Origin of the sequence: Pseudomonas reactans (assembly GCF_013387025.1) — a bacterium.
GTDB lineage: Bacteria > Pseudomonadota > Gammaproteobacteria > Pseudomonadales > Pseudomonadaceae > Aquipseudomonas > Aquipseudomonas reactans.
On record NZ_JACAQP010000025.1, the window covers coordinates 2,109 to 45,451 of the forward strand.

37 protein-coding genes and 1 pseudogene are annotated in these 43,343 nt (G+C 61.9%); 14 read left to right on the top strand and 24 right to left on the bottom strand.

The annotated features are described in order from the left end of the window. Positions 1-1,860, top strand: a 1,860-nt coding sequence (locus HX793_RS31390) for an RHS repeat-associated core domain-containing protein (RefSeq protein ID WP_256733901.1), incomplete at its 5' end; no start/stop codon positions are given. Continuing rightward, positions 1,857-2,177, top strand: coding sequence for a contact-dependent growth inhibition system immunity protein (locus HX793_RS21585; RefSeq protein ID WP_177052423.1), 321 nt, complete (start codon positions 1,857-1,859; stop codon positions 2,175-2,177). The genes HX793_RS31390 and HX793_RS21585, both read left to right, overlap by 4 nt. 748 nt (positions 2,178-2,925) lie before the next feature. Here HX793_RS21585 and HX793_RS21590 read toward each other — a convergent pair. From HX793_RS21590 to HX793_RS21600, 3 genes are all read right to left on the bottom strand, one after another. Further along, entirely contained in the window at positions 2,926-4,155 is a 1,230-nt protein-coding gene (locus HX793_RS21590) for a M20/M25/M40 family metallo-hydrolase (protein ID WP_177052422.1), read from the bottom strand. A gap of 47 nt (positions 4,156-4,202) precedes the next feature. Further along, complete coding sequence (locus HX793_RS21595; RefSeq protein ID WP_177095928.1) at positions 4,203-5,261, bottom strand: diguanylate cyclase; 1,059 nt, start codon at positions 5,259-5,261, stop codon at positions 4,203-4,205. Between the two features lie 80 nt (positions 5,262-5,341). Next, positions 5,342-5,974 carry a LysE family translocator gene (locus HX793_RS21600; protein WP_016980068.1) on the bottom strand — a complete coding sequence of 211 codons (633 nt, stop codon included), beginning with the start codon at positions 5,972-5,974 and terminating at the stop codon, positions 5,342-5,344. A gap of 123 nt (positions 5,975-6,097) precedes the next feature. On the opposite strand from HX793_RS21600, the gene HX793_RS21605 reads away from it, so the two are divergent. The 4 genes from HX793_RS21605 (at position 6,098) to HX793_RS21620 (ending at position 10,980) form a co-directional block, all read left to right on the top strand. Further along, a complete protein-coding gene (locus tag HX793_RS21605) occupies positions 6,098-7,492 on the top strand; it encodes an aminotransferase-like domain-containing protein (RefSeq protein WP_177052420.1) in 1,395 nt (464 codons plus the stop codon). A gap of 164 nt (positions 7,493-7,656) precedes the next feature. Beyond that, positions 7,657-8,397: a response regulator gene (locus HX793_RS21610; RefSeq protein WP_028616631.1), complete on the top strand. Its 741-nt coding sequence runs from the start codon at positions 7,657-7,659 to the stop codon at positions 8,395-8,397. After that, complete coding sequence (locus HX793_RS21615; protein ID WP_177052419.1) at positions 8,394-9,698, top strand: ATP-binding protein; 1,305 nt, start codon at positions 8,394-8,396, stop codon at positions 9,696-9,698. The genes HX793_RS21610 and HX793_RS21615 overlap by 4 nt, the downstream gene beginning before the upstream one ends. A gap of 199 nt (positions 9,699-9,897) precedes the next feature. Continuing rightward, entirely contained in the window at positions 9,898-10,980 is a 1,083-nt protein-coding gene (locus HX793_RS21620; protein WP_177052418.1) for an LLM class flavin-dependent oxidoreductase, read from the top strand. 115 nt (positions 10,981-11,095) lie between these two features. Here the strand turns inward: HX793_RS21620 and HX793_RS21625 are convergent, their stop codons facing one another. Continuing rightward, a complete protein-coding gene (locus HX793_RS21625; protein WP_016980073.1) occupies positions 11,096-11,890 on the bottom strand; it encodes a class II aldolase/adducin family protein in 795 nt (264 codons plus the stop codon). Positions 11,891-11,997: 107 nt separating this feature from the next. Next, positions 11,998-12,903: a LysR family transcriptional regulator gene (locus tag HX793_RS21630; RefSeq protein WP_016980074.1), complete on the bottom strand. Its 906-nt coding sequence runs from the start codon at positions 12,901-12,903 to the stop codon at positions 11,998-12,000. Positions 12,904-13,115: 212 nt separating this feature from the next. Between HX793_RS21630 and HX793_RS21635 the strand changes: the two genes are divergently transcribed. The 6 genes and pseudogenes from HX793_RS21635 to HX793_RS21660 all read left to right on the top strand — a co-directional run bounded on the left by HX793_RS21635 (position 13,116) and on the right by HX793_RS21660 (position 19,828). Next, positions 13,116-13,727, top strand: coding sequence for a cysteine dioxygenase family protein (locus tag HX793_RS21635; protein ID WP_033897171.1), 612 nt, complete (start codon positions 13,116-13,118; stop codon positions 13,725-13,727). Further along, positions 13,724-15,307, top strand: coding sequence for a rhodanese-related sulfurtransferase (locus HX793_RS21640; protein ID WP_177095930.1), 1,584 nt, complete (start codon positions 13,724-13,726; stop codon positions 15,305-15,307). Before HX793_RS21635 ends, HX793_RS21640 begins: the two co-directional genes overlap by 4 nt. 89 nt (positions 15,308-15,396) lie before the next feature. Beyond that, positions 15,397-16,349, top strand: a pseudogene (locus HX793_RS21645) (ABC transporter substrate-binding protein). A gap of 13 nt (positions 16,350-16,362) precedes the next feature. Continuing rightward, positions 16,363-17,712 carry an LLM class flavin-dependent oxidoreductase gene (locus HX793_RS21650; RefSeq protein ID WP_016980077.1) on the top strand — a complete coding sequence of 450 codons (1,350 nt, stop codon included), beginning with the start codon at positions 16,363-16,365 and terminating at the stop codon, positions 17,710-17,712. Continuing rightward, positions 17,709-18,887, top strand: a complete 1,179-nt coding sequence (locus HX793_RS21655; protein ID WP_016980078.1) for an acyl-CoA dehydrogenase family protein — start codon at positions 17,709-17,711, stop codon at positions 18,885-18,887. The genes HX793_RS21650 and HX793_RS21655 overlap by 4 nt, the downstream gene beginning before the upstream one ends. Next, positions 18,884-19,828, top strand: coding sequence for a D-isomer specific 2-hydroxyacid dehydrogenase family protein (locus HX793_RS21660; protein ID WP_177095934.1), 945 nt, complete (start codon positions 18,884-18,886; stop codon positions 19,826-19,828). Before HX793_RS21655 ends, HX793_RS21660 begins: the two co-directional genes overlap by 4 nt. Positions 19,829-19,954: 126 nt before the next feature. On the opposite strand, the gene HX793_RS21665 is transcribed toward HX793_RS21660, so the two are convergent. The 5 genes from HX793_RS21665 to HX793_RS21685 all read right to left on the bottom strand — a co-directional run bounded on the left by HX793_RS21665 (position 19,955) and on the right by HX793_RS21685 (position 26,440). Next, a complete protein-coding gene (locus HX793_RS21665) occupies positions 19,955-20,722 on the bottom strand; it encodes an energy transducer TonB (protein WP_016980080.1) in 768 nt (255 codons plus the stop codon). Then, positions 20,719-21,165 (bottom strand): protein TolR, encoded by a 447-nt coding sequence (tolR, locus tag HX793_RS21670; RefSeq protein WP_177095936.1) that lies wholly within the window; start codon positions 21,163-21,165, stop codon positions 20,719-20,721. Before tolR ends, HX793_RS21665 begins: the two co-directional genes overlap by 4 nt. A gap of 15 nt (positions 21,166-21,180) precedes the next feature. Further along, positions 21,181-21,873 carry a protein TolQ gene (gene tolQ, locus HX793_RS21675; RefSeq protein ID WP_177095938.1) on the bottom strand — a complete coding sequence of 231 codons (693 nt, stop codon included), beginning with the start codon at positions 21,871-21,873 and terminating at the stop codon, positions 21,181-21,183. 46 nt (positions 21,874-21,919) lie between these two features. Next, positions 21,920-23,785 carry a phytase gene (locus HX793_RS21680; protein WP_177095941.1) on the bottom strand — a complete coding sequence of 622 codons (1,866 nt, stop codon included), beginning with the start codon at positions 23,783-23,785 and terminating at the stop codon, positions 21,920-21,922. Between the two features lie 141 nt (positions 23,786-23,926). Continuing rightward, positions 23,927-26,440 carry a TonB-dependent receptor gene (locus tag HX793_RS21685; protein ID WP_177095943.1) on the bottom strand — a complete coding sequence of 838 codons (2,514 nt, stop codon included), beginning with the start codon at positions 26,438-26,440 and terminating at the stop codon, positions 23,927-23,929. 389 nt (positions 26,441-26,829) lie between these two features. Between HX793_RS21685 and HX793_RS21690 the strand changes: the two genes are divergently transcribed. Next, complete coding sequence (locus tag HX793_RS21690) at positions 26,830-27,744, top strand: GGDEF domain-containing protein (protein WP_177052409.1); 915 nt, start codon at positions 26,830-26,832, stop codon at positions 27,742-27,744. Position 27,745: 1 nt separating this feature from the next. Next, a complete protein-coding gene (locus tag HX793_RS21695) occupies positions 27,746-28,783 on the top strand; it encodes an AraC family transcriptional regulator (protein WP_177095945.1) in 1,038 nt (345 codons plus the stop codon). Here the strand turns inward: HX793_RS21695 and HX793_RS21700 are convergent. The 14 genes from HX793_RS21700 to HX793_RS32060 all read right to left on the bottom strand — a co-directional run bounded on the left by HX793_RS21700 (position 28,770) and on the right by HX793_RS32060 (position 43,063). Next, positions 28,770-29,651 (bottom strand): LysR family transcriptional regulator, encoded by an 882-nt coding sequence (locus HX793_RS21700; RefSeq protein WP_177052407.1) that lies wholly within the window; start codon positions 29,649-29,651, stop codon positions 28,770-28,772. The two genes, HX793_RS21695 and HX793_RS21700, sit on opposite strands and share 14 nt — an antisense overlap. Positions 29,652-29,832: 181 nt before the next feature. Beyond that, positions 29,833-30,447 (bottom strand): isochorismate family cysteine hydrolase YcaC, encoded by a 615-nt coding sequence (gene ycaC, locus HX793_RS21705; RefSeq protein ID WP_016980087.1) that lies wholly within the window; start codon positions 30,445-30,447, stop codon positions 29,833-29,835. Positions 30,448-30,475: 28 nt separating this feature from the next. Next, complete coding sequence (locus HX793_RS21710) at positions 30,476-32,314, bottom strand: amidohydrolase (protein WP_177052406.1); 1,839 nt, start codon at positions 32,312-32,314, stop codon at positions 30,476-30,478. Further along, positions 32,311-32,901 (bottom strand): antibiotic biosynthesis monooxygenase, encoded by a 591-nt coding sequence (locus tag HX793_RS21715; RefSeq protein WP_177052405.1) that lies wholly within the window; start codon positions 32,899-32,901, stop codon positions 32,311-32,313. The genes HX793_RS21710 and HX793_RS21715 overlap by 4 nt, the downstream gene beginning before the upstream one ends. Before the next feature lie 128 nt (positions 32,902-33,029). Next, on the bottom strand, positions 33,030-34,007 hold the full coding sequence (locus tag HX793_RS21720) for a LysR family transcriptional regulator (protein WP_016980090.1): 978 nt from the start codon (positions 34,005-34,007) through the stop codon (positions 33,030-33,032). 51 nt (positions 34,008-34,058) lie between these two features. After that, entirely contained in the window at positions 34,059-35,000 is a 942-nt protein-coding gene (locus tag HX793_RS21725) for a peptidylprolyl isomerase (RefSeq protein ID WP_177060146.1), read from the bottom strand. Further along, positions 34,997-35,449: a YbjN domain-containing protein gene (locus HX793_RS21730; RefSeq protein ID WP_026000052.1), complete on the bottom strand. Its 453-nt coding sequence runs from the start codon at positions 35,447-35,449 to the stop codon at positions 34,997-34,999. The genes HX793_RS21725 and HX793_RS21730 overlap by 4 nt, the downstream gene beginning before the upstream one ends. Before the next feature lie 20 nt (positions 35,450-35,469). Beyond that, positions 35,470-36,096 (bottom strand): DNA repair protein, encoded by a 627-nt coding sequence (locus HX793_RS21735; protein ID WP_177052403.1) that lies wholly within the window; start codon positions 36,094-36,096, stop codon positions 35,470-35,472. Positions 36,097-36,114: 18 nt separating this feature from the next. Then, the gene (locus tag HX793_RS21740) at positions 36,115-37,815 is read right to left on the bottom strand and encodes a putative porin (protein WP_177052402.1); all 1,701 of its coding nucleotides are present in this window, start codon (positions 37,813-37,815) and stop codon (positions 36,115-36,117) included. A gap of 42 nt (positions 37,816-37,857) precedes the next feature. Continuing rightward, positions 37,858-38,562: an energy transducer TonB family protein gene (locus HX793_RS21745; protein WP_177052401.1), complete on the bottom strand. Its 705-nt coding sequence runs from the start codon at positions 38,560-38,562 to the stop codon at positions 37,858-37,860. A gap of 3 nt (positions 38,563-38,565) precedes the next feature. Then, positions 38,566-38,991, bottom strand: coding sequence for an ExbD/TolR family protein (locus tag HX793_RS21750; protein WP_016980095.1), 426 nt, complete (start codon positions 38,989-38,991; stop codon positions 38,566-38,568). 11 nt (positions 38,992-39,002) lie between these two features. After that, a complete protein-coding gene (locus HX793_RS21755) occupies positions 39,003-40,802 on the bottom strand; it encodes a DUF2341 domain-containing protein (RefSeq protein WP_177095947.1) in 1,800 nt (599 codons plus the stop codon). 24 nt (positions 40,803-40,826) lie between these two features. Continuing rightward, positions 40,827-42,410, bottom strand: a complete 1,584-nt coding sequence (locus tag HX793_RS21760) for a ShlB/FhaC/HecB family hemolysin secretion/activation protein (RefSeq protein ID WP_177004127.1) — start codon at positions 42,408-42,410, stop codon at positions 40,827-40,829. 59 nt (positions 42,411-42,469) lie between these two features. Beyond that, positions 42,470-43,063, bottom strand: coding sequence for a transposase (locus tag HX793_RS32060; protein ID WP_177052425.1), 594 nt, complete (start codon positions 43,061-43,063; stop codon positions 42,470-42,472). Positions 43,064-43,343: the final 280 nt, after the last annotated feature.

Here is a 43,343-nt window from a genome sequence, read left to right on the forward strand (position 1 = left end):
ATCGAAAATGAGGTGGGCGAAACCTACCGGCTCCAGTATCACGCCAACGGGCTGATCCAGCAGGAAGCCGGCTTTGACGGCCAGCGCACAGCTTACCTCTACGACCTCAATGGCAACCTGCAAGAAAAGACCGAACACGGTGATGACGGCAGTCAGCTAGTTACCCGCTACGAGCGCGACTATGCCGGACGTCTCGTAAGAAAAACCCTGCCTGATGGCAACCGGGTCGATTACGGCTACGACCGTCAGGGCAATCTCTTAAGCGTCGAAGATGGCCACTGGGCGTTGGCCTACGAGTACGACAGCCAAAACCGCCTCACCGCTGAACACCAAGGCTGGGGCACCTTGCGCTATGGCTACAACGCCTGCGGTCAACTTCAAAACCTACGCCTGCCGGATAACAACCGAGTGGTGTACAACCACACCAAAGGCGGCCACCTCGCCACCGTCGAACTGAACGGTGAAACCCTTACTTCTCACCTGTTCAAAGCCGGACAGGAACTCCAACGCCAACAAGGCCAACTGATCAGCCACTACCACTACGACGATCAACAACGCCTTCACGCCCACGCCGTTACCCAACAGCAACACACCCTCTACCAACGCCAGTACGACTACGACAAATCCGGCAACCTCACCCGCTTGCTCGACACCCACAAAGGCGACCACCACTACCACTACGACCCGCTAAACCGCCTCACCCGCGCCAACCACTCCCAAGGCGAGCAAGAACGCTTCGGCCACGACCCGGCTGGCAACCTGCTCATGCAAAACCGCCCCGGCCCCGACATCGTGGCCGGCAACCGCCTGATGATCCAAGGCGACCACCATTACGACTACGACGCCTTCGGCAACCTTATCCGCGAACGGCGTGGCAAAGGCCATCAACTCGTTACTGAATACAGCTACGACTGCCAGCACCGCCTGATCGGCATTAAAAAACCCAACGGCCAGACTGCCAGCTATTGCTACGACCCATTTGGGCGTCGCATCAGCAAAACCGTGAATGGCATCACTACAGAGTTTTTTTGGCAGGGCGACAAACTCATCGCCGAACACCACGCGGAGCGCCACCGCAGTTATCTCTACGAACCGGACACCTTCCGCCCGCTGGCACTGCTGGAAGGCTTCGGTCCAAAGGAAACCAACGCCTACCACTACCAACTCGACCACCTCGGTACGCCGCAGGAACTCACCGCTGCCGATGGCGAGATCGTCTGGTCCGCACACTATCGCGCCTACGGCGAAATCAGCCGCCTTGACATAGGAAAAATCGACAACCCGCTGCGCTTCCAGGGCCAATATTTCGATCAGGAAAGCGGGCTGCACTACAACCGCCATCGCTACTACAATCCGGATATTGGTCGCTACCTGACGCCGGATCCGGTGAAGTTGGCGGGTGGGATCAACAGATATCAGTACGTAACCAATCCGATCGCGTGGGTAGATCCGCTAGGGTTAAGCTGTAAGGTTGGAAATTGCCCTGGCGGCATACTAGATGCACATGAAAATGCAGGCGGGCACTTGATTCGAAAGCATGTTGCGCAGACGGAAGCACAACTGATTGCAAGGCTTAATCTGGAGCCGCATATTCCCGCGGCATCAACCTTCAAAAATCTAGAAGAAGCAGAAGCCATTGTGTCTGGGAGCTTGAACAATCACCGGAACGAAATTATAGAGTTTTTAGAAGGAGACAAGGAAAAACATATAATCAACGACAACTCTAGACAGCCTGTTGGCGTGAGTATTATTAGAGGCACTGAAACGCCTGAGCCTGTTTACAACCTCATTCTAGTTCTGAAGAGAAGACCCAACATGCCAGATGGCTATCTATTACTGACAGGATACCCGGAAAAATGAAAACTCCATTGACAGAGCTGCAGCAATTTTTCGGCGCTTACTTTAATCAGGACTGGACAATAGAACATTCGACAGCCGACGAAGTGATAGACGCCTTCCTGCTTGATTCTTCAAGAGCCACAATAACAATTGTAAAAAAAGAAATACTAGAATTGATAAATGACTATATAGACGAGCCTACCCTTCAAAAGAATTTACTGCACAAGCAACATTGTTATTACTACTACCCCAGTCAATGGGCTTCAGGATTATCCTGGCTGAATCACATTATCGTGAAATTCGATAATTACTTAGTTAAACAAGAAAACCCTGTCTGAAACGCCCCTCTGTATCGAGCTGACTTGCTCGCGCTGGGCCACGCAGCGCCTACACTCCAGGCAGTGGGAATGTTTTAGGCAAATCGGCATCGCTTCTTCGGAGCTCGACAGATGAAAAGAAAACCAAGCCTCTCGATACTGCAAGGTTTTTTATTTACTTACAGCACAGAAAACACCAAAAACCTAGAAAGAGAAGAAATTATAGTTTCAAAAAATGCAAATAACGAGACTGAACTTTCAGAACTATTCGATATTTTAACCAAGCCAGAATTTCTCTCATATACAGAGGATGAGCAAATATGGTTCATAGAAACTATTGAACACTACCTGTCGAAAGACGAGAATTTCGAATCTGTCTTTTATCTATTTGATACATACTTCGAAGACGACATAATTAACAAAAGAGCGTTCATGGCAGTACTACTTGAACGTCTCAAGAGTTACCGCAACGAGACCGAATCGTAAGAATAAAAAATGGTCAAATAAACGAAAGAAATGAATTGCACTACCTTAAATAGCCATCCTCGAAGACCAGCTAACTTGATAACACCACCCCTGTAGCGAGCAAACTTGCTTGCGCTGGGGCGCGCAGCGGCCCCAATCCTCACAACCCGACTATTCAGCCAGAACCGCATCGCAAGTTTTAGGGCTGCTACGCAGCCCAACGCGAGCAAGCTCGCTCGCCACAGGAAATTTGCTCACCACAAAATATCTCGCTCAAAAAGGACAAGCGAGTACACCACTCAAATCATCGCTTCGACAACTCCATAATCATCCGACTCAGCAAATAAACCCGCGGCACCACACTCTCCACCTCCGCATATTCCTCCGGCGTATGAATATTCCCGCCAACAATCCCAAACCCATCCAACGTCGGCGTCCCCACCCCAGCCGACAGGCTCGCATCCGCCGCCCCGCCGCTGCCTTCAATGGTCAGCGTCTTACCCAACTCCGCGTAAATCCCCTGGGCAATCGCGACCAACTTGTCCGATTCCGGCGTTTGCGGCATCGGTGGCAACCCACGCTGCAGGCTGGTCTTCACTTCGGCCTCCGGGATCAGCTTGTTCGCCGAGACCCGCGCCAGGTCTTTCTCGATGCGATCAAACTCTTCCGGCAATGCCGCACGCACGTCGGCCTTCGCAGTGGCCTGGTCAGGAATGACGTTGGTACGATCCCCCGCCTTGATCACCGTAAAGTTGATGGTGGTTTTCTTCTCCTCATCCCCTAGCTTGCCCAGCTGCAGAATCTGGTGCGCGGCCTCCATGGCGGCGTTGCGGCCAAGTTCCGGGGCGACGCCGGCGTGGGCGGCTTTGCCTTTGACTTCGACCACGGCGGTGGCGCTCCCTTTGCGCCACACCACGAGGCCGTCGGCGGGGCGGCCGGGTTCGAGGTTGAGGGTCACGTCGTGGCCCTTGGCGGTTTTGCGGATGAGGTCGGAGGCGGCGTCGGAGCCGGTTTCTTCGCTGGCGTCGAGCAGGAAGGTGATCTGCGCGTAGTCCTTGAAGCCCTGGTCTTTGAGGACTTTGAGCGCATAGATGCCAGCGACGATGCCGCCCTTGTCATCCATCACGCCAGGACCGTAGGCGCGGCCGTCCTTGATATGGAACGGACGCTTGGCAGCCGAACCTTCCTTGAACACTGTGTCCATGTGGGCCATCAGCAGGATCTTGGCTTTGCCGGTGCCCTTGAGGGTGGCGACCACGTGGCTGTTGTTGGCCGCTTTGTCCGGCACCAGCTCGATAGAGAAACCCAGCTGTTTCAGCTCATCCACGGCAATGTCGCGCACTTGGGTCAGGCCCGGCTCATAGCCTGAGCCCGAGTCGATATTCACCAGACGCTCCAGCAGTTTCAGGGCCTCGGCCTTGTACTGTTCGGATTGCGCCTGGATCTGTTTATGGGGTTCGGCGCTATAGGCCGGCAGGGCGAAGGACAGGGCCAGGGTGGCGGCCAGGAGGGTACGGGGGAAGGTGAAGAGCATGAACCGATCCTTGTTTTTGTTGAAAGGTGCCGCCACACCCTACTCCACTAGATCGATCGCAACCAACTCCCCTGTACCGAGCTGACGCGGTTGCGCCCGCTGCTCTTGGCCTCATACAACGCCTGGTCGGCGTCATTCAGCCAGCTTGTCGAATCCGCATGGCTCGGTTGGTACGGCGCCAGGCCGATGCTCAAGCTGGCGCGCAAGGTCGGGTCCTGGGCGTAGGCCAGGGCGTTGAAACGGTCGCGCAGGGCGTCCATCACTTCGGTGGCGCGGTTGAGTGGCATGTCCGGCAGGATCACGCAGAACTCGTCGCCACCGTAACGCCCGGCCAGGTCGGTGGCGCGCAGGTTCTGACGCAGCACTTTGCTGAGCTGGCGCAGGACGATATCGCCGGTGACATGGCCGTAGGTATCGTTGATGGTCTTGAAGTGGTCGATGTCGATCAACGCGATGGCGGCGCCGGCAGGTCCTCGGCGGCAGCGTTGGAATTCGATTTCCAGGTGGTCTTTCCAGGCACCGTGGTTGAGCAGGCCGGACAGGCTGTCGGTGCGGCTCAGCGCCAGCAACTCACGTTTGTGCCGCGCGAGCGTCACCGCCTGGCGGTAGCAGATCCAGCCCAATGCCAGCGGATACAGCATCAGAATCGGCAAGCAGGCGTAGAGCTGTGCCTGAGAGGTGACGGCGATGAATGCGGGCGCAAAGATCAGCAACGCAGTGCCAATACCCAGCGCCTGCGCCACCCACCCTGCCAGCATGAAGCGCGGACCGCCGATGGCCACGTTGTTCATCGTCATCATCGACAGGGTGGTGACGCTGGGCAGCGGGTTGAAGTGCATCGCACCGACCCAGAACCCACCGCAAAAGGAATCGAACAACAGGTTGCGTCGTTCACTGCGCAAGGCGTTGACGCTGCGCAGCGTCAACTGAAAAGCCAGATGCGGCCAGGCAAAGGCGTTGATCACCATCCAGGCCCACACCCACCACGCGGGCTCCAGGGAATACATCCCGAACACCACACAGACAAAACCGAGCGTCAGCCCGAGGGTACGGGATTTGTACAGCCGTGAAGCGAGCGGAAGTCCGGTGCCTTCTGCAGCTGACATGGTGGGGTGAGATCCTGGAGGAATGCCTGGAGTCTAACAGGGCAACGGCAGATCGCCACTACCGCTCATAAGCTCACTACTCAGTGGGCAAAACCCCGCGCCAGCATCAGTGCTACGCCTAACAGCAACAGGGCCGTGATCCGCTGCAACATCACACGGCGCTTGGGGTTTTCCAGCACGTGCTTGATGCGCTGGCCGAAGTAGCAATACAGGCAGCCGCTGGCGAATTGCAGCAACAGGAATGTCAGCCCGAGGATGGCAATATCCACCGTCGAACTGTGCTCCCCGGCCCCGGCAAACTGCGGGAATACCGCGCTGAACATGATGAGGGTCTTGGGGTTGGAAAAACCGGTCAGCAAGCCCTTGCCGAACAGGTTGCGCGCCGCTTCCACGTGGCCGATCCGTTCGATCACCACGCCGCTGCTGGTCCACTGCTTGTACGCGAGGTGCAGGATGTACGCCACGCCGACCACCTGGATACCCTGGGTGATCACCGGATAGCCCTTGATCAACTCGGAAAAGCCCACGGCAAAGATCAGGATCGAAATCAGGTACGCCACACTGGCGCCGATCTGCGCCGGGATCGAACGGCGCAGCCCGTCACGCACGCCCAGGCTCAACAGCAGCAGGGTCATGGGGCCGGGGCTGAAGGTCATGGTGGCGCAAAACAGCAGGAAGTAGAGGAACGAAGAAAGGGTTAACGCACTTGTCATGGCCGCAGACCTGGAGGATGGAGCCCGCAGTCTAGGCAGCTAGCATTGCGCAAGGCAGGTAAAGTGATGCCTAATCCGCCCTGACTTTACCGGTAAAATCACCAGCAAAGATAAGGAAATCACGTGCTCGTATCGGCCATCGCCTTTGTAGAAGGCACCCCCAAGGTGCAACAGATCGTCGAGGCGTTCAGCCAGGCCATCGAAAACGGCGAATGGCCGCCCGGCAGCAAATTGCCCTCGGTGCGCGAACTGACCGAGACCCTGGGCGTGAGCAAGTTCACCCTCAATGAGGCCCTCGACCGCCTGCGCGGCCGCAACCTGCTCACCTCCAGCCAGGGCCGTGGTTATTTCGTGGCGATGGAGACCGTACGTCCGCCCGCTGCGAACTGGGTGGACCTGCTGCCTCAAGACCTGCTCAGCGTATTGCGCCGCCCTTTGGCCGCGGCCAACGGCGACCTGCGCCCTGGCGGCGGCCACCTGCCAGAAACCTGGCTGGACAGCGAAGCCCTGCGCCAGACCTTGCGCAGCGTGGTGCGGGCGCCGTCACTGCGCATCGCCAGCCTGGGCACACCGGCCGGGTTGCTGCCGTTGCGCCAGGCCCTGCAACAGAAGCTGCATGGCGAGGGCCTGTCGGTGTCGGTGGAACAAATCATCACCACCCCCAACACCGTGCAAGGCCTGGACATGCTGATGCGCCTGCTGGCACGTCCCGGCGATACGGTCCTGCTCGATACACCGTGCTATTTCAACTTCCACGCCAACCTGGCCCTGCACGGGGTCAAGGTGGTGACGATCCCGCGGCGCCCCGACGGTTTTGATTTCGCGGCCCTCGAACACCTGCTGGCCGAGCATCGCCCCCGCCTGTACCTGACCACCAGCGTGTTGCACAACCCCACCGGCCACTCCTTCAGCCCCGGCCAGGCGTTCCGCCTGCTGCAACTGACCCAGCAATACCACTGCCATATCGTCGAGGACGACCTCTACGGCGACCTGCACCCCAACCCACCACCGCGCCTGGCCGCCCTCGCCGGCCTGGACCAGGTCACCTACCTGTCGGGCTTTTCCAAGATCCTCAGCGCCAACGCCCGCGTCAGCTTCGTGGTGGCCGCGCCGCAACTGGCGGCCAACCTCACCAACATGAAGCTGATGAGCGGCGGCGTGACGTCCGAACTGTTCGAGCAAGTCGTGTACCGCATGCTCAGCGAAGGCAGCTACGCCAAGCACCGCAAGCGCATGGTGCAGCGCTTGATGGAAGCCGGTGGACGCGTGGAGCAATGGCTCAAGCGTTGTGGCTGTGAACTGCCGATGGGTTACGAAGGCGGGATGTTTATCTGGGCGCGCCTGCCGCCTGGGGTCAACGGCGAGCTGTTGGCCCAGGCGGCATTAAAACAGGGCATGGTGCTGGCGCCCGGCGCGCTGTTTGGCTACGACCCGGCGCAACGTGATTCGATGCGTTTCAACGTGGCCCACAGTGATGAGGCAAAGGTCCAGCGGTTGTTCGAAACGCTGCTGGGCTAGGCTTCGCACGCCCTTTGACTGATGAACATAGCCTGTCGCACCCGCCATTTTGCATCGTCGTGTATCTCCTTATCGCCAGATACACTGCAATACAAAGGGTACAAGGCAAGGGCGTCGCCAATGGCTAGACTGCGCTCCAATGAGTATTTAACGAGGAAGGCAGCATGGATCATGTCGATCACATCCTGATCGTCGATGACGACCGGGAGATCCGCGAACTGGTGGGCAACTACCTGAAGAAAAACGGCATGCGCACCACCGTGGTCGCCGACGGCCGCCAGATGCGCAGCTTCCTCGACACCACTCCCGTGGACCTGATCGTGCTGGACATCATGATGCCCGGTGACGACGGCCTGCAGCTGTGCCGCGAACTGCGGGTGGGCAAGCACAAGGCCACGCCGGTACTGATGCTCACCGCGCGCAACGATGAAACCGACCGCATCATCGGCCTGGAAATGGGCGCCGACGACTACCTGGTCAAACCCTTCGCCGCTCGTGAGCTGCTGGCACGCATCAACGCCGTGTTACGCCGTACACGGATGCTGCCGCCGAACCTGGTGGTCAGCGAAACCGGACGGCTGATCCGCTTTGGCCGCTGGCGCCTGGACACCACCGCACGCCATCTGCTTGACGAAGACGACACCCTGGTGGCCTTGAGCGGTGCCGAATATCGCTTGCTGCGGGTGTTCCTCGACCACCCCCAACGCGTGCTCAACCGCGACCAGTTGCTCAACCTGACCCAAGGCCGCGATGCCGACCTGTTCGACCGCTCCATCGACCTGCTGGTGAGCCGCCTGCGCCAACGCCTGCTGGATGATGCCCGCGAACCGGCCTACATCAAGACCGTGCGCAGCGAGGGCTACGTGTTTTCGCTGCCGGTGGAAATCCTCGGGGCCGAACAATGAGCTTAAGGTTTCGCTGGCCGCGCACCCTGGCGTCGCAACTCTCGCTGATATTCCTGATCAGCCTGCTGTGCGCCCATGGCTTGTCCTTCAGTGCGCAGTTCTACGAGCGCTATATCAGCGCGCGCACTGCCATGCTGGGCAACCTGGAAAACGATGTGTCCACCTCGGTGGCAATCCTCGACCGGCTGCCGGCCAACGAACGGGCCAGCTGGTTGCCGCGCCTCGACCGGCAGAACTACCGCTACCTGCTGAACGCCGGCGAGACCGGCGCACCGATGAGCAGCGATGATGTGCCTATGGCCGCCACCTCCATCGCAGACGCGCTGGGCGAACACTACGCGCTGACCTTCCGCGACATTCCGGGCATGCAGAAACACTTCCAGGCGCACCTGACCCTGGCCGATGGCAGCCCGATCACGATCGACGTACGCCCAGCCGCCCTGCCCGTCGCCTACTGGCTGCCGGTGGTGCTGGTGTTACAACTGGCACTGTTGCTGGGCTGCACCTGGATCGCCGTGCGCCTGGCCATCCGCCCACTGACCCGCCTGGCTCGCGCCGTGGAAACCCTCGACCCCAACGCCCACCCCACGCCGTTGGACGAAAAAGGGCCCACTGAAGTCGCCCACGCCGCGGCCGCGTTCAACGAGATGCAAAAACGCATCGCCGAGTACCTCAAGGAACGCATGCAGATCCTGGCGGCGATTTCCCATGACCTGCAAACCCCGATCACCCGCATGAAACTGCGCGCCGAATTCATGGAAGATTGCGCCGAACGCGACAAACTCTGGAGCGACCTGGGCGAAATGGAACACCTGGTGCGCGAAGGCGTGGCCTATGCGCGCAGCGTCCACGGCGCGACCGAGACCAGCCACCGAATCAACCTCGACGCCTTCCTCGACAGCCTGGTATTCGACTACCAGGACATGCACAAGCAGGTCAGCCTCACGGGTAAAAGCGCCGTCGTGTTCGACACACGCCCCCACGCCTTGCGCCGGGTGCTGGTGAATCTGGTGGACAACGCGTTGAAGTTTGCAGGCAGTGCCGAATTGGAAGTGGGCTCGACAGCGGACGGGGAATTGTCGATCAAGGTATTGGATCGTGGCCCGGGGATTGCCGAAGACGAACTGGTTCAGGTGATGCAGCCATTCTACCGCGTCGAAAGTTCACGCAATCGGGGCACCGGCGGCACCGGACTGGGGTTGGCGATTGCACAGCAATTGGCCGTGGCGATAGGCGGTTCGCTGACCCTGAGCAATCGACCACAAGGTGGGTTGTGTGCCGAGATACGCCTGGGGCTTTAAGCCCCAGAGACCGGCGCTGCCGGCGCGCGACCCCAATGCAAATTACTGATATATCGCCTAACTCATGATTCAATATTTTAATAATTAGGTTAGAACCAATCGGCATTTTACAGTCCCGGCTCTGCCCCCTACCTTGGAGGCGAATAACCGACCCCCTGCCCGGTGGAGGTGTCACTCACGCACGACACAAGGACAGACCATGAGCATCGAATTCATCGGCTATATTGGCGGCCATCACGCTTCCGAAATCCACCCGCGCAGCGGCCCCACCCTGCAACCCGACTATGTCGAGACCGTGGCCCGCGCCCACGAAGAAGCCGGCTTCGACCGCGCACTGGTGGCCTTTCACTCCAACAGCCCGGACAGCACGCTGATCGCCTCCCACGCCGCCAGCGTGACTCAAAAACTTCAATTCCTCATCGCCCATCGCCCCGGTTTCGCCCAGCCCACCTTGGCTGCGCGCCAGTTCGCCACCCTGGATGTGTTCAACGGCGGGCGCACGGCCGTGCATATCATCACCGGCGGCGACGACCGCGAACTACGCGCCGACGGCAGCCACATCGGCAAGGACGAACGCTACGCCCGCACCGATGAATACCTGAGCGTGGTGCGCCAGGAATGGACCAGCGAACAGCCTTTCGACTTCAAGGGCACCTATTATCAGGTCGAAGGCGCGCACTCCACAGTGAAGTCGCCGCAACAGCCGCATATCCCGCTGTATTTTGGTGGCTCGTCCAAAGCCGCGATCGAAGTGGCGGGCAAGCACGCCGACGTTTACGCCTTGTGGGGCGAAACCTACGAACAAGTGCGCGAAATCGTGACCCAGGTGCGTGCCGAAGCGGCCAAGCATGGGCGTACGATTCGCTTCAGTTTGTCGTTGCGGCCGATCCTCGCCCAGACTGAAGAACTGGCATGGGCACGGGCCGAGCGCATCTTGCAGCAGGCCACCGAGCTGGCCGAAAAAAATGGCTTTGTACGGCGCGAACCGCCGAATGAAGGCTCACGCCGGCTGCTCGCGGCGGCGGCGCAGGGATCGCGGCTGGATAAGCGTTTGTGGACCGGAATTGCGGGATTGCTCGGTGCACAGGGTAACTCCACCTCGCTGGTAGGCACGGCGGAGCAAGTCGCGGAAGCGCTGGTGGATTACTACGATCTGGGGATCACCACGTTCCTGATCCGTGGGTTTGATCCGTTGAATGATGCCATCGACTATGGCAAGCGCCTGATTCCCCTCACTCGCCAGCTGATTGCTGAACGCGAGCAGGCCAAACAGGTCGCTTAATCACATCACAAAACCAATGTGGGAGCTGGCTTGCCTGCGATAGCGGTGGTGAATTCACCAACGCTATCGCGGGCAAGCCAGCTCCCACAGTTTTAGATCATCAGTGGATTCACTATCAGTCCTTGTAGTCGGTATCACTGCGCTCCAACTGCCGGATCAACGCATTCCAATGCCGCGCCACACCCGGCCCATCACCACTGGCAAACACCTTGGCCTGCTGCTCAACCTTCTCCACCACCTCCCTCGGCGGGAAAATCAACTCCGCATTCCCCGCCGCCTGCGCCGCGACCTGGATATTGCACGCACGCTCCAACTGCTGCAGTTGCTGGAACGCATGCTCAACACTGACGCCTGCGGTCAACAACCCATGGTTACGCAGGATCATCACACTCTTGTCACCCAGGTCCGCGACCAGGCGCTCGCGCTCGTCCAGGTCCAGGGCGACGCCTTCATACCCGTGGTACGCCACGCGCCCGGAGAAACCAATGGAGTGCTGTGAAATCGGCAGCAGGCCGTCTTTTTGCGCCGACACTGCGATACCGTCGCGGGTGTGGGTGTGCAGCACCGCTTGCAGGTCGTGGCGTGCGCCGTGAATGGCGCTGTGGATCACATAGCCGGCGTAGTTGATGCCCAGGCCGGTAGGGTCGTCGACAATGGTGCCATCAAGGTCGACCTTGACCAGGTTGGACGCGCTGATTTCATCGAACAACAAGCCAAAGGCGTTGATCAGGAAATGCTCGTCCGGGCCCGGTACACGGGCGGAGAAATGGGTGTAGATGTGGTCGGTCCACTTGTACAAGGCCGCCAGGCGATAGGCGGCGGCCAGTTTGACGCGCACCTCCCATTCTTCCGGAGTGACGCGCTGGCGAACATTGGTGGAAACGCTGGAAATCGAGGTGACGCTGCTCATGGCAAAACTTCCTGGATGGCCTTAAGGACTTCCAGGCAAGCCTAGGTGATGCAAAAAAATAATAAAAAGCACATTTTAATCTAAGCTAATTATTATTTTTTTTCATATCAAGCTGCATCCTTGATCTTGTGCAACGAGGCCGCGACCCACTTGCCAAACGCATCCACCGGCCCCTGCAGGTTTCCCAGGAAGTGCGGATAGATCAGCCACAGGTCCATCACCGGCTTGAAGTCCTTGAGCGGCATCACCGCCAGTTGCTCACGATGGGCGCTGCGCTCCAGCAACGGGCGGGGCACCAGGCCAAGGCCGAGGCCATCCGCCACCAAGCCCAATTGCAGCTCAGTGCCAAACGTCTCCAGGTTCACCCGTAATGCCAGCCCCTGATCGGACAAGGTCCGCTGCAACCCCGCACGGAAACCGCAACCGTCCGGGTTGAGAATCCAGCCGTTCTGGTACACATCCGCCAGCTTGCAGGGCTTCTTCGGCAACTGAGCCTTGGCGCAGACCACCACCAGTTCCATCTTGCCGATGGACTCGCCGATGATGTTGTCCGGAAAGATCTTGCCCGCCGGGAACAACGCCGCCGCCGCATCCAGCTCGCCGCGCTCGATCTTGCCGACCAATTGGCTGCCCCAGCCGGTGGCGACCTGGGCCCGCAGGTCCGGGTATTCGGTACGCAGGTGCTTGAGCGCATCGAGCAGCACCACATCACCGATGGTCTGTGGCACACCCAGGCGTAGCACGCCAGTGGGCGGAGCGTCGGTGGCCACCAGTTCACGCAGGGCATCCATCTCGCGCAGGATCAGCCGGCACTGCTCGTAGACGCGGGTGCCGATCAGCGTAGGCTTGAGGGGCTTGGTGTTGCGGTCGAACAGCTCCACCCCCAGCGCCTGCTCGAAGTTCTGCACGCGGCGGGTGATGGCTGGCTGAGTCAGTTGCAACGACTCGGCGGCATGGCTGATGGACTGGCAACGAATCACTTCGACAAAGGCATCGATATCGTCAATTTTCATTTGGGCCGCACATAGAGAACAGTCATTAAGATGTGTGCGAAGCATAGTTGCAGGAAGGCTGTCTGGATAGCCCACGCTGTGATCGATAACGTCTAACGCTATTCAGACCGGTTCTAAATTACCTTCAGCTATAAGCTAATCATTAAAAAATAGCATATTAACTATAAACATTATGCTTAGATAATCCCATCACCACCGACCATGGAATTGTCATGACCCAGGCCAAGCACCCCGAAAGACTCAGAGCCTTCATCGGCGCCCTGGCGGAATTGATCGACGGCAATCCACGCGAAGGCGACCTGTTGCACCGTGGCGGCAAGCTACTGGCGCAGCTGGTCAGCCATGATGACTGGCTGCCCGATGCGTTCGCCCAGCCCGATCCTGAACGCTATCAGCAATTTCTGCTGCATGCCGACTCGCGTCAGCGCTTCAGCATCGTCAGTTTTGTGTGGGGGCCGGGGCAAAGCACGCCGATCCATGACCACCGAGTGTGGGGCCTGATCGGCATGCTGCGCGGTGCGGAGTTTTCCCAAGGCTTCGAGCGCGCGCCGGATGGCCGCCTGGTGGCCGAAGGCAAACCGATCCAGTTGGTGCCGGGCCAGGTTGAAGCCGTGTCGCCCAAGGTCGGCGACATCCACCAGGTGAGCAATGCCCACAGCGACCAGGTGTCCATCAGCATCCATGTGTACGGCGCCAATATCGGTGCGGTGCGCCGGGCGGTGTACCAGCCCGACGGCAGCGAGAAACTGTTTATCTCCGGTTATTCCAACGCCTTCCTCCCGAATATCTGGGATTTGTCCAAAGAAAAGAGCCCTGCCCTATGACCACCGTATCCACCCGCAGCTTTGCCCAGCTTCGCCAGGCCCTGTTGGACCATCAAGAAGTGGCCCTGATCGACGTGCGCGAAGAGGCGCCGTTTGCCGAATCCCACCCGCTGTTCGCCGCGAACATACCGCTGTCCAAACTGGAGCTGGAGGTGTATTCGCGCATTCCACGGCGTGATACCCAGGTCACCGTCTACGACAACGGCGAAGGCCTGGCGGCCCGTGCTGCCCAGCGCCTGGTTGCGTTGGGCTACACCCAGGTCAGCCTGCTCGAAGGCGGATTGGACGGTTGGCGCAAGGCCGGTGGCGAGCTGTTCATCGATGTGAACGTGCCGAGCAAGGCGTTTGGTGAACTGGTGGAAAGCGAGCGGCACACACCGTCACTGGCCGCCGAAGAAGTACAAGCCCTGCTCGACAGCCAGGCCGACGTGGTGGTGCTCGACGCGCGGCGTTTCGACGAATACCAGACCATGAGCATTCCCACCGGCATCAGCGTGCCCGGTGCCGAGTTGGTGTTGCGCGCCCGCGAGCTGGCGCCAGACCCGGCCACCCGCATCATCGTCAACTGCGCCGGGCGCACCCGCAGCATTATCGGCACCCAGTCGCTGATCAATGCCGGCGTGGCCAACCCGGTGTCAGCACTGCGCAACGGCACCATCGGCTGGACCCTGGCCGGACAGACACTCGCCCACGGCCAGTCACGCCGCTTTGCACCGACCTCGGAAGAACATCGCCAGGTGGCCGCCGCCGATGCGCGCCGGGTTGCCGACAAGGCTCGCGTAGGCCGCGCCACCCTGGTCGATCTGCAGGCCTGGCAGCAGGAAGCGACGCGTACCACCTACCTGTTCGACGTGCGCACGCCGGAAGAATTTGAAGCCGGGCATCTGCCAGGCGCACGCTCCACGCCCGGCGGCCAGTTGGTGCAGGAAACCGACCACGTCGCCAGTGTGCGTGGCGCACGGCTGGTACTCGCGGATGACGACGGTGTGCGCGCCAACATGTCCGCCTCCTGGCTGGCGCAACTGGGCTGGGAAGTCCACGTGCTGGATAACCTGGAACCGGCGCACTTCAGCGAGAAAGGCGCCTGGATTGCGCCGGTTCCGACGCCCGCCCAAGCCGAGCTGATCAGCCCGCACACCCTCGCCGACTGGCTCGGCCATGGCGACACCGTGGTGCTGGACTTCACCGCCAGCGCCAACTACGTCAAGCGCCACATCCCCGGTGCCTGGTGGGCCCTGCGCGCGCAACTGCCCCAGGCCCTGGCCAAGGTGCCCGCCGCCCAACGCTACGTGCTGACCTGCGGCAGCAGCCAGTTGGCGCGCCTGGCGGTGGCCGAAGTCGAAGCCATCACCGGCAAGCAAGTGTTCCTGCTACAGGACGGCACCACTGGCTGGATCAACGCGCAACTGCCGTTGGAAGAAGGTGAAACTCAGTTGGCCTCACCGCGCATCGACCGCTACCGCCGCCCGTACGAAGGCACCGACAACCCCAAGGAAGCCATGCAGGCCTATCTGGACTGGGAATTCGGCTTGGTCGACCAACTGGCGCGCGACGGCACCCATGGTTTCTACGTGATCTGACGGCATGCCCGTGCCGGGCCTTCCCAACAGCCGACCCCTTCTCCAGGCGGAGGCGACTGCAACCTAACCCTTAGCCTGGAGCCTCTCTTATGCGTCTGACGCTGCCTCTCCTGCTGATCGCTCTACTATCGGGCATCACCCACGCCGCCGACCTGCAACCGCTGCGCGTGGCCAATCAGAAGTCCACCATCAAGGCGCTGCTGGAAGCCTCCGGCGAATCGAAAAACGTGCCCTACGAAATCCGCTGGTCGGAGTTCCCGTCGGCCTCGCCCCTGGGTGAAGCCTTGAACGCCGGGGCCGTAGACATCGGCGCCCTAGGTGACGCGCCCTATGTGTTCGCCCTGGGGGCCGGTGCGTCGCTCAAGGTGGTCAGCATCATTCACGCCGAAGGGCGTAACACCACCGCCCTGGTAGTGCCCAAGGACTCACCGATCAAGACCGTCGCCGACCTCAAGGGCAAGAAAATCGTCACCGGGCGTGGCTCCATCGGCCATTACCTGGCGATCAAGGCCCTGGCCACCGCTGGGCTGACCTCTCAGGACGTGCAATTCATTTTCCTGCTGCCGAGCGAGTCGCGCCTGGTGCTGGACAACGGCACCGCTGACGCCTGGGCCACCTGGGACCCGTACACCACCGTGGTCACCTCGCAAAGCCAGGCCCGCGTGCTGATCAGCGGCAACAAGCTGTTGAGCAATCACCTGTACCTCGCGGCTACCAGCCAGGCTATCGCCGACAAGCGCGCGCAACTGGATGACTTTGTCGCCCGTCTTGATCGCGCCTATGCCTGGGCCAACGTGCACCCCAATGAATACGCGGCCGCCCAGGCCAAGATCACCGGCCTGCCGCTGGAAGTGCATGTGGAAGTCGCCAAGGACACCCACCTGACGCCGGTCACCATCGACGACGCGGTCATCAGCGGCCTGCAAGCGACCGCCGACACCTACCAAAAAGAAGGCCTGTTGCTCAAGCATATCGACGTGTCACAGGGCTTCGACAAGAGCTTCAACGCCAAGCGTGTCCCCTTTCCCAAGCCTCGCGCTAAATAGGAGCAGAACATGAGCAAGCCACGCCATTTAAAATTGGGTGCAATGGTCCACGGTGTCGGTCACGGTTGGGGCGAATGGCGCCACCCGAACGCCCAACCCAACGCCAGCACCAGCTTTGGTTTCTACAAACAGCAGACTGAACTGGCCGAAGCCGCCAAGTTCGACTTCGTGTTCATCGCCGACAGCCTGCATATCCACGCCAAATCCAGCCCGCATTACCTCAACCGTTTCGAGCCGCTGACCATCCTCTCGGCGCTCGCGGCAATCACCACGAACATCGGCCTGGTGGCGACCGTGACCGTCAGCTACACCGAGCCCTACCAGGTGGCGCGCCAGTTCTCGTCCCTGGACCATATCAGCGGCGGCCGCGCTGGCTGGAACGTGGTCACCTCTTGGCTGAGCGGCACCGCTGACAACTTCGGCAAGGCCGAGCATCCACCCCATGCCGTGCGCTACCGCATCGCCAAGGAACACGTGAACGCGGTCAAGGGCCTGTGGGATTCGTGGGAAGACGACGCCTTTGCCTACAACAAGCAATCCGGCGAATTCTTCACTCCAAGCAAGCTGCATGCGCTGAACCACAAGGGCGAGTTCTTCTCGGTGAAAGGCCCACTGAACATCGCGCGTTCGCGTCAGGGCCAGCCGGTGATTTTCCAGGCCGGTACCTCCGAAGATGGACGCAACTTCGCCGCCGAAAACTCCGACGCGATCTTTGTGCATGTGGACAGCATCGAGGAAGGCCTGGCCTATGCCCAAGACCTGAAGCGCCGCGCCAAAGGGTTTGGCCGCGACGCCGACAGCCTGTCGATTTTGCCGGGTATCCGCCCGATTGTTGGCCGCGATGAGGCCGAAGTGGAAAGCCGCTATCAGCAGGCCGTGGACCTGGTCACCGTGGAAGACGCGATCGTCGCCCTCGGCCGCCCATTCAACGACCACGACTTCAGCAAGTACCCCTTGGACGCGCCGTTCCCGGAACTCGGTGACCTCGGTTCCAACAGCCAGAAAGGCGGTTCCGACCGCATCAAGCAACTGGCCAAGGACGAAGGCCTGACCCTGCGTGAAGTGGCCCTGCGCTTTTCGCGGCCAAAACGCGATTTTGTCGGCACCCCGGAGCAAGTCGCCGATGCGATCCAGACCTGGTTCGAAACCGGCGCCAGCGATGGTTTCATCATCAATTCGGTACTGCCGGATGGCTTGCAGTATTTCACCGAACTGGTGGTGCCGGTGCTGCAGCAACGCGGCCTGTTCCGCACCGACTACAGCGGCCAAACGCTACGCGACAACCTGGGCCTGGACGTGCCGGCCAACCGCTACAGCGTCGCGGTCGAGGTTGAAGAGCAGCAAGAGGCGCTGGCATGAGCCAATCCTCGCAACCTTCCTTACGCTCCGTGGAAGTCGCCCATTTCGACGCCCTGCTCGAACGCCTCACCACCGAGCTGGCCAGCACCGCACACGTCTATGACGAAAGCGGCGCCTTCCCCCATGCCAACTTCCAGTTGCTGCACCAACATGGCTTGGTCGCCCTCACCGTGCCCAAGGCGCTGGGTGGCGGCGGCGCGAGCCTGCCCCAGGCGCGCAAGGCGATCAGTGCGATTGCCAAGGGCGAACCGTCTACCGCGCTGATCCTGGTGATGCAGTACCTGCAACACACACGCCTGCAAGACAGCAAGACCTGGCCCGCCCACCTGCGCACGCAAGTGGCCGACGACGCTGTGCGCAACGGCGCCCTGATCAACGCCCTGCGCGTCGAACCCGACCTCGGCACCCCGGCCCGTGGCGGGCTGCCGGCGACCACTGCGGTGCGCACCGCCGAAGGCTGGCGCATCAGCGGCCGCAAGATCTACTCCACCGGCAGCCACGGCCTGAGCTGGTTCAGCGTGTGGGGCCGCAGTGACGATGCCGACCCGCTGGTTGGCGCCTGGCTGGTGCCCAAAAACAGCCCCGGCGTGACCATCATCGACACCTGGGACCACCTGGGCATGCGAGCTACCTGCAGCCATGAAGTGGTGCTCGACAACGTGCTGGTGCCGCTGGACCACGCCGTCAGCGTCAGCCCGTGGAGCGCGCCGTCGCCGGAGCTGGACGGCGAAGGTTTCCTGTGGATGTCGGTGTTGTTGTCCTCGGTATACGACGCCGTAGCCCAGGCTGCGCGGGACTGGCTGGTGAACTGGCTGGAAGAACGCGCGCCGTCCAACCTCGGTGCAGCGCTGTCGACCCTGCCGCGCTTCCAGGAAACCGTCGGCCATATCGACACCCTGCTGTTCGCCAACCGTAGCCTGCTCGACGCTGCCGCCGAAGGCCACACCCCCGCCGCCAATGCGGCGCAGTTGAAGTACCTGGTGACCCACAATGCGATCCGCGCCGTGGAGCTGGCCATCGAAGCCTCGGGCAACCCCGGTCTGTCGCGCCATAGCCCGTTGCAACGGCATTACCGCGACGTGCTGTGCAGCCGCGTGCATACCCCGCAGAACGACGCCGTATTGCAAGGCGTCGGCAAGGCCGTCTTCGCCCAACGCCAGAAGGAACGCACATGAGTCAGGTGATTATCGCCAGCCAGCTGGACGAAGATTTCAATGAAGTGATTCGCGAGCGCCTGGCAAAGATCCATCCCGAGGCCCAGGTGATCGGCGTGCCCGTTGGTGTACCGAGCGACCTGCCGCCCCAGGCGAATATCCTGCTGCTGCGCCCGATCAATGTGCGCGGCTACACCGCGCCGGATACCCCACCACCGGGTTGGCCTTACGGCGCGCAATGGGTGCACCTGGTGTCGTCGGGCATCGATTTCTACCCGCAGTGGCTGTTCAACGGTCCGCCGGTGACCACCTCCCGTGGCAGTGCCGCTGACAACCTGGCCGAGTTTGCCTTGGCCGCGATCTTTGCCGCCGCCAAGCATTTGCCGGACATCTGGGTAAAGGATTCGCAGTGGAACTTCACCGCGTTGCGCCCGCTGAAGGGCACCACCTTGGGCATCCTGGGGTTTGGTGCGATAGGCGAACGCCTCGCGCAAAAAGCCCTGGCCCTGGGGATCAAGGTCGTAGCGCTGCGCCAAAGCCAGGCGCCGTTCAGCGCGGGCGTGGACGCCGCCCTGGACATCCACGACCTGTTCGCCCGCGCCGATCACCTGGTGGTGGCGGCACCGCTGACCGAGTCCACGCGGCAGCTCATCAACCGTGACGTGCTGGGCAGCGCCAAGCCGGGGTTGCACCTGATCAATATCGCACGCGGTGGGTTGCTGGATCAGGAGGCGCTGTTGGAAGCACTGGACAATGGGCAGATCGGGCTGGCGTCGCTGGATGTAACCGAGCCGGAGCCGTTGCCGGACGGGCATCCGCTGTATACCCATCCAAGGGTGAGGTTATCGCCGCATACGTCGGCGATTTCGACAAATAGCCGGAATGAGATTGCGGATACGTTTTTGGCGAACCTGGAGCGCTACGTGACGGGTCAAGCGCTGAATAACTTAGCTTACGTCTAACGCAAATCAAAATGTGGGAGCGGGCTTGCTCGCGAATGCGGTGGTTCAGTCAAAGGTGTATCGACTGACACTCTGTATTCGCGAGCAAGCCCGCTCCCACATGGGACCTGTGTTGACTGGGAGAAATCATTTGATGCGGTAATGGAAAGTATTGCGCACGGCCGGCACCGGCACGGGTTTTCCATCGACGATCCTCGGCTGGTAGCGAAAGGTATTCGCCGCCGCCAGTGAAGGCCGCATGAACAGCGGATGGCAGCCGTCCAGCACCTTGGGGTTTTCGACACGCCCTTGGGTGTTGACGGTGTACTCCACCGAACAATCGCCTTCGATGTTTTTGTCCAGGGCACGCTCCGGATAGTCCGGCGCCTCTTTGCTCAAGGGTTGGTACTGGCGGCTGTCGAAGGCCGGCGCGGCGGCCGGTGCTGCAGGGCGTGCGCGTTCCGCAGCGAGGCGCTCCTGGGCCAGGCGCTGCTGTTCCAGCTCGCGACTGCGCTGTTCAGTGGCCAGGCGCTCCTGTTGCTGCTCCAGCTGCTTTTCCTCGACCCGCTTGCGCGCCAACGCGGCTTTTTCCAGTTTTTGTGCCTGGATCTGTGGATCGATCACCGGTTTCGCCGGCACGGGAACCACCACAGGCTCCGGCGCTGGCGCTGCGACGGCCACAGGCTCAGGCACGGGAGCTGGTGTCGGCGCTGGCGGCATCATAACCAACTGGGTATGCATCACCCTCGGCGTTTCCACCGGCGGCTTATCTGTCGACCAGCCCAGCATCAGCGCCGCCAGCACGCCCACATGCAGCGCCACCGCGAGGCTGGCCGCCACGCTGTTTCTCCAGAACCCGGAAGGCTCCCCAGGCCCCACTGCGAGCATCGGACTGTGCATGATCATCGCCGTCATTGCGGGGCCACGGTCACCAACCCCAGATTGCTGACACCGCCCTTCTGCAACACCGCCATGGCCGCCACGACCCGGCCGTAGCCCGCGTTGTCGTCGGCGCGGATATACACCTGGGTATCGCTGCGCGCCGCCACCACCTGCATGACCTTGGCGCCCATTTCGTCGAGGGTCACGGCGCTGTCGGTCTGGTGGGTGGTGTCGAGTTCGCCGCCCAGGTTCCAGTAGTAGCCGCCGTCAGCCTTCACCGACAGCGTGAGGATCTGCTGGCGCGTGTCGGTGGCCAGGGCCTCGGCGGCGACCTTGGGCAGCTCGATTTTTACGCCTTGGGTCAGCATTGGCGCGGTGACCATGAAGATCACCAGCAGCACCAGCATCACGTCGATGTAGGGCACCACGTTCATCTCGGCCTTGGGCCCGTGCTTGCGTTGCGGCCTGGTCAACATCGGTTTGCTCCTTGCTCAGGCGGCCACGGCCAGGTTGATCGGCGTACCGCGCAAGGTGCGGTGCAGGCGCACTTGCAGCTCGTTGCCGAAGGCGTAGTAGCGGGTCAGCAGGATCTGGCCACGTGCCGCGAAGCGGTTATAGGCGATCACCGCCGGGATGGCCGCGAACAAGCCGATGGCAGTGGCGATCAGTGCCTCGGCAATGCCCGGTGCTACCGTCGACAACGTCGCCTGCTGCACCTGGGACAAACCGATAAAGGAATTCATGATGCCCCACACGGTGCCGAACAGGCCGATGTAGGGGCTGACCGAACCCACGGTCGCCAGGAATTGCAGGCCCTTTTCCAGCTCGATTTCCTGCTCGGTGATCGCCACCTGCAAGGCGCGCTCGACCCCTTCCAGCACGGCCGGATCGTGGCTGTGCAGGTGCTGGTATTCCTGCACCCCGGCGATAAAGATCGGCGCAATGCCGCCCTCGCCCGCCTGCACGGTGTCGCGGTACAGCGGCTGCAAGTCCGCAGCGCTACGAAAGCGCAGCATAAAACCCTTCAACTGGCGCTCCAGGCGGCGCAATACACTGGCGCGCTGGATGATCAGGTACCAACTGAGCAATGACGCCAGCAGCAGCGTGACCATCACGACCTTGACCAACAGGCTGGCGTCACTGATCAAACCCCAGATCGTCATATGTTCCATCGTCGCGTGCATGGTTAAGCTCCTATTCGATTAAAAAGTGATGACCGGGTGATGACGCCTACGGCAATTTCAACGCGCGGGTCACCTCGGCCCACGGCACGAACTTGAAGTTCTGGGTCTGCTCGGGCATGCGCTTGCGGCCGTCCTGCACCACCAGCAGGCCTTTGCTCCAGGGCCCGCCGAGGTTGATCGCGGTGACTTCCAGGCCGTCGGTTTCCGAAGCACCATCAATCCCCGCCGCCGCATTCAGGCCGACACGAAAGGCGCCGTGGGTGGCGAACGGTGGCTCGGCGTCCAGCACCAGGTAGCTGTCATTGCCCTGGCTGGAGATCACCAGGTAGTCGCGTTCCTTGCTCTGGTACAACGCCAGGCCCTCGACATCGGCATGCAACTGCGGGCCGACCTTGATCACGCTGGTGAGCGCGGCGGGTTGATCGGCGCGGGCATCCACTGCCCAGACGCCGACGTCTTCTTCACCGATGAACAGGCGCTGGCGCTGGTCATCGGCCACGCAGCCCTCGGGTTGGCTGTCGACGTTGAACTGGCGCACCAGCTCGCCCTGCACCCGGCCGTCCGGTGCACTCAGACGGTATTGCAGGAAGGTGCCGTCCTTGCCATTGGCGATCGCGTAGATCTCGCCGCTGGCGGGCTGGAACAGGCAGATACCGTAGATTTCCTTGAGCGGCGTCGGCACTTCACCGGCTTCGCGCAGTTCGCCGCTCTGGCGGTCGATGCTGAACAGGCTCAGGCTGTTGTGGTCGCGATTGCTGGCCACGGCGAGGTCGACTGTTTGCGCGCCGAGCTTGAAATTGGGGCGCACATCGACGTTATTCAGGCGGCCGACCGCCAGCTCCTGCAGCAGCTTGCCGTCGAGGTCATAGGCCAGCAGGCCCTGCTTTTTGTTGGTGCCGAGCACGCGGCTTTTGGCGGGTTGTTCGGGGTGAATCCAGATCGCCGGGTCATCCGCCGCATCCCCCTGGCGACCGACCGGGTCGGTTTGGCGCAGGGCGGCGACTTCCGGCACTACCGGCTCGGCGGCCACAGGCGTTGCCTTCCAGTCGAGTTTGCCCTGGTAGAGCCTGCCGGTGTCGTCATCCCGCACCAGCACGTGCTGACCGCTGACGCTCAGTTGCTCCGGTTCTTTCAAGCCCGGCAGCGTCAGGCTGCCCTGTTCAACCCAGCGCTCGCCGGTTTGCTGAAACAGATGCAATTGGGCGGTCTTAGGATCCAGCGCCACCACCCCGCCCGGCACCAGCGCCATGGCGCCAGCCTCGCGTTTGGGGGTGTCGAACAGCGCCACCGGGGTGCGTTTCACATCCGCCTCAGGGTGTGCCGGGTAGGCCCACCAACCGACGTTTTCTTCATTGATCAGCAACTGCTGGGTCGCGTCATCCACCTGGCAGAACTGTGCCGACGGCGGCAGCGGCAAACCGCGCAAGCGCTGAGGGTTGCTTGACAACGTCGAACCATTGCCCACCAGCCATTGCTCGCCCTTGCCCTCTTCCCCCACCAGGAACACAAACAGGTTGGCGGCTGCGTCGCGGAACAGGCACAGGCCATTGACCGGGTAATCGCGGGCGGGCAGGTACAGCGGTTTGCCAAAGGTTCTGGTCGCGGCATCAAGGCTCACCAACAGCGCTTGCTGGCGGTCGTTGTCGAGGCTGGCCACCAGCACCTGGGTGCCAGCGGCGCGGGTGTCGAGGCTGCTGAAGTTGCCTTTGAAACGGGCCAGTTCGGCACCTTGGTTGTCGAGCAATTGCAGGCCGTCGCGGGTGCTGGCGGCCAAGCGTTCAGTGCGACCTGGCAGAAAAGCCAGCGCTTCGGCCTTCAGGCTCGGCGCCCAAGGGCTCAGCGCCAGGTCGGCGGCCATGACCGGCGAGCAAGCGACCAACGCCATCATCAGGTAGAGCTTGGAAATTCTCATGAACAATCAAAATCCTTGTCTTGTAGGAGCGAGCTTGCTCACGAAGAACGGCAACGATGACGCGGGCTGTCTGGATGCACGCGGTGCCCTGGCGTTTTTCGCGAGCAAGCTCGCTCCTACAGTGGAAACGTGGGGGTGGGGTTAGAAATGGGTGAAGGTCAGGCCCACTTTGTAGGTCGGGCCGTATTCCTCGTACTGGCCGTTGTAGCTGCGGTGGCCGGTGTAGACGAAGTAGGACTCATCGGTGAGGTTCTGGGCCTCGAAGCTGACTTGCAGGTTCTTGGTCAGCGAATAGCGCGCGCTGAAATCGACGAAAGTCTGGGCGTCGACGTGCAGGTCGTGGGCCTTGTCGTTGATCGAGGCCAGCTCGTAGAGGTAGGCCGATTTGTAGTTGGCCGACAGGCGCAGGCTGAGCTTGTCGTTTTCCCAACCGAGCATCAGGTTGCCGACGGTGTCCGATTGGTTGGGCAGGCTGATGTTGCGTTTGCGATTCGCGCCGCTGGCGCTGTCGAAGCCTTCGATGTCAGCACTGGAACGGCTGAACGTGGTGTTGGCACCGATCAGCAGGCCATTCCACGGTGCCGGCAGCCAATCGAATTTCTGTGAGTAGGCCAGTTCCAGGCCGTAGAGCTTGGCACTGTCGCCGTTGGCGTAGGTATGCGCCTCGGAAAAGTTGGCCCAGGCCCCGGTGCCGGCCAGGTCGGTGTTGTAGACGAAGTTCTTGATGTCCTTGTAGAACACGAACGCGGAAACAGTGCCGGCGCGGCCCATGAAGTGCTCGATGCCCAGGTCCAGATTGCTCGACTCCAGGGGTTTGAGGTCCGGGTTGCCGAAGGTGGCTTCGTCATCGTCGATCACGAACCCTGGCGCCAATTGACCGAAGGTCGGGCGCACCACAGATTTGGTCCAGGCCGCACGCACCTGGGTGTTCTTGTCGATCTGGTAGCGCGCATGCAGGCCCGGCAGCCAGTGGTGATAACGGCGCTTGGTCTCGGTGGGCGTGAACACACCATCGGTGGCGCCGGTGCCCTTGGCTTCGAACTCGGTGCCCTCGTAGCGCAGGCCGGCGATAAAGCGCCAGTCGTCGATGTCGATGGTGTTCATCAGGTAGCCGGCGTTGATGTCTTCGCGGATGGTGAAGTCGTTGACCCGAGATTCGGTCTCGTCATAGAAGTCCGCAGCGTTGAGGCCACCGATCAAGTGCTTGATGCTGCTGGGGCTGATGCCCGGCCCGTAGTTGCCCAGGCGATAGTCAACGTTGCCCTTCTGGAATTGGCTAAGGTTGAGCTGGTCGGCGGTAAAACCGAGGGTGTCGAAGTCTTTGTAGACCCAGGCTTCCAGGTCGTTGTCCTTGTTGCGACGGCTGACTTTGCCGCCGAACTTAACCTGGGAGGCATAGCCACTCAGGTCGTAGTCGCGGGCCAGGTCCAGGCGCAGGTTTTTCTCGGTGTCTTTAGTGTTCTGTTTTTCCCAGTCGACCTTGTCGAGGGTGAAGTTGCGCGCGTCGTAGAAGCCGCTGCCAATGATCGGGCGTGGCTTGTCCTTGTCGTAGAAGCCGCTGTTGGCAAAGTCGCCGCCGTCGAAGGTGGCACCGGCGATGTGCGCCGGGCTGTCTTCGCTGGATTGGCTGTAGCCGGCCTGGCCGCTCAGGGTCCACAGGCCGAGCATGCGCTCGCCGCCGAATACGTAGGACTGGATTTCCTGGGTCTCTTCGCGGTTCTTCAGCTTGCGTTTGGCCTCGGCATCGCCCAGCTCGCCGGGCGCTTGGGGATCGGCAAATTCGAGACTGGTGGAGTTGCGGGTCTCGGTGTCTTTGTAGCGGCTGTAGAGGGTGCGCAGGTAGTAGCTGCTGAGGTCATCGGGCTTGTAGTCGAAGTTCAGGCCGCCACCAGCACGTTCTCGGCTGATGTCGTAGTCGCGTTGCTCGAATTCATTGAGCTTGGCGCCGTTGGTGAAGTCCCAGGCGCCGCCGGTTTCGACGTTGTCCGAGCCGAAGTCACGCTTCTGCCAGCTGAGTGCAGCGGCCACGCCGAAGTTGTCGATACCGTCGCCGAGGCTGAAACGGTTACTGGCGGCGCCGGAAAACTTGGGACTGGTCTGGCTTGTGTTCTTGTCGTAGCTGGCCTCGGTGCTGCCGGTGTAGAACAGCCCCTTGTGGTCGAAGGCCGACAGGCTTTGCACATCGACGGTGCCGCCCAGGGAGTTGGCGTCCATGTCCGGGGTGAGGGTCTTGATCACCGACAGCGACTGCACCAGCTCCGAAGGCAGCACATCGAGGGCCACCGCGCGGCGTGCGCTTTCCGGGGCCGGCACCAGGGTGCCGTTGATTGTCACGCTGTTGAGGTCCGGGCCCAGGCCGCGCACGCTGACAAAGCGACCTTCGCCCTGGTCGCGCTCCACGCTGATACCCGGCAAGCGCTGCGCCGCTTCCGCGACGTTTTCATCCGGCAACTGGGCCACGCCGTCGGCATGCACCACGCTCTTGATGCTGTCGGCGCTGCGTTGCTCCTTGAGCGCCTGATCAATGGCTGCCGCCTGGCCGACCACCTCGACGTGCTCGGTGTTGGCCACTTCGGCCGCCGAAAGCCGCTCGCTGGCCATCGCCAGGGCCAAGGCAGTAAGCGTGAAGCCGACGAGCCCGGTTCGCTTGTACATGCAATCCTCCCCAAGAATCCGTTGGCGCCAGGCAAGAGGCCCGGCAACTGGGAGGGCACGCTAGGGGTGGGGGATGACGGTTCTGTGACAGGGGGCACCTGCAAACCCCGTAAACCGGGGTTTTGAGCGGTTTTAAGCGAACAAATGAGCTGAAATGACCTCGATCAAAATGTGGGAGCGGGCTTGCTCGCGAATGCGGTATTGCAGCTAGCACCTGTGTGGCTGATCCACCGTATTCGCGAGCAAGCCCGCTCCCACAGTTGTTTTGTGTTTGTCAGGAGATTGTGTGTATGGCATGAGCTGATTCGACCCTCCCCCACCGTCACGCAACCGTCACATCCATCTGCTGTGCTGGCGCCCATCGCTTTTTTGCCCAAGGACTCGCGGCCATGTTTTCCGTGCTCAAACCCCACCGCTGGAAACTCTCCCTGTTGCTGATCGCCGCCAACCTCGGGCTGATCCTGCACCTGGCCTGTGGCGAGTTGAAGAGCTTCAGCGAATGGGTGTGGCTGGACATCTTCGGCGAAGGCGGCTCCGCGCTGTTGGCGCTGGTGTGGCTGGGCCTGGTGCTGAAGAGCCGCCCCGCCGGGCGCGTCACCAACTACCTGGCGCTGGGCCTGTCGTGCATATTTTTCTCCTGGTGGATCGACAGCCTCGATGAGTTCATCCGCCTGCCCGACAGCATCACCTGGGATCACTGGCTGGAGTCCGGGCCGATGCCGGTGGGCATGATCCTGCTGACCATCGGCATCTACCACTGGCACCGCGAGCAACTGGCGATCAGCGCGCAGATGGAAAAGCGTGAGCGGTTGTTCCGCGAACATCGGCTGTTCGACAAACTCACGCCGCTGGCCGGTGCCGACTACCTCAAGCGCCAGTTGGCCGACAGCCTGCAAGACAGCCACGCGCAGCAACAACCGCTGTCGCTGCTGGCCCTGGACCTGGACAACTTCGCCGCCATCAACCAGGCCTACGGGCATGCCGAAGGCGACGCCGTGCTGCAGGCGCTCAGCCATTTGTTGTTGCTCAACCTGCGCCGCCAGGACCTGCTGTGCCGCCTGGCCGGTGACCGGTTTGTGGTGCTGCTGCCCAATACCGGCGAACGCCAGGCCAAGGAGATCGCGCTGGAGTTGCAACAGGCCGTGCGCGGCCTGGCCCACAAGACCCGGCTGCACGGTGAGCGCCTGCAACTGGCGGCGACCACCGCCGTGGTCATGGCCCTGGACGAGCCGCCCCACGACTTGCTCAAGCGCCTCAACCTGGCCCTGGCCAGGGCCAAGCAACCCCTGGCGAAAAGTGCCTGAAATGGCCGTTAAAACCAGCTGGTACGAGGCCGACAGCCGCTTCATTCCCGGGCACTATCAACCGGCCACGTTGATCGACCTGGCCCTGTCCCGGGATATCGACAGCCACCGCCTGCTGCGCGGCACCGGCTTGTTTCACGAAGACATCCTGGCCGGCACGGCGCGGCTGAGCCCACAGCAGTTCCTGGGTTTAATAGGCAACAGCCGCAAACTGCTCGACGCCGACGACAGCAGCTTCCTGTTTGGCCAACGCCTGTTGCCCGGTTATTACGGCGCCGCCAGTCATGCGTTGGGCCATGCACAGAACCTGCACCAGGCCCTGGACATCCTGATCCAGCAACAGGTGCTGCTCAGCCCGCTGGTTACCCTGCAACTGGAGCTGGATGAACACCACGCCTATCTGTACTGGCTGGACAGTTGCGGCGCCGGCGAACACTGGCGCTTCTTGCTGGAAGCCAGCATGACCTCACTGGTTGCCATGAGCCAATGGCTCAGCGGCGAACGCCTGCCATGGACGGTCAGCTTCAGCCATGCCGAGCCGCGCTATGTCGAGCAATACTGGGTGAACTTGGGGGAAGACACGCGTTTCGAGCGGCCGCTGGACATGCTGAGCATCCCTCGCGAACACCTCACCCGCGCCTGGCCGGGCGCCTCGGCCACCGCCGGCCAGGTAGCGCGCCAACAAGCCCGCGAGCAGATCGAACAGCTGGGTTTCACCGGCAGTTTTCTGGATTGTCTCTACGACTACCTGCGCGAGCAGGTGCGCCAGCCGCCAAGCCTGGAACAGGCCGCACACGCCTTCGCCATGAGCCCGGCGACCCTCAAGCGCAAGCTGCACAAACACGATACCGGCTTTCAGCAACAGGTCGACCGCGTGCGCAAGCAAGTGGCGCTGCACCTGTACCAGGTCAAGGGCTACGGCAATGACGAAGTGGCGGCGTACCTGAACTTCAACGACGCAGCGAATTTTCGCCGCTCATTCAAGCGCTGGACCGGCAGCACGCCCAACCTGATCCGCCAACTGTTCAACAGCCGCTAGCCAGGCGTTCACGCAGGAACTCCACCAGCGCCTGCACCGGCCGCGAGCTTTGCCGATGCTGCGGGTACACCGCCGATAATGTCAGCGCTTCGGGGGCGAACTCGTCGAGGACGGTGACCAGGCGGCCGTCCTTCAAGGCATCGCCGACGATAAACGTCGGCAGGTAGGTCACACCCAAGCCGGCGATGGCGGTGTCGCGCAGCAAGTCGCCGTTGTTCACGCGCATACGCCCGCTCACGTTCAGCGCCTGTAGCTTGCCTTTGAAACGCCATTGCACCTGGCGGCCATGGCCGTAGGGCAGGCAGTCGTGGTCGGCAAGGTCTTCGGGTTTTTGCGGCGTACCGCGCAGGGCCAGGTAGTCGGGGCTCGCGCAATACACACGGGGAATGCTGGCGATACGGCGGGCAATCAAGGTGGAATCCTCCAGGGTGCCGATGCGCAGCACCAGGTCGTAGCCCTCGCCGATCAGGTCCACGGGGCGGTCGCTCAGATCGACCTCCACCGACACCTGGGGATGGTGCTGCAGGAACAACGGCAACAGGCAGCCCAGGTGCGCCATGGCAAACGACAACGGCGCGCTGAGGCGGAGGGTGCCGCGCGGTTCGCTGTTCTGCCCGGCGATTCCCTGCTCCACTTGCTCGACTTCACCGAGCAGGCGCAAGGCGGATTCGTAGTAACTCTGGCCGAGTGGCGTGACATCCAGACGACGCGTGGAACGGTTGAGCAGGCGCACGCCGAGGCGGTCTTCCAGCTGGATCAGGCGGCGGCTGACAAACTGCTTGGACAGGCCCAGTTGCTCGGCGGCGGCGGTGAAACTGCCGGATTCCATGACCTGGCAGAACAGGCGCATGTCTTCGAAGGGGTTCATTGTCGCTTCTCGGTGGACGATGGGCTGTTTTATAACCGGATAGTCGCAACACCACAAATCAAAATGTGGGAGCTGGCTTGCCTGCGATAGCGGTGTACCAGCCAACATTTCTGTCGACTGACACACCGCCATCGCGGGCAAGCCCGGCTCCCACAGGGTTTTGCGGTGTTTTTCGGGTGGGTTACTTGGTAAACGCCGAGTAGCTGTTCATCAGGTTGCGGTAGTTGGGAATGCGCGGCGACAGCAGGTTGGCCAGGCCTTCCATGTCGTTGCGCCAGTCGCGCTGCAATTCGCAGGCAACCGCGAACCAGTTCACCAGTTGCGCACCGGCGGCGGTCATGCGCGCCCAGGCCGCTTGTTGCACGGTTTCGTTGAAGGTGCCCGACGCATCAGTGACCACGAACACCTCAAAGCCTTCCTCCAGGGCGCACAAGGTCGGGAACGCGACGCACACGTCCGTCACCACACCGGCAATGATGATCTGCTTGCGGCCAGTCGCCTTGACGGCCTTGACGAAATCTTCGTTGTCCCAGGCGTTGATCTGGCCAGGGCGGGCAATGTAAGGCGCGTCCGGGAACAGTTCTTTCAGCTCTGGTACCAGTGGGCCGTTGGGGCCGCTTTCGAAGCTGGTGGTGAGGATGGTTGGCAGGTTGAAGAACTTCGCCACATCGGCCAGGGCCAGGACGTTGTTCTTGAATTCGTTGGGCGAGAAATCCTGTACCAGGGAGATCAGGCCAGTCTGGTGGTCGACCAACAATACAACGGCGTCATCTTTGTTCAAACGAGGGCTAGCCATGGTTCAACTCCTTACGGGGGATGGGAAATCAGAAAGCAAAGCACGAACAGCCAAACGCACCCCAGAACCCCTGGAAGTCGCTGACCGGCACGCTGGAAAGCCGCGCCTTTTCATGGCTGTGGGAATGCACGCCGCACGGGCCGCTGCATTGGTGAACCTGAGCCTGCAACGGCGAGCTTGGGCGCCAGTGACCCGGCACCTTGACCACCGGCGACCAGTCCGGCAGCACCGGCACGCGGGGCGGTGCGAAATCTTCGAAGTCACCGGCGCCGTAGACCACCTTGCCGCCGACCACGGTGAGCACCGATTCGATCCATTTGATGGCTTCTTCATCGACACTGAAGAAGTCCGCCGACAGCGCGGCCACGTCCGCCAGTTGGCCGACCTTGATCTGGCCCTTCTTGCCCTGCTCGGACGAGAACCAGGCGCTGCCATGGGTGAACAGTTCCAGCGCGGTGAGACGTGGCAGGCCTTCGGCATGCAGCTCCAAACCGCCAACAGTGCGACCACTGACCATCCAGTACAGCGAGGTCCACGGGTTGTAGCTCGACACCCGCGTCGCGTCAGTGCCCGCCCCGACCGGCACGCCTTCGGCGAGCATGCGCTTGATCGGTGGCGTGGCTTCGGCCGCCTTGGCGCCGTAACGCTCAACGAAGTACTCGCCCTGGAACGCCATGCGGTCCTGGATCGCGATACCACCACCGAGCGCCCGCACCCGTTCGATGTTTTTCGGCGTGATGGTTTCAGCGTGGTCGAAGAACCACGGCAGGCCATTGAACGGAATGTCGCGGTTGACCTTCTCGAACACGTCGAGCATGCGCGAGATGGACTCGTCATAGGTCGCGTGCAAACGGAACGGCCAGCGCTGCTCCACCAGGTGGCGTACCACCGGTTCCAACTCCTGCTCCATGGTCAACGGCAGGTCCGGGCGCGGCTCAAGGAAGTCTTCGAAGTCGGCCGCCGAAAACACCAGCATCTCGCCGGCGCCGTTGTGGCGCAGGTAGTCATCGCCCTGGTGCAGGGTGACGCTGCCAGTCCAGTTCTTGAAATCGCTGAGTTCTTCCTTGGGCTTCTGGGTGAACAGGTTGTAGGCGATGCGCACCGTCAACTGTTCGTCCTTGGCCAATTGCTCGATCACCGCGTAGTCATCGGGGTAGTTCTGGAAACCACCGCCGGCATCGATGGCGCTGGTGAGGCCCAGGCGATTGAGTTCACGCATGAACTGGCGGGTCGAGTTGACCTGGTATTCCAGCGGCAGTTTCGGGCCCTTGGCCAGGGTCGAATACAAGATCATCGCGTTGGGTCGCGCTACCAGCATGCCGGTGGGGTTGCCGTTGCTGTCACGCACGATCTCGCCGCCCGGCGGGTTCGGCGTGTCCTTGGTGTAGCCGGCCACACGCAGCGCGGCGCGGTTGAGCAAGGCACGGTCGTACAGGTGCAGCACGAACACAGGGGTGTCCGGCGCCGCCTGGTTGAGTTCTTCCAGGGTCGGCATGCGCTTTTCGGCGAACTGGAATTCGTTCCAGCCGCCGACCACGCGGACCCATTGCGGCGTCGGTGTGCGGTCGGCCTGGTCCTTGAGCATGCGCAAGGCATCGGCCAGTGACGGCACACCCTCCCAACGCAATTCGAGGTTGTAGTTCAACCCGCCACGGATCAGGTGCAGGTGCGAGTCGTTGAGGCCGGGGATGACGGTGCGGCCCTTGAGGTCGATAACCTGGGTAGCACTGCCACGCAGGGCCATGGCTTCACCGTCGGTGCCCACAGCGACAAAGTGCCCCTGGTGGATGGCGACGGCCGTGGCGCGGGGGTTCTCACGGTCCACGGTGTGGAACTGGCCATTGAACAAAATCAGATCGGCGTTCATAGGGTTTCCTTTACAGAGGCTTCAAGCCAGGGAGCGAACAGTCGGGTAGCCGCCGGCATCAGCAGGTAGACCACCAGCAGGACGATGGTCAGGGTGACCAGGAAGGTGGCGACCACGTAGTTGGAGAGGAATGGGTGCAGACGCAACACCGGGCCCCAGATGATTGGCACCAGCAGGGTCAGCGGCAGGATCACAAACAAGGTCACCACCGCTTGTTTCCAGCGTGGCGGCTTGGCGGCGCTCTCGGTTACGGGGTTGAACCAGAATTCGTTGACCGCACCGATTTCGGTGTTGTCGCCGTCAGCGAGCATGGGGGTGGCTTCGGCGATCAGGGTTTTGCGCTCGGGGGAGTCGAGCCAGGTTTCCAGGTCGTCAGTGGAGCGGTAGCGCAATACGCAGGTGAACAGCGCCAGGTTGCCTTGCTTGCCGCGCACCACGTCGACACCGAGGTGGCCTGGGCGTGCGCCGGCGATACGTACGATGCGGCGTAGCCAGGCTTCGTAGTCGGCTTCCCGGCCGGGTTTGATCAGGTGTTTGACCACCAGGGTGACGACTTCGTCGGGGCCTGGTTTTGTTACTGGGTCCATGGGGTGTCCCTCTGCCTTGATGTTTCAGCGATGAGGGAGTTTGCGGGGGTTGGGCTAGGGAAAATTGGATGTACGTGCTGTTTGGGTTGAGTCCCTGTCCGTTACTGGGGTAACGGACAGGTATACCGTCAGTCAAACCACTCACGACGGCCTTCAAAGGTGCCAATGATCAACTCCACAATCATCCGCACCGCTTCCCGATTCCCCACCTGCGCATTCACCGCCAGCCACACCTGGCGCTGCATGCTCTCGGCCAACAACCCCGGCAACGCCACCAGGCCCCGGTCAAAACTGCTCATGTAATGCGGCAGCAACCCAATGCACGCCCCACAGCGAATCATCTCCAGCATCAACGAATATGCATGCACCTGCACCACCGCCGCCAGGCGCTGCTGCACCACCTGGTTCCACGCCTGCAACGCCCCCACTTGAGCATCCGGCTGCCATTGCACCAGCATGTAGTCGTCGAGGTCTTCGACACTGTCCGGGCGTGTGGTCAACCGCGAATAACGCTTGGCGATATGCGGCAAGTAATGCAAGCGCGCCAGGGCCTGTGGCGGCTCGGTGGCAAAGCTCGGGCCAGGCACGGGGCCATCGGTGTCCGACAACCACAGCACCACATCCACATCCACCGTTTGCAGCGACAACTGGCTGTCGATGGAGATGATCTCCAGGCGCACGCTGGCATTGCGGCGCAGCAACGCGATCAGGTCACGGCCAAGGATGTCGTGCAGGATCGGTTCGGCCACCGCCAGCCGAATCAACGGCTGCTCCGTGACCGGCAAACGCCGTTCTTGGGCCAGGGCAATCAATTGGGCCTGCAACTGCTGGCCATCGCGACTGAGCACCAGGCCATTACCCTGGTAGGTGAACAGCGAATGCCGTAAATGTTCTTCCAGCTGTGCCAGGCGCTTGCGCAACAGCGTCGCCTTGATATTCAAGCTGCGCGCCGCCTGCATGAAGCAGCCGCAGCGCGCGCTCACCAGAAAGTAGCGCGCCACTTCCGGGTCGATCTCATGGGCCAGGGCCAGCCAGCTACTGCGTGCCTCGGTGGGGGCGCGATAAGCGGACGGCCCCTGGGGGGCGGACGGTTCTAGCAATGCCATGGGAGACTCCCTGTCTTGTCGGTCTGTGCATCCAATGCGGGTTGACGCGGGTTACTCCAGCACCTTGTTCAACTCGGCGCCGTCGATACTCAGGGTTGCGGTGTTGAGCATGCCTTCGAGGTACGCCTTGGCGATCTGCTCCTGGCGCTGGGCACGCAGGGCCTGGGTCAGGCGCTCGCGCAGTTCGTCGAGGGTCGCGGTACGTGCCGGTTGCTGGCCGGTGAGCTTGAGCACATGAAACCCCGCCGCGCTCTGCACCACGTCCGACACGGCGCCGACCTTGAGGCGCGACACCGCACTGCGCACTTCTGGCACGAGTTGCTGCAAGGGTTGCATGCCCGAGTCGCCGCCGCGCGCGGCGGAGTCGGTGTCCTGGGAAAACTGCGTGGCCAGGGCGGCGAAATCACCCGGCGCAGCCTGGGCACGACGGCTCAGTTCCTGGGCCTGGCGGCGTACGCTGTCGACGGTTTGCGGGTCCTGGGTTGCCAGGAAAATCTGGCTCACCCGGTACAATGGCGGCGTCACCCATTGCGCCTTGCCACTGTCGTAGGCCTGCTGCAACTCCGCCGCGCTGGGGTAATCGGCCGGCACCTGGCTGACTGACAGCATGTAGTCGCGGAACACAATCTGCTCGGCGGCGGCGCGGGTCTGCTGTTCCACGTCCGGGCGCTGGCGCCAGCCCTGGGCGTCGGCCTGTTCGAGCACCGCCTTTTGCGCCAGGCGTGAACGAATCCAGGTTTCCAACGCGCCACGGTTACCGCGCAACTGCTCACGGGACTCGGCAGGCAGGCTGGCCAGCACGGTTTTCAGTTCCGTCAGGTCGATCTGCTGATTGCCCAGGCGGGCCACCGCCGGCCCGGCCGATACAGGATTGATCACCGGCGCCGGTTGCTGTGCCGCCACCGGGTCACTGCCCGGCCGCAGGCTCAAGCCCACCGCCACCACCAGCAAGGCCAACGCACCCGCGCCGACCATCAAGGTTGGTTTCTTCACAATACCGGCGCCTCGGCTTCCGCCTGCAACTGCGCGGCCTGCTGGCTGTATTCACGCAGGTAAACGATAAATTCCTGTAACAGGCGATCCCACAACTCCAGCTGACTGCGCAGGTGCGTGGCGCCGACGCCCGCCACCACCACGTCCATTTCCATCAACAAAAACTCGCCCTGCACCGACAACCGTGCAAAGCGTCGCGACGCGTTCCACACCTGCGCCAGACCTTCAGGCAATTCACCCTGGATGCGCAGCGCACAGCTGTAGGTGAAATCCACATAGCTGCCCTGCTCCGCCGCCGGGTTGCCGAAGCGCACCGCAAAACCGATGCCCTGGCTGGCGCTGAGCAATTGCACGACGCCGTTCTGTTCGGTCTGGTTGACCCGGTAGCCGGCTTCCTGCAGCAGTTCGGTGAGGCTCTGGGTGGTGACGCTGGAGATCAATTCGTTCATGGTGATTTCTTCCCTGTCGATCAATGATTGGCGGTTGCCTGGGGCGCATCGAAACGGCTCTTGTACAAATCGTCGCCAAAGCCCTGGGCCAGTTCCTCGAACTTGACCCGCGCGCTGCTGGCGAAGGGCTGGCGAATACTCATCACCTCGGCCACGTCGATTTTTTCGTAGGCCGCGAGCAACTGCTGGGCCACGCCGTACATCTGTTGATTCTTGACTGAACATTGCTGCACTTGTGTGTCACGTTCGCTCAGTTGTGCCTGCAAGCGCGCCCGCTCGGCCTCTTTGCCCTTGGCCAACACCAGCAGTTCGTCATAGGCCTTCTTGAACTTGCCGATCTGCTCGTTGCTGGCTGCCACCTGGGCTTGCGCCTGGCTGTGCAGGCTCTGTTGCTGGCCGGCCATTTGCTCGGCCACGCCACGCGCCTGGGCGAGTTCGGCGGTCAATTGCTTGATTTGAGCCTGGGCCTGCTTGGCCTGGTTTTCGGCGGCAATCCGCGCGGCGCTGGCCTGGGCCTGTTCACTTTGCAGGGCCTGCAATTGCTGGGTGGTGCTGCGCAGTTGCGTACGCAGGCGTTCCTCCATACCTTCAGCCGACGCGCCGGTGGTGACCAGCAGCAGCAACAGCCCGCAGATTCGCGTGTTCATGTGGCATCTCCGTGCGCATCAAAAGCGCGTGTTGAGTTCCAGTTGCATCACATCGACTTCGAACGGCGCGCCATACACTTCGGACGCGCTCAACCAACGCGCACTGGCGTAGATGTTCTTTTCGATGCCGTAGTTGGCGCCAATGAAATACCCCTTGGCGTTGGTGCCGCCCAGGTGGAACGACGAATCGTTGAAGCCGTCAGGCAGTGCGTCAGGCTGGATGTATTTGTAGCCGGCCAACACGTTCCAATCGCCGCGTTTGCGCATTTCCAGCGCGCTGCCGAGGGTGAACGAGACCATCAGCGCATTGCCGCCACTTTCAAACTGGCCCTTGCTGTTGATGTTGTTGACGATCTGGCCTTCGCTGCGCTTGAGCATCTCGCCCTTGTCGTAGGCCAGGTTGTGGATGAAGTTGCCCTGGGTGCGCAGCTTGAAATCGCTGGGCAGCTCGGCATCCCAGGCCAGGTTCAGGTCGAGCACATCGAACTTGGATGCCAGGCCGACGAACTGCGGTTGCGGGGTCAGGCCTGGGGTGGCTGGATTCGGAGTAATGTCGCGCAGCAGGAACACGCTGTTGCCCTTTTGCATGAAGGCCAGGCGCGAGCCGTCACTGTCACACGCCGGCTGGCCGGACCACGGCTGGCAAGCGCCGGAGCGTTTACCTTCGATATCGTCAAAGTGGTAGTAGGCCAGTGCGCCCTTCAGGCTGTTTTCGCGGTTGATCTTCCAGTTGGCGCCGATCTGCCCACCAAACAGCCACTTGGTGTCGCTGTCTTCCTTGTCGAAACCGTTGCTGCTGGCCGAGTCGGAGGTGTACTCCACCGGGAAAGCACCCAAGGTGCCGAACAGGCCCCACTGGCTATTGAGCGTATGGTTGAAATTGGCGGCGATACCGTCGAAGTTCAGGTCGCCCGAATACATCATGTCGGTGGAATAGAACGGGTTGGCGAAGCGCCCGGCCGTGAGGGTCACGTCCGGCGTGGCCTTCCAGCTCAGGTAACCCTGGTCGAGCCAGATGTCTTTCTTGCCAAAGCCGCCGCCCAGGGTCTGGGTGGTGGACACCGGGTTGTTGTCAGAGCCGGTGCCCACACGGATGCCGGCCGTCCAGTCGGGTGACAGCACGGCTTTCATGCCCAGGCGCGCGCGCAGGCGGAACAGGTTTTCGCGGTCCTTGGTGGTGTTGAGCAGCGGCGGCAGCTTGGTGTTGGTGTCTTTGTTGGTGTCGTACGGGCCGCTTTCATTGAGCTTGGCGTAGTCGACGATCTCGTTGCTGTTGTTGCCCGAGAAGTAACGCGACTCGTCCCGCAGGCGGATATCACCATCAAAGCTGATGCGCGAGACCCAGTCCGGGAAGGTGTTGGGCTGGGCCCAGTTTTCCTGCTTGGCGGTGGCCATGACCTCGGCCTTGACCTGGTCGCGGATCTGATCCTTGACCGCCTGCGGCACGTATTGCACACGCACGTCACCCGGCGCTGCGGCCGGGCCGGCAGCCACCACCGGCGCGGCATTGGCCTGGCGGGCCTGCTGGGCCTCTTTTTCGGCCTGGGCGATCAGGCCATTGGCGGTGTCCTGGGTCAGCACGCCTTGTTGCACCAACAGGCGGATCAGGTTGATGGTGACGTTTTCCGAGGGTGCGACCGGGGCTGCAGCCGCATGGCCGACCAGGGTCGCGATGACCATGCCGACCGCCAGGGTCAGTCGATTCACGGGGGAAATCATGTGTACGCAACTCCTGTAAAAAACCGTTGTAAAAGGGTTTGATCAATCCGGGCGCCGACCTTTCAGGGACAGGCGCATGGGCAGCGTCAGCGACGCCGGCGGTTTCTGTGTGGCACGCAGTGCCTGGATCAAGGCGAGCATCTGCGCGTCGGTCTCGGCATCCCCGCTGGACTTGGCCACCAAGGCTTTGGTGACTTGGCCATCGGCGCCCAACCACAGGTCTATCTGTATCGAGAACGCCTTCTTGCGCAGCTCAGGGTCTTCGCGCATCAGCCGCTGATAGGTGCCGGCCAGGTACTGCTTGTAAGTGCCCGTCCCCAACCCTCCGCCGCCACTGCCGGCCATGCCGCCGCCCTTGCCGGCACCGATGTTGAAACCGTCGTTGCCGGACTGGGCGTCGCCGTCGATCTGCATCGGGTTGGCCAGGTCTTCGTTAGGCGAAGGCGGCGCTTCCTCGGCCGGCTTGACCTCCTCGGGTTCGGGGCTTGGCACCGGTTCCGGGATTTTTTCTTCGACCTGGGGCTCAGGTTCCTTGGGCTTTTCCGGCGGTGGTGGCGGTGGCGGCGGCAACGGGATAATCGTCGGCACCTTCGGCGCTTCGCGGCGCACGCCGCTCATGTCATTGGCCCATTGCCACAAGCACCAGGCGGCCACGGCGCCCAGCAACAGGCCCACGCCCCACTTCAACGGGCGCAACGGCTGCTTCTTCTTAACGGGCAAGGGCGCGATCGGGATCTGTGCGGTCATGTCTCAACCCTGGCTCGGTTTGCCGGTAACCAACCCGACCTGGGACAGTTCCAGCCGACGCAGCAGGTCGAGCACTTCGATCACCTTTTGGTACTGCACCATCGCATCGCCACGCACGATCACCGGGAAGTCCGGGTTCAGCGCTTTCTCGATGCGCAGGCGTTCTTCCAGCTCACCAAGGGTCACCGGGTAGGCGTCGAGGAACACCTGGCCGCCGTCGTTCACGGAGATGGCCTTGGTCTTGGCCTCCGACAACGACACCGAGGCGCTGGCCTTGGGCAAGTGAATCTGGATGCCCGAGACTTGGGCGGTGGCGGTGAGGATAAACATCACCAGCACCACCATCAGCACGTCCACCAGGGGCGTGATGTTGATGCTGTCGACGGCAGCGTCATCGTCATCGTCGTGGGAGGTATTTACAGAAGCCATCGCGATTCTCCTCAGGCCAGAACCGGCGCGTGATGGTCACGACGGTGCGCCGCTTCACTGTGCTGGCTCTCGCCGTGCATCTCCGCCAGGCGGGTGATGAACTCGTCGACAAACACACGCATGTCCGCGCTGACTTCCTTGTTGCGCGTGATCAAGCGGTTGTAGCCAAACAACGCCGGGATCGCGACAAACAGGCCCATGGCCGTGGCCAGCAACGCCGCCGCCATACCGGGAGCAATCGCGTTGATGTTCACGTCACCGGCCATCGCCGTGCCGAGGAACACCACCATGATCCCCAGCACCGTGCCGAGCAGGCCGATATAAGGGCCGCCGGCGATGGCATTGGACAGGGTCGAGAGTTTGGAGCTGAGCGCCTGGTTTTCGCGGGTGCGCACGCCGTCCATCGAGCAGCGGATGGCTTCGATGGTGGCGGCCGAGACCGACGAGGTGTCAGCGCCCTGGGCACGCCGGGTGCGGATCTCCTTGACCGCCACCAGGTACAGGCGCCACAGCGAAGAATGGGCCAGGCGCTCACCCAATTGGGCGTCGTCGGCGTACATCTCCAGGCGCGTGCCGATCTGTGCAAAATGCTCGCGGAACACTTCGTTGGCGCTGCTCACGCGGCTCACCTGACGGTTCTTGCGCAGCATGATGACCCACGACTGGAACATCATCGCCACCAGCACCAGGATGATTACCCAGGCATCCACCGGCACCGCGTTGAGCAAGAAGCCCAGGCTGCCGAAACCAAAGCCGGACTGCTCTTCATCCACGCCATAGGCCACCAGTTTCGACTCCGCGCCCTGGGCGTTGGCATCGGCCAGCAACAGTGCCGCCGGACGCGCCACCTTGGACAAGCGCAGCTCATCGATGGCTCCGGCGAATGGCAGGTGCGTGCTGCCCGCTTCCGGCAGATCGGCACCAATGGCTAGTTGGGAGTTGAACGCGGGCAAGGCAACAGCCAGGATGGCGGTTTCACGGCCATTCACATACAGCGAGACCTTGTCACCCTCGGCGGTGAACGCCAGGTGCTGCCATTGGCCGGGGTTCAGCGGTTGGCTCGACACGGCGCGCTGGCCGTCGATGTCCACGAACGGCATGCCTTGGTTCAACCCCAGCAGCAGGCTATGGGGGCCATCACGTCGGGCGAGAACGACTTGCTCACCGCTGGCCTGGTCCAGGCGCAGCCAGGCGCTGAAGGTAAACGCGCCACCCGCAGCGTGTTGCAGCGAAGGGCTGGCCGGCAACATCAGGGGTTGACCACTGAGCTGCAAGGCACGGCCGATCACACCGTCGATGCTCGCACCGGTGGCGTTCAACGTGGTGTTGGCGTAGGCCGTGGTGTCGCGGGTCGGTGTGCCGTTGGCCCCGTCAAAATGGTAGAGCGCGGTGTAGTTCGGGTCGAACGTCAGTTGGCCGTTGGCGGTGGCCGGGGCCTTCTGGTTGCCGTAGTACATCCACAGGTCCTGGCGCTGGCCGCCTTCCACCTTGGGCACATCGACCCAGATCAGTGCCATGCCCATCAACGGGTCGAAGCTCTCGATCTGGTGGTTGAACACGGTTTTGTCATCGGCGCTCACAAAGCGCAGGTCGGCGCCGTCATCCTTGACCCCGTCAAAGGTGAAGTTGCCGGTGTGCAGGCGCACCAGCAGCGCGGTGCGGCCCAGGGCCTGGTTGATCGCGGCGCCTTGGGCGGTGGTGTCCACCGAAATCTGCTTGCGGTAGTGCCAGTCGTCCTGCCACCAGGCATGGGCGGTGGCCGGGAGCGTGAAGCCCAGGCAGATCAACAGGCTCAGGAATAGGCGTTGCATGGGTGAAGTCTCCGGAAGAAAAAGTCAGAAAGTCGCCTGCACACTGAAGTGCAGTCGCGAGTCCTGTTTCTGGGTGTTCGGTCCATCGAGCAGCGGGTAGCCCCAATCCAGGCTGCCGGACAACCATTTGCTCAAACTGGCGCGGGTGCCCAGGCCGACACTGGCCAGGCTGTATTCGTCTTCTTGCTCGGGCAGCGGGTCGTGCAGGCGCATGCGCGCACCTTCGGCGAACGCGTAGAAGCGCCACTCCTGCACATAACTGCCGAGGAACTTGGCCAGGGACGGCGTGCGCAGTTCCTGGGAGAGCAAGTACCCCTCATCCCCGGTACGCTCCGCCGCCAGATAACCGCGCACCGACGTAGCACCGCCGGCGGAATATTGCTCGTTGGACACCAGCGGCCCCGACGCCAGCTGGAAGCCGCCCTTGGTTGCCGACTGCCAGTCGTTGGCGAAGGTGTAGGTGTAATTCAGGTCGCCCTTGAGCACGGCAAAACTGGCGCTGGCCTTGTAGCGTTTGTATTCGAACTCTTCGGCATCGCTGCCGTAGCCGAAGAAGGCGCGAGTGCCCACTACCAGGTTCAAGCCCAGGCCCAACTGCGATTGTTCGGTATAGCGAAAGCCGTTGTAGCCCAAGGTGAACGGTGCGTATTTGAGCGGCACCTGGTCGCTGCTGGAGCCGAACTTCATCTGTTCGTCGAAGTCCTTGAAGTCCACGCCAAACGAGAACGAGTTGGCCCAGTTGCCCGCCGCCGGCAGGTTGTAGATGGCCGACACACCGTAGGAGTGCCCTTTGCCCAGCACGTTGCTGCCGCCGATGGTGGCGATGTTGCTGTCGGACTGGTAACCGGAAAACTGCAAGGTCCAGCGCTCGTTGAGCGGTGCGCTGTAGGAGCCCGACCAGACCTTGGCGTTCTCGGTGTCCTGGGGCGCGGTGAAGTAGGTCAGGGAAATGCTGTGGCCCAGTTGCCAGAGGTTGTCGTACCCCAGGGTCGCCACCGAGCGCAGTTTTTCGGTGTCGGCGCTGTAGTCGTTGTTCAGGCCGATACTGGCGTGCCAGGGGTTCTGGTCTTCCACCTGCAAATCCACGTCCATGGTGCCGGGGCGTTGCCCCTCGCGTACCAACGGCGTGACCTGGCGTCCAGCGCCGCGATTGAGGCCGGCCAACTGGGTTTGCACCGTGGCAAAGTCGGGCACCGCGCCTTCCTCCAGGGCCGGCACCTGCTCGCGGATTTCCACTGGCGAATAGTGCTTGGCACCGACCACGCGCACCCGGCCGACCTTGGTCTCGCTGACCTGCAGGTAGACGATACCGTCATCGACCTTCTGCTCCGGCAACTCGACAAACACCGACTGGTAGCCACGCGACTGGTAGATCTTCTGCAACGCATCGCGCGCGCCTTCGATATCGCCCAAGGTCTTCTGCGGCCCCAGGAACGGATACACTGCCTCCTCGATCGTCGCCGCATCCAGCACCGTATTGCCGCGCACGAAGTACTCGTTGACGTCGACCTTGCGCGCGCCCTCTTCCTCCTCGGCCAACAGCGGTTGCGCCAGGCTCCCCAGCGTCACGCAACACAGCGCCAACGTTAATTTGAACAGATGCTCCACACCGCCCCCTGACTGTCTGATTTTGTGCGCCATCGCCGGACGCCCGGCGTGCGGCCTGCTCAATTGCTGGTGATCGAGGTATTGCCGTGGCGTGCCAGCCAGGTGTGCAACAGGGCGAAGTTCAACGAGAACTCCGGCATGTGCAGCAAGGCGCCACAAAACACGTCACCGATGATTTTCTGGATGAGTTGCACCGCACGCGGGTTGTTGAGCAGCGTGGCGATGTCGCGAGTGAGTTGGTGAATGCTCCAGACCTTTTGGTTGAGGTCCAGGCCGACGAACCAGCGGAACAGCAGGTTGTAGTTCAGCTGTTCGTGCAGTTGCTGTTCGCTGGGCACCGAGTACAGCAGTTGCAGCAACAGGATCTGCAGCACGGTGTGCGGGGCGATCGACATCGCGGGTTCGGCGGTGAGCCAGTCGCGATGCTGGTCGAGCACTTCGTCGATCTGTGGGCGCAGCAGCACCAAGGAGTGGCCTGCCGGGATGTAGCTGGAGACTTCCTTGCGCGCGCCTTGCCAGTCTTCCTGGGAGACGATCCAGACCCAGGGTGCGCCGTAGCGATAGACCGACACCGGCTTCTTGCGCGCCGCTTCGACGATCTTTGACAGGCGCTGGTCGAGCTCCTGCATGCCGACTTTCGAGTAACGTTCCATAGTTCCCATCGCCCCACTCCTGGCATCCTGCTTGCGGCTGAAAAGCCCAACGTTCTGGTGGGCTCAAGCGCGTTACACAGAGGAGACGGGAGTGGCTGGGGACTACCGAACTTTTGTCATGAAAGCTTCATTTTGGATTGGGTGGGGGGCAATTTCTGGGCGGGTACATATCCGTTTCTTCGGTAACGGCGGATATTGGTTCCGCTCTTACAGCGGGTCACTTTTGGAAAAGAGCCCCAAAAGTAACCAAAAGGGCTCTTGCCCCAACACTCGGCACCTC

Coding starts and splice junctions, on each gene's coding strand:
- ycaC (WP_016980087.1), bottom strand. CDS start 30,447: ATGGCTAGCCCTCGTTTGAACAAAGATGACGCCGTTGTATTGTTGGTC.
- HX793_RS21635 (WP_033897171.1), top strand. CDS start 13,116: ATGACCCAGGCCAAGCACCCCGAAAGACTCAGAGCCTTCATCGGCGCC.
- HX793_RS21750 (WP_016980095.1), bottom strand. CDS start 38,991: ATGGCTTCTGTAAATACCTCCCACGACGATGACGATGACGCTGCCGTC.
- HX793_RS21695 (WP_177095945.1), top strand. CDS start 27,746: ATGGCCGTTAAAACCAGCTGGTACGAGGCCGACAGCCGCTTCATTCCC.
- HX793_RS21655 (WP_016980078.1), top strand. CDS start 17,709: ATGAGCCAATCCTCGCAACCTTCCTTACGCTCCGTGGAAGTCGCCCAT.
- HX793_RS21745 (WP_177052401.1), bottom strand. CDS start 38,562: ATGACCGCACAGATCCCGATCGCGCCCTTGCCCGTTAAGAAGAAGCAG.
- HX793_RS21740 (WP_177052402.1), bottom strand. CDS start 37,815: ATGATTTCCCCCGTGAATCGACTGACCCTGGCGGTCGGCATGGTCATC.
- HX793_RS21700 (WP_177052407.1), bottom strand. CDS start 29,651: ATGAACCCCTTCGAAGACATGCGCCTGTTCTGCCAGGTCATGGAATCC.
- HX793_RS21660 (WP_177095934.1), top strand. CDS start 18,884: ATGAGTCAGGTGATTATCGCCAGCCAGCTGGACGAAGATTTCAATGAA.
- HX793_RS21730 (WP_026000052.1), bottom strand. CDS start 35,449: ATGAACGAATTGATCTCCAGCGTCACCACCCAGAGCCTCACCGAACTG.
- HX793_RS21735 (WP_177052403.1), bottom strand. CDS start 36,096: ATGAACACGCGAATCTGCGGGCTGTTGCTGCTGCTGGTCACCACCGGC.
- HX793_RS21685 (WP_177095943.1), bottom strand. CDS start 26,440: ATGTACAAGCGAACCGGGCTCGTCGGCTTCACGCTTACTGCCTTGGCC.
- HX793_RS21665 (WP_016980080.1), bottom strand. CDS start 20,722: ATGACGGCGATGATCATGCACAGTCCGATGCTCGCAGTGGGGCCTGGG.
- HX793_RS21720 (WP_016980090.1), bottom strand. CDS start 34,007: ATGGCATTGCTAGAACCGTCCGCCCCCCAGGGGCCGTCCGCTTATCGC.
- HX793_RS32060 (WP_177052425.1), bottom strand. CDS start 43,063: ATGGAACGTTACTCGAAAGTCGGCATGCAGGAGCTCGACCAGCGCCTG.
- HX793_RS21690 (WP_177052409.1), top strand. CDS start 26,830: ATGTTTTCCGTGCTCAAACCCCACCGCTGGAAACTCTCCCTGTTGCTG.
- HX793_RS21755 (WP_177095947.1), bottom strand. CDS start 40,802: ATGCAACGCCTATTCCTGAGCCTGTTGATCTGCCTGGGCTTCACGCTC.
- HX793_RS21595 (WP_177095928.1), bottom strand. CDS start 5,261: ATGTCAGCTGCAGAAGGCACCGGACTTCCGCTCGCTTCACGGCTGTAC.
- HX793_RS21710 (WP_177052406.1), bottom strand. CDS start 32,314: ATGAACGCCGATCTGATTTTGTTCAATGGCCAGTTCCACACCGTGGAC.
- HX793_RS21680 (WP_177095941.1), bottom strand. CDS start 23,785: ATGAGAATTTCCAAGCTCTACCTGATGATGGCGTTGGTCGCTTGCTCG.
- HX793_RS21590 (WP_177052422.1), bottom strand. CDS start 4,155: ATGCTCTTCACCTTCCCCCGTACCCTCCTGGCCGCCACCCTGGCCCTG.
- HX793_RS21610 (WP_028616631.1), top strand. CDS start 7,657: ATGGATCATGTCGATCACATCCTGATCGTCGATGACGACCGGGAGATC.
- HX793_RS21625 (WP_016980073.1), bottom strand. CDS start 11,890: ATGAGCAGCGTCACCTCGATTTCCAGCGTTTCCACCAATGTTCGCCAG.
- HX793_RS21620 (WP_177052418.1), top strand. CDS start 9,898: ATGAGCATCGAATTCATCGGCTATATTGGCGGCCATCACGCTTCCGAA.
- HX793_RS21600 (WP_016980068.1), bottom strand. CDS start 5,974: ATGACAAGTGCGTTAACCCTTTCTTCGTTCCTCTACTTCCTGCTGTTT.
- HX793_RS21650 (WP_016980077.1), top strand. CDS start 16,363: ATGAGCAAGCCACGCCATTTAAAATTGGGTGCAATGGTCCACGGTGTC.
- HX793_RS21630 (WP_016980074.1), bottom strand. CDS start 12,903: ATGAAAATTGACGATATCGATGCCTTTGTCGAAGTGATTCGTTGCCAG.
- tolR (WP_177095936.1), bottom strand. CDS start 21,165: ATGTTGACCAGGCCGCAACGCAAGCACGGGCCCAAGGCCGAGATGAAC.
- HX793_RS21615 (WP_177052419.1), top strand. CDS start 8,394: ATGAGCTTAAGGTTTCGCTGGCCGCGCACCCTGGCGTCGCAACTCTCG.
- HX793_RS21715 (WP_177052405.1), bottom strand. CDS start 32,901: ATGGACCCAGTAACAAAACCAGGCCCCGACGAAGTCGTCACCCTGGTG.
- HX793_RS21585 (WP_177052423.1), top strand. CDS start 1,857: ATGAAAACTCCATTGACAGAGCTGCAGCAATTTTTCGGCGCTTACTTT.
- HX793_RS21640 (WP_177095930.1), top strand. CDS start 13,724: ATGACCACCGTATCCACCCGCAGCTTTGCCCAGCTTCGCCAGGCCCTG.
- tolQ (WP_177095938.1), bottom strand. CDS start 21,873: ATGCACGCGACGATGGAACATATGACGATCTGGGGTTTGATCAGTGAC.